This window comes from Clostridium amylolyticum (genome assembly GCF_900142075.1).
Classification (GTDB): domain Bacteria; phylum Bacillota; class Clostridia; order Clostridiales; family Clostridiaceae; genus Clostridium_AA; species Clostridium_AA amylolyticum.
The window spans coordinates 1-57671 of sequence record NZ_FQZO01000002.1 but is presented as its reverse complement, the minus strand read 5'-3'; the positions used below and the strand labels follow the sequence as shown (position 1 = coordinate 57671).

Genomic DNA, 57671 nt, shown 5'->3' with positions numbered 1-57671 from the left:
ATCCTAAAGGGTAACAAATATATATTATTTTCTTTAAGGGTTTCCATATCTATATCACAGGCACTATCAGTTATCAATGCAATTTTTTCCAAAATTCTATTCCTCCTAAAATATAAATCTATAATTTAATTATAGCAGAATTGAGAACTATATCAATAGTGATAATCATCAGTTATGCTATAGATTTTTTTTGTATCATTAATGATAATATTCATTTAAGCACTAATATGATTTATAATATATATTGAGAGGTGATATATTTGAATGATTGGTTAATTCTTTTTATAACTGCACTGGTGCTTTTAGCTTTTTATTTGGGGTTTAAAATTATTGCATTACAAAATGAACTGGAAGAAATGGAAAGATTAAAAAAGGAGATCTATAATCTCGGAGAAAATATGAGTGCAGTAGAAAGCAAAGAGGAAGCCTTTGAACTTATCTTAGATTCTACATTAAGGATAATAAGAAAAGTAAACAAAGGGAGCATCCTTATGCTAGATGAGGATGGTTTATTCAGATTTAAAGCTTCTCGAGGGTACCCAGAGGATTTAAAACATGTTTTTTTTAGGATGGAAGAAATATATCTTTATAAATGTAATGGTTTTAGTGATACTGCTATAATTAATAATCCAGCTAAATTTAATAAAGATTTTCTTCATAAAGAAAAATATGAGGAGCTTAAAAGTTCAGGTGATTTAGATGATATATATTATGTTCTAAGCTCTCCTATAAGAATTAACGATAAAATTATAGGAATATTAAATATAGACTCTATGGATTCCTTGGTGACCTTTAATCAAGATGATATAAACATGATGAATCACATTAAAAATGAATTAGAATTATCCCTTAAAAACTTCTTATCCCAAGAAAACCATAGATATAGTGCTACTCATGATGATTTAACGGACCTTTATAATAGAAGAAGCCTTCGTGAACTTTTAAATAAAGAAATAAAAAAGGTTAAAAAATATAATACAACCTCTCAATTAGTACTAATTGATTTAGATGATTTTAAAATTATAAATGATACCTTTGGACATGAATCAGGAGATAAAGCACTTTTAAAATTTTCAAGTGTAATGAAAAAGGTTACATTACCTAAGGATATTTGTGCTAGAATGTCAGGGGATGAATTCGTAATAATATTTAATGACTCTACCATAGAGGATGTAGAAAGAAGGCTAAGCTATATAGAAAAAGAAATAGCTGTTTCTAGTGATAGCGTTTCCCCTATGTACTTTAGTTATGGCATAACTTCTATAAATCCAGAGGACAATTTAACTGGAGAAGAGCTTTTAATGAGGGCTGATAAAAAAATGTATGCATTAAAGAAAAATAAAAAGGTTAAGATTTCAACTTAGGGTTGAAATCTTAACCTCTTATATTATCTTTCTTATTTTTAAAGACTTTATGATAAATAGTGCCACGGAACCACCTATGATAGCTGTGACTAATTGTATAGAACCCATGGCTACAGTAAGCTTTTGTGCCACTTTTTGTGGAATGGGTAAAGCAAATATAAACACAAGTTTTGTAGCTGAGAAAAATAAAAATGCGAATTTTAATAGTGAACCACTTAGAACACCTAAATAAAGTCCCCATTCTCCTCTATTCTTTAGGAAGTAGAAAAGAGTTACTAGTACCATGTTTCCTATAGCTATGAAAGGAACAAAAGGTCCAAGGACAGGGTTTAGTTGGCCTGTTAAAAAAGCTAATAAGGGAGTTAGTGCTGAGGTTAAAAGTGAAAAAGGAAGTCCACAAATATAGGCTGTAAGTATTAGAACCGCATTAACTATAGAACCTACAAATACTTGACTTATGTTTGGAAATATTCTTCCTAAGGATTGTGCTATTACAGCAATAGCCAAAAGTAGTGCACTAAGAACAATTTTCTTAGTATAGTTTTCTTTCATTGTTTCATCTCCTATGTTATGTCTTATGATAAGCGATAGATATCTAGAAATATATGATGCTTATCCTATGTATAATCTTATGCTAAATAAGATTATACAACAAAAATGCTTTAATCATCAATCTCCATTAATAACTATCATGTCGCTTTTATTCACTATATGCCACCAGGTCTTTCCAGGAGATAGATTTACAGCCTTACCAGACTCATCTGTTAAAAGGGTAGGGGAAGCATCACCCTTCTTACTCCATTTTATCTTTTGATATTTACCTTGAGATATTAAAAATCCTTCACCTTGTCCTGTAAGTCTAATATCTATATGAATACCATCCTTTTGTAAGGCTATATCTGTTTTTTGAATGATTATATTATCTGCATGAATATTCTTTTTATTTTCCCTATCTATGGATGGTTCATTATCCATAGACTTCATATACTTCCCGTCCTTATAAATATAACTAGTATTGTAGTTCTTATTGGGTTTAATTATAACTTCCTTGGCAGAGGTAAAAGTTCCATTATTCCAAGAAGCTTTATCAAATTTTAGAGATGAAGAGGGTGAAACTAAAAAGTTCTTTTTAGAAATTAAAGCTCTTAACTTTTCTGTAGAGGTATAGAGGTTATGAGGCGATTTTCTAGTTTTATCCCTCCAATAAGAGCTTCCATTGGCGGCCTCATCCATGCTTTTACCCTTGCCTTTCTGAATACTTATGGTGGCTTCTTCGCTACCTCCACAGTGAGCAAAAGGAAGGGTAAATTCTTCAGCCAGATTTAAAAAGTAAGGCCTTACACTTCTTATAGGACCTATTATTTTAGGGCTGTTACCATAAAATAAGGCTATAAACCTAGGGATTCCCCCCTCAGCCATGGTTTCAAAAACTATATCTGCATCTATAAGACCGGATTGAGGTCTTGCTGCCTTAGAATTTTCTATAATAGCCATAAAGGGGATTAAGTCTTTAGCATCATCTGAAAGCTCTTCTCCAGTATAAGGTGAATATACAGCTTTTTTTACTGAAGTTTCGGTGTTCTTATCTTCCACTACAGAAGTTTTTTCTTCTTTATCAATTATGCTTTTGTCTTTTTTAAAGGAAATTAAACTGCAACCACACAAAATAAAACTTATACATAAAATCAGGGTAAATACTAATTTTTTCATTACATCCTCCTAAGATTTAAGTTGCTCATCGTTGCAACTAAAAATAATCTTTAATACTATTTTATCCCATGACTAACATTGCTAATACCCTCTTGATACATAAATTATATGCTTATATATCATTTCACTATGACATAAGAAAATTTTATTTGCCATATCCAAAATAAATATATATATCTATTTATTCTACTATGAGGGAAGAAGGCCTTATATGCCGTGATTTAATATAAAAATATGAAGCTTTTATTCATTTTACTATAAAATGAGAAAGCTTTATTTAAAGTCAAATATAATAAATATCTAAAAAACACTAAAATTTGAAGCTAAAAAGACGTAAAATAAACTAGTGATACTTTTATGGAAAATGAAAAATTGCCAATAAAATATTGCTGATGTATAATTAACCAGGTACAATATATAGTACAATGGAGGTTTTTGGTATGCTACATGTTGTGAAACGAGATGGACGTCAGGTTAACTTCAAATCTACTAAAATCACCGATGCCATTAAAAAGGCAGGGGAAGAGGTAGGAAGTAACCTTAGAGAAAGCGAAGTAATGGAGTTAACTCAAAGTGTAATTAGGTACATAGAAAATAGTGAAAAAGAAAAAGTTACTGTAGAAGAAATCCAAAATATTGTAGAAGATGTGCTAAGAGAAAAAGATTATAAAGAAATAGCATCAGCTTACTACAATTACAGAAAAGAAAGAACAAAGGTTAGAGAAATAAAATCCGATCTTATGAAGGCTATAGAGCTTATTGGAGTGGAAACTGACAGGGACAATGCCAATGTTGGAAATAACTTCAGTTCAAAGCTCTTGAGAATTGCCAGTGAATCCAATAAGTGGCATAACCTAGCAGCTATGCCAAAGCACCTAGCTAAGGCTCACGAAAATGGTGATATTTACTACCATGATTTAGATAGTTATAATTTAACCACCAACTGCTTGCACATTCCTACTTTAGAACTGTTAGAAAGCGGTTTTAATACTGGATATGGAACAATAAACAAGCCCAGGAGAATAGAGTCCGCAGCGGAATTATCCTGTATTTTATTACAATCTACCCAAAATGATATGTTTGGTGGACAATCTCATCCAGATTTTGACAATGATATGGGCGCCTTTGTGGACCCTACAAGACAAGAAATAAGAAAAGAATTTTTAGACCTTGGTATAGAAGAAAGCAAATTGGAAGAACTAGTAGAAAAGAAACTGAGAAGAAGCGTGCAGCAAGCCATGCAAGGCATAGTTTATAACTTAAACACCATGCACTCCCGTGCAGGATCTCAGGTGCCTTTTAGTTCAATTAATTTAGGTATACCAAATTCTAAGGATGCAGCTTTAGTATGTGAAGTATTCCTTGAAGAGTATGAAAAAGGATTAGGAAAAGGAGAACAACCTATATTTCCTAATATAATATTCAGGGTTAAAGAAGGAGTAAATAGGGAAGAGAGAGATCCATACCACTATTTATTTAAGCTTGCTTGCAGAGTGGCTGCCAAGAGAATGAATCCAACCTTTATGAATATAGATTCAGATTTTAATAAGGTTTATTATGATAAAGGATATATGCCAGCTACCATGGGCTGCAGAACCTATATTATGTCAAATGTAAATGGAGAGCCAGGCACTAAAGGAAGGGGGAATATCGCCCCTACCACCATAAATCTACCAAGGCTAGGTATACTAGCAAAAGGTAGTGAAGAAAAGTTCTTTATTTTACTTAAGCATAGATTAGAATTAGCTAAAGAATCATTAATGCATAGATATGAAATACTAAAGAAGCTTAAGATTAAGGATTTACCTTTTGTAGCAGGGCAGGGACTTATGAAGGGATCGGAAAATTTAAGTCCAGACCACTCCATTGAGCCTATATTAAAACAAGGAACCTGGAGTATAGGATTTATAGGACTTGCTGAAACCCTTAAAGCACTTACTGGAAAACACCACGGTGAAGATGAAAATACAAGAGAGCTAGGTGTTAAAATAGTTTCCTTTATGAGAGAGTATACAGATAAGTTAACCCAAGAAACTAAGCTTAACTGGAGCACCTATGCTACCCCAGCAGAAGGCTTAAGCGGAAGATTTATTGTACAGGACAAGAGAGTCTTTGGAGAAATACCTGGAGTTACAGATAAAGATTATTACACTAACTCCTATCATGTTCCCGTGGGCTTCCCCATTTCCATTAAGGATAAAATCGATATTGAAGCGCCTTATCATAAGCTTTGCAATGCAGGACACATAAGCTATGTAGAAGTGGATGATGTACCTTCACCAGAAGCTATAATGGATATATTAAACTATGCTTATAATAATACAAATATAAGCTACATAGGAATAAACTTTCACATAAGATACTGCAAACATTGCGGCACCTATCTTCATGGCAGTGAGAGTAAGTGTTCAAAATGTGGAAGCTATGATATACAGGGCATCTCTAGAGTTACTGGCTACCTAAGCCTTGACGAAAGATTTGGACCAGGAAAATCTGCAGAAAGATCCGACAGAATGTCCCATGTGAACAATAAGAAGAATTATACAAGCTAATGTCAAGTGCCAGGCACGTGACAAGTGATAAAAGTTTAATAAAAAAGCTGCGATTATTTCGCAGCTTTTACTATTAAGGCATAGCTTTCATCACTATTAAAAGGTTTTTTATCAAAGCTGCCAAAAAGCTCTATATTTTTAAAGCCTGCTTTTTGTAAAAGTATAGTCAGTTCATTGCTTTGAAGGGGAAAGAGAGGAACGCTGTTTTTATAAGTTTTTATTTCATTATCTTCTTTAATATTTAATTCAGTATTAAAATAAACTAAGGAATTCTCCTCATTTACTTCATAGTTCCTTACAAAGGAAACCTCAGCTTCTTTATTCTTAATTGTGGGAAGTGACCTTACATTATGCTTTAATATTCTGTCATAATTAATTATTTGAATTATTAGGTTGCCATGCTCATAAAGCATATTATATAAGTCATTTATAAGGTTCTTAATTTCTACTTTATCTGTAAGATGCACCAAGGAGTTGCCGATACAGAATATAGTATGAAAATCTTCATTAAGTTCTTTTTTTACCTCTCTCATATCTGTAGTTTTCATCTTTATATTAAGAGCTTCGCTTTCTGCTTTCTCTTTAAGCTTTTCCATCATAGCTTTATCAAGATCTACAGCATACACGTCATAGCCTTTTTTAGCTAACTTAAAAGTATAATTACCACTACCGCAAGCTAAATCAAGTATTTTTCCCTCCTTAGGGGAAAAGCTCTCAATAAAATCTTCAGTCATCTTACTCCAAGGAAAAACCACATCATAAACCTTGCTTAACTCTTCATAAAATCCCATTTCATACCTCCTCAATGGCAACTAGATTACGTATTAATTATATACTCAGTATACCCCTAATAGTATAAATATACAGTAACTTAAGATACGGAGATAATTTAAAATTTAGAACTGAGAATGAAAGAAGAAACTTACAGAGTTTCAATGAATTTATTGTGAATCAAGTGATTCTTGGCTTCAGAGGTCGTTTGCTTAAAAGGAATACTTACTCCAGCTGAAGCTTAGAAGAACACATCTAGGAGCTTTCCTATTAATATTATTAAGTTTAAGGGTTAGTATTAAATTTTGGAAGGGGGATTGCCATAATATTTCTTGAATATCTTACTGAAATGATAGGCATCATCATATCCTACTTCTTTGGCTACAGCTTTTACGGAAAGTTCACCTTCTTCAAGGAGTTCTTTTGCTTTGGCTAGCCTTATTTTTATAAGATGATTTATAGGGGAAGCCCCTGTTTCCTCTTTGAATATTTTGGATATATACACAGGGCTTAAATACATATTCTTCGATATTTTTTCTAGAGAAATATCTTTGTTATAGTTTTGCTCCATATAAGTGCTTATGGTATCTACAATATTTTGTTTTTCTGAAGACTCAAAGGATAATTTTATGTCTTCTTTTTCTTTATCATCTAAAACAGTGCTTGTCTCTCTAAGCGTAAGCACTAAAAGCTGCATGGCCATAGATTTTAACATTAAATCATAGCCGCATTGATTTTTTTTCTGTTCTTCATACATTTCTTCACATACTTTATAAAAAGCTTCATAGTTCTTTTCCATTTTAACTATAGAGCCCATTCCTTTTATGGGAATAAAATCTTTTGGAAAGTCTTCTATCTTTATGCCAGTTATGCCCAAGTGAAACTCTTCTACATAGGCATTATCCTCTGTTTCTTCACAATGATATACCCCAGGATTAAAAACAAGAATTTGTCCTTTTTTTATATTACAAAAATTATCATTGATTTTATATAGTATATTACCTTTTATCACTATACTAAGCTCTATAAAATCATGACAATGGTATCTAGTTTTAAGCTTGCCTTTATGTTCTGCCTTAAAGAAATAAAGTACTTGTGGATTATAACTCTCCGAACCAATTCCAAGACGATACACTTTAATTCACCCCTATTTTAATTAAAGTTTATATATAAGAATATACATCATCAGTTTAAAAAAGTACATTTATAAATTATGAATAATGGTCCATAATGTAAAAAGGTTTTAATAAATAGATTCCTTTAAATCTGCTATAAAACTATTTAGAGGATCTAAAATATCGGGGAGGATTTTATGGATAATTTTAAATGGGCTTGGTCGTATGTTAGAAAATACAAGTACAAGTTCATACCAGCACTTATACTAGTTTTAGTTACTTCATTATTAAGTATAATTGTTCCCTATTTATCTGGAAAGTTAATAGATGAGGTAATATACAAAGGAAATAGGGACATGCTTTTCATTCTTTTAATAGCTATGATAGCGGCTACTTTTATAAGGTCAGCCATAAGGTATGTATTTCAAATGCTTTTTGAAAGGGTTTCTCAAGATTCGATTTTTGAACTCCGTGAAGATCTTTACAAAAAGCTTCAAGAGTTAGACGTGGATTTTTATAAGAATACCCGCACTGGAGACATTATGGCTAGGCTTACAGGGGATGTAGATGCTGTAAGACATACTATAGCTTGGGTATTTTATAGTATATTTGAAAATACAGCTATATTTATTGTAGCTATGGCCTTTATGATGACTATTAATTTTAAACTTACTCTATTTCTTATTGCCATTACACCAGTTATAGGTTACTTAGCCTATAACATGACTAAAGAAGTAGGACCTACTTTTTCTAATATCAGGGAGAGCTTTTCAAAGCTTAACTCTATGGTACAGGAGAATATCAGCGGTAATAGGGTGGTAAAAGCCTTTGCCAAGGAAGACTATGAAATAGAAAAGTTTGATAAATGCAACCAAGGATTTAAGGAAAACAACCTTATTTCCTCAAAGGTTTGGGAAAAGTATCTTCCTGTATTGGATACCTTAGCAGGTTTTTTAAACGTAGTTCTTATATTGGTAGGAGGGTTAATGGTTATAAATAAAACCATGACCTTTGGTGAAATTATAACCTTTAATAGTTTTATCTGGGCATTAAACAACCCTATGAGAATGGCAGGATGGCTAATTAATGATGTTCAACGGTTTAATGCTTCAGCAGCCAAGATTAGAGAGCTCCAAAAGGTAGAGCCAAAGATTAAGTCTCTTAATGAAAGTACTGAGGAGAAAAGGGTTCAAGGCACAGTGGAATTTAATGATGTCAGTTTCAGCTTTGAGGATGGAGAGGTTTTAAAAAATATATTTTTCAAAGCAAAGCCAGGGCAAACTGTTGCTATATTGGGACCTACAGGTTCAGGGAAATCCACCTTGGTAAATCTTATATGTAGATTTTATGATGTAACCTCAGGAAATGTGATGATAGATGGTAAAGATATAAGACAGTGGGATGTGAAGAAACTAAGGGAAAATATTGCAGTAGCTATGCAGGATATATTCCTTTTTTCAGATACCATTGAAGGAAATATAATGTATGGAGCTCCTAATGCTCCTATAGATCAAGTATACTCTGCAGCAGCCATTGCAGGAGCAGATGAATTTATCAAGTCTTTCCCAGAGGGTTACGAAACCATAGTAGGAGAAAGAGGGGTAGGGCTTTCAGGAGGACAAAAGCAGAGAATTGCCCTAGCTAGAGCATTGTTAAAAAATCCGTCTATTCTAATACTAGATGATACTACCTCAGCTGTGGACATGGAAACAGAATACAAAATCCATAAGGAATTAAACAGCCTATACAATAATAAAACAACCTTTATAATAGCCCACAGGCTTTCTTCTGTAAAAGATGCAGATGAAATTTTAGTTTTAGATAAGGGAGAAATAATAGAAAGAGGTACTCATAAAGAACTTATAAATAAAAAAGGATATTATTACAGCGTATATCTAACTCAATTTGGTGACTTTGATCACCAGGGTGAAAAGGAAGTGATGTAAATGGCACGTAATAAATTTGACGTGGATGAAAATCTTGAGGTTCAATTTAATTTCGGACACTTAAAGCGAATGATGGGTTACGTAAAGCCTTATAAAAAGGAAATGATAATTACCTTAGTATTAATGATTATAGCTAATGCTGCAGGGCTTTTATCACCTTATCTAATGAAAGAAGCTATAGACAGTAAAATCCCTCAAAGTGACAAGATGGGACTTGTGGTATTATCTTTAATCATTTTAGCTACTTTAGTTATTTCTGGAGTATGCATGAAATTTAGGATAAGGACTATGGCAAGGGTTGGCCAATGCGTACTAGAAAATATAAGAAGAGATTTGTTTGTTCATTTGCAAAAGCTACCTTTTACCTACTATGATTCAAGACCTCATGGAAAAATATTAGTAAGGGTAGTGAACTATGTAAACTCTCTTAGTGATTTGTTGTCCAATGGACTTATAAATTTAATAACAGATTTTATAAGCTTATTTATAGCCTTAGGCTTTATGCTGGCAATTAATGTGAAGCTTACTCTTATAAGTATGATAGGAATTCCAGTGCTTTTTGCAGTTATATTGGCATTAAAAAATGTTCAAAGAAAAGCCTTTCAAGCCTTAAGTAATAAACAATCCAATATGAATGCATATATTCATGAAAGTATTACTGGAATAAAGGTAACACAATCCTTCGCTAGAGAAGATAAGAATTTGGATATATTTAGAGAAGTTAGCGGAGAATATAGAAGTTCATGGATGAAGGCGGTGGCAATACAATTTTTGATCTGGCCTTCCGTAGAAAATATATCCACACTCACTATAGCCCTAGTGTATATCGCAGGGGTGTATTCCTTGGATAAAACCATTACTGTGGGAGTTTTAGTAGCCTTTATAGGATATATAGGCAGGTTCTGGATGCCTATTATAAACATAGGAAACTTCTATAATGCTATAATTACTGCCATGTCCTATCTAGAGAGAATATTTGAAACCTTAGATGAGGTGCCTGAAGTGGCAGATATGCCTGGTGCAGTGGAAATGCCTGAAATTAAAGGGGATGTGGAGTTTAAAGATGTCCACTTTAAATATGATGATGACAAGGAAATATTAAAAGGAATAAATCAAAGGATCAAAGCTGGAAGCACTATAGCTTTGGTAGGCCCTACAGGAGCAGGTAAAACTACAGTGATAAATCTATTAAGCAGGTTTTATGATGTATCTTCAGGGGAAGTCTATATCGATGGAATAGACGTAAGAGAGGTAACTTTATCTTCCCTAAGAAAACAGATGGGAGTTATGCTGCAAGATACCTTCCTTTTCTCAGGAACGGTTTTAGATAATATAAGATATGGAAAGCTTGATGCCACAGATGAAGAGGTAATAGCTGCAGCGAAAGCAGTAAGAGCTCATGAATTTATTATGGAACTTCCTCAGGGCTATAACACAGAAGTTAATGAAAGAGGTACAAGGCTCTCCGTTGGCCAAAGACAGCTTATATCCTTTGCCAGGGCGCTTCTGGCAGATCCTAAGATTTTAATCCTAGATGAAGCCACCTCCAGCATAGATACAAAAACAGAAATAACTCTACAAAAAGGACTGGAAACCTTGCTTAAAGGCAGAACTTCCTTTATCATAGCCCACAGGTTATCCACCATAAAAAATGCAGATAAAATACTATATATAAAAGACGGAATTATCACCGAAGAAGGCAGCCATGAAGAACTTATGGCTAAAGGAGGAGACTATAACCACCTGTACAACTCTCAATTCATCATGCTCAAAGCGGTGTAGGGAGAATGGCAGTCATATTAGTTATTAGTTAAGGGATCGTACCAAATATACCATTTGGTACGGTCCCTTATTTTTTCATAGAGTATAGATTTCTTAAATCGTTTAGATATTGTACAATTATTAATACTTAAAGTCATTCCAGTTTACTGGAGTGATTTTTTCATTTTGCCAGTCTTCTTTCGTAATGCCATAGCCAATGGCATCATATATTTTTCCGTCTTTGCATGTCCATGCTTTCCTATAGTGTGATTCTTTAACAAAACCGCACTTATGGAATACACATCTCATAGCATAATTATCCTGTCTTGTGGTACCTTCTATCCTTTCCTTATCAGGATAATTATTAAATATATAATCAACAAACCAGTTCACAGTGCTTGTCCCGAATCCCATGCCTTTGTATTTGCTTAAAATTCTTATATCAAACAACGGGCTATCATCTTGTAAATCATAAACTCGTATCATTCCCACTTTTGTATCCTCATCTAAAATAATCCAAAATGTTTTGTAGTCATCCCCAGTATACAAATGATTTTCATAATTAGTTCTAATTATTTCTGGATTGGGATTGGGAGTTCCGTGAAATTCCCAAATATCTGATGTTAAAAATTCTATGAGAGTATCAATTTCATCTTTAAATTCTTTAAAGCTTATTTTCATGATTCTATTTCCTCCTCACAGTTAATTGAAGCATTTTATAATTATGTAGTAAATTATACATTGCTCGCATTCCAATTATAACATTAATTTAAATATAATGTATATTCGAATGTAAATATTGGGATTTAAGTAGTTTATGCAAAAAGAGTTATTTAAAAGTAATTTTTAAGTAAAATCTAAGATGTTCTTAAGTTTAAATACAGATTATTAAGATACAATGCTTATAAAGCATAGAAGTTAAAGCAGCTATATTGAATTAAAATCCCCTTAAAGGATAAGTATATTTAATATGTGGTTAAATAGAATTTTTGAAATTAGTGAATATTAAAAGTACTAATTTTAGATTATTATAATAAGGAGTTAAAGCGATAGATGGATGGAAATTTAGAAATTCAGGATAAGGTAGTAGATAATGAAAAAGTAGAGTTAAAAGTTACAGGGCTAACCGAAAGAGAAGTACAGGAAAGAATTAAAAAAGGACAAGTAAATATACTTCCCAAGTCACCGTCAAGGACAATAGGACAAATAATAAGGGCAAACTTATTTACTCTTTTTAATGCTATAAACGCAGTGCTGGCAGTGATTGTAATAGCTGCAGGTTCTCCTAAAAATGCACTTTTTGCAGGAGTTATAATAAGTAATACCTTAGTTGGAATAATACAAGAACTTAGGGCTAAGGCCACACTAGAGAAACTTTCTGTACTTAATATGTCAAAGGTTAAGGTTATTAGGGATGGAGAGGCTAAGGAAATATATGTAGAAAATCTGGTTTTAGATGATGTAATGATTTTAACTCCAGGAGACCAAATGGCAGCAGATGGAGTGGTGCTTAAAGATAGTGAATTTGAAGTAGATGAATCATTATTAACCGGAGAAGCAGATCCTGTAGGGAAAAAAGAGAATAGTAAGCTTTTATCAGGAAGCTTTATAGTGGCAGGAGAGGGTTATGCTAAAGTAAGCAATGTAGGAGCTAATACATATGCTGCAAAACTTGCAGATGAGGCAAGAAAGTTTAAGTTGATTAATTCAGAGCTTCAAGGAGCCACAAATAAAATATTAAAAACAATAATGTGGTTAATAGTTCCAATAGGTGGGTTATTGGTAACAACTCAAATTCTTTTTAGCCAGAGAAGCTGGCAGGAAGCGGTAATAGGTACTACAGCTGGAATAATTGGAATGGTTCCAGAAGGAATGGTATTATTAACAAGCTTAACTTTTGTTATAGGTGTAGTTAGATTATCCAAATGGAAAACTCTTGTTCAAGAGCTGCCAGCTACAGAGGTTTTAGCTAGAGTTGATGTACTTTGCTTGGACAAAACAGGTACTATAACAGAGGGAAACCTAAATTTAGTTGATGTCATGGCTTTAGGTAAAAAAGATAAAGAGGAGATAGATGAGGTATTATCAACTATAGTTCACGCATTTCCTCATTCAAATCCAACTCAACGTGCAATTTTAGAAAGATATAGTATTCCATCAAACTTAAATATATTAAAAAAGGTACCTTTTTCATCGGCTAGAAAATGGAGCGGAATAACCATTGAAGGTAAAGGAAATTGGGTTTTAGGGGCTCCAGAAATGATTTTAAGAGATTCATATGAAGATATAAGAGATCAGGTTGAGGAAGAAGCAGTAAAAGGGAGAAGAGTATTATTATTAGCTAACTTTCACGGGGAAGAGTTAAGTGAAAAGTTACCTGATAATATTGAGAAAGGGGCTCTTATATTAATAGAAGATATAATTAGAAAAGAAGCTCCAAAAACATTAGAATATTTTAGGAAAGAAGGAGTTACTTTAAAGATAATTTCTGGAGATAATCCAGTTACAGTTGCTGCAGTAGCAGAGAGAGCTGGGGTCCTAGGAGCTAAAAATTATGTTGACGCTAGAACTTTGCCAGAGAGAAAAGAAGAATTGGAGAAGGTGGTTGAGGAGAATACTGTATTTGGAAGGGTTACTCCTCATCAGAAGAGAGAGTTAGTTAAAGCTCTTCAATCAAAGGGACACACAGTTGCAATGACTGGAGATGGAGTTAATGATGTATTAGCATTAAAAGAATCAGATTGTGGTATAGCCATGGCATCAGGCAGCGATGCCACAAAGGCAGTAGCTCAATTAGTTTTACTTGATTCTAACTTTAGTGCTTTGCCTGAAGTAGTATCAGAGGGAAGAAAGATGATAAATAACCTTGAAAGAGTATCAGAATTGTATTTAACTAAGGCAGTATACTTTACAATTCTATCCATTATATTTGCAATAATACTTCTTCCTTACCCTATAATGCCAATACAACTAACTCTTATAGGTTCTATTTCCATAGGGATTCCTTCCTTCTTTTTAGCCTTAGGACCTAATAAAGATAGAGTAGAAAAAGGGTTTTTAAAGAGAATATTACAAGCTTCCATTCCTAATGGAGTGATAATAGCATTGAGCACAGTAACCATATTCATTCTTTCGCATAATGGAGGCCTTTCATTAGAAGCATGCAGAACATTATCTGTAATAGTAGCAGGGGGAATAGGTCTCGTAGTACTATTTAGAGTGGCTCATCCTTTAAATATTTGGAAACTAGCTCTAGTGTTAGGTATGATGGGTATTTTCACCATAAGTTTTATAGTTCCTTTAGCAAGAAAGATATTCATATTTACTCCTGTAAGTGATGTATTTATATTTATAGCATTATTTTTAGTAGTATTATCGTGGCCGCTGATAACTTTAATTACAGCAATAGTAAAGAAGGTAGGAGAGAAAAGAGATTATTCATTTAAAAAAAAGGTACATATTTATTGATATGGAAATGTTGATTTCCTTAGTTTTATAGTATAATTGGATTAACAATTATTAGGAGGTCCTTATGAAAGGAATAATGCATCACCTTGAAATTTATGTAAGTGATTTAAAAGAAAGCAAAGATTTTTGGGAATGGCTTTTATTTAAATTAGGATATAAAGAATATCAAAAGTGGGATAAGGGTATAAGCTATATTTTGAATGATTCTTATATTGTATTTGTGCAAGCTGAAGAAAGATTTCTAGATATTCCATACCATAGATGCAGAGTGGGACTAAATCATTTAGCTTTTTATGGCGAGAGTAAGGGATTTGTAGATGAGATTACAAATGAACTTAGGAAAAAGGAAATAAGAATATTATATGAGGATAAACATCCATATGCTGGAGGAAGGGATCATTATGCAGTATACTTTGAATCTCCTGATAGGATGAAAGTGGAAGTAGTTGCTGAATAATAATTTTGAAGGTGGAGACTGATGTGGAGAAAGGTTATACCATGAAATTAAAAAAACTTGCATTGATTATTGGCATAATAATAACACTTTTAGAACTGTACTTTATATTTACTATTAAACAACAATATAAAGGGGTTTATAATATTACATTTTTCTTGATTTTAGTCCTTTCACAACCAATTTGGTATAGCAGCCTATTTAAAAACAAACCATCGCTATTTAAACTAATTTATATAGTAGCCATAACTATAGCCATACCCATAGGCATGTATTATTCATTACCTAAATATTCCTATGAAGCTGGAAAGAAAATTATAGAGGATAAGATAGGTGATAATAAGGAAGTTAATTTTGTAAGCTATGGATATGATAAGTCCACCATTCCTACCACAGATAAAGGGAAAAGCATGTTCTTAAACCACAGGGTATATTATTATGAGGTTAAATTAAATGACAATAGTACTTTTTTTGCTATAGAACCAAGTAATGGACAGGTTAAAGAAGTAGAAAAAGATTACTGGAGTGAAAAATAGGATAAATATAACGGCAGCCATATGAGTTATAACTTATTAAATTGAGAGATGAAAATTATAAAAGTATAAAGTAAAAAGGAGGAAATAAAATTCCTCCTTTTTAATAAGATAATTATTTGTCTTTCTAAATATTATCCCTTTCCTGTTTAAAAGATAAATCTTTTTTAAAATGTGATTTTTTCTTCTTTTTTACCAGATTCGTATATGGCGCATATCATTTTTTGTGTTTTTATAGCTTCTTCTCCTGTGATTTCTGGTTCAGTACCTGCGGAAAGACAGCTATAGAAGTTTTTTATTTGTTTTACATGGCTTACTCCCCAGTAGCCTTTAGCTCCATTTCCATAGAAAAATACTTCGCTTGGGTTGTTATCTGCAATATATTCTCTTCCATCATTAAATTTTACAGAAGCCCTGTCAGCTACCATCTTTGCGGTGCCGTTTTCGCAGTATAGCTCTATCTCTACAGGAGCATCATAGCCATAGTAGTTTACTGCATGGAAGCTGGTCAATACTCCATTTTTATATTTTATTATACCTTCTGCAGAGTCTTCTACTTGAATAATTTCATGAGCTCTGTTTTTTATGGTAGCATCTATAAAATCTATTTCACTGTCTATAAACCATCTCATTAAATCCATGGTATGAATAGCTTGATCAATTATTACTCCGCCGCCTTCTTTATCCCAGGTACCCTTCCAATCACTTTTACTGTAGTATTCATCGGAACGATTCCAGGTTACAGCTAGTTTACCTGATATAATACTTCCTAAAGCTCCTGACTCTAAGGTTTTCTTTATTAACTGAGAACCTGGATTATATCTGTTTTGAAATATTACACCTAAGGTTACATGGTTTTCTTTTGCAGTTTTGATCATTTCCTCAGCATCTTCAAGCTTTATAGACATAGGCTTTTCGGTGAGTACATGTACACCAGCCTTAGCAGTAGCTATAGCCACTGGAGCATGAAGATAGTGAGGCAGACAAATATGGATAACATCAAGATCCTCTTTTAAGAGCATATCCTTATAATCTAAATAATAATTACAATTAAACTCTTCTGACTTTGCCTTAGCCCTTTCTTCTTTAATATCACACACTGCTATGATTTCTGCATTTTCTAAACCTTTTACAGATAAAGCATGCATGGGAAATATGTTTCCACAGCCAATAATACCAACTCTGAATTTGTTCATACTTTTTACCTCCAATTTAAATGAACTTTTCTAAATGCCTTATACCTATGCATAATCCTTCTTTGATTTTTTCTTCACTACCTTCATATAGGGGATCTTCGTGCTCAGTACTGATTACTCCGTCATAGCCGCTGTTTTTAAGTATTTTTATGAGTTTTTCCCAATCTACTTGTCCAAGGCTAGGCATTCTATATCTCCAATAGCCATAGTTATCTTTACCATCTTTATTTAACTGCCTATCATTAATGCCATACTTATTTAATCTATCAGTATAAATTTCAGCATCCTTAGCATGCACATGGAAGATTCTATCTTTAAAATCTTCGCAAGCTTTGAGGTAATCTATAAACTGAGGTATTAAGTGAGAAGGGTCAAAGTTTAATCCAAAGTTTTTACTAGGTACTCTTTTAAACATTTCTTCCCAAAGCTCAGGGGTGTAGGATATGGTGCCAGGAATTCCTGGATATTGCCATCCTCTCATATCACAATTTTCTATCATTAGCTTAATACCTTTATTTTCAGCATAGGATACTAATTCAGTAAATACTTTTTCAAACTCATGAAAGTTCTCTTCCATGTTCTTATCTATGTTTCTTCCCACAAAGGTTCCTACCAGTGGAGTTTCCAGCATAACCGCTGCATCTATGCACTTCTTCACATGGTTATTTATAAAGGCTCTTCTTGCAGGATCTCTATCTAAGTTATTATCATAATAAGCTAAGGATGAAATCTTAAGGCCATACTCTTTAAAATAAGCCTTTATTTCATCAGCTTCTTCTTGAGTTAAGTTTGCTACATCTATATCGCTGCTAGAATAATCTCTATCATTTTCCCTGGGCCAGCAGGCTACTTCTAAAGCTTTAAAACCATTTTCTGAAGCCCATTTTGCTTTTTCTTTAAGAGGCATATTTCCTAAACATACAGTTAAAAATCCTAAATACATATATTACACCCTTTCGTATATAACATTCATCTTTTTTAAATTATCAAAGCTTATTTTCACACTCTCTATGGGATTTCTTTTGCATATATCCTGTTCCACAATAAGCCACTGGGCACCATTGTTTTTTGCTTGCTCTGATATAGCTTTTATATCTATAGTTCCATTGCCTATTTCAGTGAATTCTCTTTCTTTAGTAGCAGCCATATCCTTTATGTGAATAAGAGGAGTCCTTCCAGAATATTTTTTCATATACTCTATAGCATCTAATCCAGCATAGGTTACCCAGTAGGTGTCGATTTCAGCTTTTAAATATTCAGAATCCACCTGGTTAAACAAAATGTCTAATGCATATTCTCCATCATAAAGCTCCAACTCATGAGCATGATTGTGGTAGCAAAGTTGAAGACCAGCTTCTTTAAGTTCTTTGCCTATAATCTCTAGAGACTTAGCTAAATTTATATAATCCTCTTTATTATTGAAAGAAGCCCAAGGACATACTATGTGCTTATTTCCTAACTGAAGATTATATTTAATTATTTCCTGGAGATTACTTTTAAGTTCATCCAGGCTAATGTGAGCTCCAGCAGATTTTAGATTAAGAGTTTTTAATTTTGCCTTAAGCTCTAGGGCATCAAAGCCACCAAAACCTGCAAATTCCACTCCTTGATATCCTATTTTGGCTACCTTTTCTAAAGTTCCCATAAAGTCTTCTTTAAGAGCATCACGCAGTGTGTAAAGTTGTACAGCTACAGGTATACTCATAATAATCACCCCTAAATATTATTGAAAATACACAGCCTTACCGGTTTTTGATGATTCATATATTGCTTCTAATATTTGTGTTACCACTAAAGCTTCTTCTGGTTTTACCAATGGCTCTGTATCATTTAATACAGCTTCAATCCAAAGTCTAGCTTCTAAATCTGCTTCGCTTTCTGTATGACCATCATAAAAAGCTACTCCACCAGCGCTTAAATCTATTTTGGTCTCATAAAGCTTGCCTAAATTTTCTCCGTTTATGGTAAGCCCATCTTTCATGTCAGCTCCTCCATCTGTACCGCAAAGAGTTGTTTGAGCTTCTCTTACATCTAAGCTGTTAAGTGCCCAGCTGGATTCTAAAACTATGGTAGCTCCATTTTCCATGGTAATAAATCCAAAAGCGGAGTCTTCTACAGTGAATTTTTTAGGATCCCAAGGTCCCCAGGCATTAGCAGCATTTTCCCTTTTAGATAATTTGTGATAAGCACTTCCCATGACGGACTTTGGCTTATAGTTATTCATCATCCAAAGGGTTAAGTCTAAAGCGTGGGTTCCAATATCTATTAATGGTCCTCCCCCTTGTTCATCTTCATTTAAAAATACTCCCCAGGTTGGCACAGCACGTCTTCTTATGGCATGAGCTTTTGCATAGTATATTTCACCTAAATCTCCATTACTGCAAACTTCGTGTAAATATTTTGAGTCTTGTCTAAAGCGATTTTGATATCCTATGGTGAGCTTTTTCCCAGTTCTTTTAGCTGCTTCTACCATAACTTTAGCTTCCTCTGTGGTTTTAGCCATAGGCTTTTCACACATTACGTGTTTACCAGCTTCTAAAGCGTCTACAGTTATAAAGGAGTGAGATTTGTTTGGGGTACAAACATGTATTACATCTATGGATTTATCTGCTAGTAACTCTTTATAGTCTGTATAATATTTAGCATTAAGAGTTCCGAATTTTTTTGCAGCCTCTTTTGCTTTTTCTTCAATAATGTCGCAAAAAGCAACCATTTCAACGTTGCCCAACTTTGCTAAGCTTGGCATATGCTTTCCATTTGCTATTCCTCCACAGCCTATGATACCCACTTTAAGTTTCTTGTTATTACTCATGATAAACCTCCATAATGATTATTTTAATTTATCCCATAGCAACCGCCCCTAATACCCCCACTTCTTTAAGTGGTGGGATAAGGGGCGCTAAGCTCCTGGATAAGTTTTCTTAAATTTATGATTTCGTTTTCAGCTTAATTATATAAAAAAATATCGGAAATTACTTCCCGATATTTGCTAAATTATCCTCAGATATTGCTTTTTTGAATTGCGAAGGGGTTTGCCCTTTTTTTAACTTAAAAACCCTATTAAAGGTCTTTATGCTATTAAATCCGGCTTTATAGGCAGTATCTGTAATGCTCATATTTTCACTTAATAAAAACCATTCCGCTTTTGTTATCCTAAAATTACTCAAATATTGTCCAAAGGTTATACCGGTATTCTGTTTGAAAAATCTTGAAAAGTGATATGGGCTAAAACCGGCTGCCTGAGCAGCTTGCTCTAAGGTTATTTCTGAGGCATAACTATTTTCTACATATTGAAATACATTTTCCAGTCTGTCTAAAGTATCCTTTTGTCTGCTTTCCTCCTCATGGCTTATGGTTTCCATGGGAACCTTTCTCAAAAGCAGAACCAGTAAGTCATAAAGGCGAGCTTTTAAGGCTAATTTGTAACCTTCCTGTTTATGGTTATACTCTTTAATAAGAGCTTTTATTTGCTCCTCCATCTCCATCTTTACATGAATATCCCAATATTTGCTGAATCTTTTTGACCTATCAAAGAGAGGCCTGATTTCTTTTCTTTCTCCCATCATAGAGTTAAGATTATCAAAAATTGAGAGATTGAACTGGATAACTACTCTGTTACTATGGCTGGATTCAGGCATAAAACAATGAATATCTCTGCTGCTGATAAGCAGGATGTCTCCTTCTGAAACATCATAGATTTTGTCATTTACTCCCACCTTCACGTTTCCTTCTACCATATATATAATTTCAATTTCATCATGCCAGTGATGAGCAACTCCAAAACTCCCTTCGTTAAGAAATAACCTAAAGGGAAAGTCCACTTCTAACAAACATTTTTCAAACCAAGCCTCCATGTTACAACCCCCTTGCAGCCTTATGAGTTATTTGTTTTAAATTTTGCCTTCAATATCATTATATATCTTTTTACTGCCATGCCTACTTAAATCTTTACACCAGATATTGAACATTTACAAATTTAGATAAGGTGTTTCCATAGAGATATGGTTGTTATTGGAACTATATGGTAGAATATTTATAAGTAATCAGTAGTATAAATAAGGTTGCAAGGGGGAGAATCAATTGGAGTTACTTCAATTATTTACTTATATTATTTTTAATTGCATTGATTATATTAATAGAGCTTTATTATAAAAGATGGAAGCCAAGAAAGCATGAAAAAATGATTAATGAATATATAAATAAAAGTGGAGGAGTAGTTTACGCCATACAAAGGTTTGGAGACTCAGAGAATTTATATATTGTGGACTACAGTTTAGATGATAAGAGGGTGGGCAGTGTTGTAAAATTTACTTCTAGAGGATCAATGGAGTGGAATTAGGAAAGACCATGGATATACAAAATAGTTAAATAGATATCTTGTAAATCAAGGAGGTGCAATGATGAAATCAAAAATAGAGCAGATGAATTATAATAAAGCAAAGGAAGTTGCAAAATGGATTTATGAAGGAGAATTATCATTTTATAATATGGATGGAAGCTATGAAGATATAGAAGAATTCCTTAACGGTGAATATTTTTGTGCCACAGATAGTGAAGATAATCTTATAGGATATTATTGTTTTGGTGATTCTGCTATAGTTCCAAAAGGTAAACCCTTAGGTGCTTATAGGGAACTAGATATTGTGGATATTGGGTTGGGGATGAATCCTAAGCTATGTAGACAAGGTTTAGGGAAAAGTTTTTTAATCAATGGCTTAGAATTTGCCAGGAATCAGTTAGCTGCTAAAAAGTTTCGTTTGACAGTAGCATCTTTTAATAAACCTGCAATAAAAGTATATGAGAGAGCAGGCTTTATAAAAGTTAAGTCCTTTGTAGTAGAATCAAAAGGTAAAGAAGTAGAATTTTGGGTTATGATTTTACAGTGAAAAAAATTTCAATAGGGTTTTTATATGGAGGGGTAAATATGTATGAGTATAAATATGTAGAGTGTTCTATGGGCGGGATTTTTACAGGGGATAACCATAGGGAGATAATCGATAAATATGCTGAGCAAGGATGGAGGCTTGTTCAAATTATACCTTTATATTATACATTAGAAGGAAGAGCAAAGAACTTTGAAATTATATTTGAAAGAAAATTAGAAGAAATAAGCTAAATGAGGAGAATAAAATGGAATCTATTTTAGTTGTGGGGGGAACCACTTTTGTAAGCAGCTCTTTGGCGAAATACCTTATTAGTAAAGGATATGATGTAGATATTCTTACGAAAGGTTTAAAACCAATAGATTATGATGGAGTTAAAAATCATTTAATTTGCAATAGAAAATTAAAAAATGAAATGCAAGAGGTGTTAAAAGGGAAAATATATGATTTTATTTTTGATATATCTGCATATACCAAAAGTGATGTAGAAATTCTCTTAACTTCAATTGACACTAGCAAATTGAAAAAATATGTGTTTTGTTCTTCAGGAGCAGTGTATAAACCAAGTGAGGAACTAATTGGAGAAGAATTTGCAAAAGGTGAAAATCCTAATTGGGGAAAGTACGGCATGGACAAAAAAGAGGCAGAAGATTTCATTACAGGTAATGGAGTACCTTATGTTATTTTTAGACCAACATATATTTATGGTGAAAACAACAATTTATATAGAGAAGCATATTTTTTTCATAGCATAAGCAACAATAAAGTTATTCCTTTACCCTTTGGAAATAATACCAGAACCCAGTTTATTCATATTGATGATTTGGTTAGAGTATTTGAAAGTGTTATAGAAAACAAAACCATCTGTAAAGTATACAATGTCACAAATCCTGAGATTATTACCTGGGAAACTTTATTGTCAAAATGTGGTGAAGCAGTAGGTAAAAAACCTATTATAAAGAAAATAGATATAAGGGACATAAAATTAGAGCCAAGGACATATTTTCCTTTTAGAGATGTAACCTACATGCTGGATATAACACAATTAATAGAAGATGGACTTTATGTACCTAAGATTTCCTTGGGAGAAGGCTTGAGGAAAACCTATAAATGGTATATAGATAACAAGCCAATAGTTATGGACACTAGAATGATGGAGATAGTGAATAGATTAATGATGAAATAGTTGCATTATAGGTGATTGGATTATTTCCTTTACAATAGTTAGTGAATAAATTATAAGTGAAATAACTCTGGATTGAGTATATAATTTGACAATTAAAGGAATAAGATATAAGATTTAGGTATAATATTTATAGGAGGAACAATATATGAGAAAACTTATTCTAAACATTGCTAGATAATTAATTTAATAAGATATCTAAAAGGATGTTTTTTGCTGTAAATAATCCAGCTTTATTTGTAGTGTAATCTTTTAGATAGGCGCAATGTTACGGAATAGTTTTGCATTTTTAACTTTTATAGATGTTATTCTTAAAAATAATAGGATAATCTTATTTTTAAGATATGTTTTTATATATTTGTTATGCTGAAAATGCCGTACTTAACCTACGGCTTTTTTTATGTTCATAATTAATTATTTAACTATAATTATAGTTAAATATGAGCATAACATTATATCTTAAAGGCTATAAGTGAACTATATTTCACTTATAGCCTTTTATTGTTATGTTAGTGAGGTGAGCTTATGCCAAAGTAATTAATTGAAGGTTAAATAACTTATTAATGTTTTTTAGGAGGTATAAAAATGGAGAGAAATATTGAAAAAATGGCAGAATTTTTTAACCATAGGGCAGAGGGATATGAGAAACATATGTTAAAGCTCCAAGATATTGATAGCTATTATAAAAGTTTATCTAAGGAAATAATTTCTACTAATGATAAAATAGAAGTACTAGATTTAGGATGTGGCACAGGGTTAGAATTGAAGGAAATATTTAAAAAGTGTCCCAATGCAAATATCACAGGCATTGATATGTCAGAAAGTATGTTAGAGCTGTTAAAAGAGAAATATAGCAGCTTTTCCAACCAGATTAAGTTAATAAATGGTTCTTATCTTAATATTAGTTTTTCTGAAAATAAATATGACTATGTGATTTCAAGCATGACCATGCACCATTTTACTCATGAAGTAAAGAGACAATTATATAGTAAGATCAAAGCTTGCTTGAAAAAAGAAATAGGTATTTATATAGAGGGAGATTATGTGGTAGATGATGAAAAAGAAGCTGAGTATTTATCACATTATCATGAAAAACTTAAATTTCTTAAGGAGGAACTTTACCACATTGATATTCCATTTACAGTAGATACTCAAAAAGCACTATTATTGAAGGCTGGCTTTAATAATGTAAATGTTATTTTCCATAAAGAAAAGTCGGCAATTTTTATAGCCAGTTAATTAAATAAAAGGTTAGGGAGGTGAGCTTATGCGTAATACTGAATTATTTATACAAGCTTTAGAAAACAGCGATAAAGAACTTCTAAAAAAAATACCAAAAACTGATTTGCATAATCATAGTACTAGTGGTTGTTCAAGAGAATATATTAAAAAGTATAGTAGTATAAATATTCCAAAGCTTGGAGAAAAATTAAAATCTATGGATGAAATGCATCAGTGGATGAGTAAAAATATAGATAGTTATTTTGAAACTGCTGAAGGCAGAAATTTATTATTGGAAGGATGCTTTCAAGTAGCAAAGGATGATGGAGTGGTAGTTTTAGAGGTAGGAGAAGATGTTTGGGGAAATGGTAATTATTATAATGGGGATATAAGCAAACTCATAGCTCATTACAAAGGTGCCCATAAAAAAATATGTCCACAGGTGGATTTTAGATTTCAAGTAGGATTATCAAGACACTGTCCTATAAAGCTTTTAGAGGAGTGGATGGAACCATTTCTAATGCAAGACTGCTTCTATTCCATAGATTTATATTGTGACGAGTTTGCTCAGCCTATTAAGAATTTTAAACCCCTTTATAAAAAAGCTAAGGAAAAAGGCTGGCTTTTGAAGGCACATGTTGGTGAATGGGGTACTGCAGATGATGTTAAAGAAGCAGTGGAAGAATTAGAACTTAATGAAGTTCAGCACGGAATAGCAGCTGCCAATTCACCTCATGTAATGAATTGGCTAAGAGATAATAAAATACAGTTAAATATAACTCCTACCAGCAATGTACTATTAAGCAGGGTGGAAAGTATAGAAAAGCATCCTATTAGGAAGTTGTATGATTATGGAGTAAGGGTTACCATCAATTCAGATGATATTATCATATTTGACTCCGAAGTATCTAAAGAATATATGAGGTTATATGAAGTTAAAGTGTTTACAGCTTCAGAGTTAAACCAAATTAGATTATATGGATTAGAAAGTAGAGGACATCATGAATAATATAATTGTTTAGGTTTATACAGGACGTATCAGCTATAAATGTTATGAGCATTAAAATATTTTGTCACTTGCTACGTGCCTGGCAACTTTTTGTATCATCCGATAAAATCCGGCATAGAAAGTCGAGGAATTAGAATCCTTTAATTGTATTATAAACCTAAGGAGTGAGATGATGGATTGGATTAAACGTATTAACAGTACAGTGGATTATATAGAAGAAAATCTTGATAAAGAAATTTCCTATGAAAAGATTTCAAAGATTGCAGGGTGCTCGGTGTATAATTTTCAACGCATGTTTTCCTATATTGCAGATAAGTCTTTGTCTGAATATATTAGGAGCAGGCGTCTTACCATGGCAGCCTTTGATGTTATAAATAGTAAGGAAAAGATCATTGATATAGCCATGAAATATGGATATGAATCTCAGGATTCCTTTACAAGAGCCTTTAAAAATTTTCATGGTGTTCTTCCTTCAAAAGCACGAAAGGATATTGTTAAATTGAAGTCCTGTCCAAAAATCTCTTTTCAAATAACAATTAAAGGAGAAGCATATATGAATTATCAAATTGAACAATGGCCTTCATTTACAGTGTCAGGTTTTAAGCATAGGATTAAAACAAATGAAGCTTTTAGTTTTATACCACAGATTTGGGATACTGCATGGAAAGATGGTGCTATGGAACAGCTGATGGGTTTATTTACACAAGCTGATTATCGTCCAGCAGGTTTTTTGGGTATTAGTGCAGGAGGGAAATGGGGAGAGTCAGAGAAAATGGACTATTATATAGCTGTTACTAGATATGTTGATGATCCTCAATGCAAAAGGGTTAAACCACTTGAGGGTATGAGTACCTTTGAGTTCCCCAAGGCTACATGGGCTATATTCGAAGCAAATGGAGAACTGCCAGATGCTGTTCAACAGGTGTATAAAAAGTTTTATACGGAGTGGCTTCCCAATTCTGGCTATGAACTGGACGACCTTCCCGTTATAGAAAGTTATATGCAGGATAACAGGCAGGAAGTGTGGATTGCTGTAGTTAAAGCTAATGACAAATAAAATGTTGAAACAAAAAACGAGGGAGTTTCCTTAACCCCCTCGTTTTTTAATGTATATTTAATGCAATAAGTAATAGCTTACATGGCTGCGGTTGTTAGTTTATTAAGGTTACTGTATATACCTTTTGCTCTAAGGAGTTCTTCGTGGGTGCCTCTCTCCTGTATTCCTTCATCTGTAAGCACCATTATTTCGTCGGCTTTCTTTATGGTGGATAGCCTATGAGCAACCACTATGGTGGTTCTTCCTTTAGATAGCTTTTCTAAGGATTTTTGTATTAGATATTCTGTGGTATTATCTAGGGCTGAAGTAGCCTCATCTAATATAAGTATAGGAGGATTTTTTAAGAAAACTCTCGCTATGGACAATCTTTGCTTTTGACCGCCAGATAGTTTAACCCCGCGTTCTCCTATATAGGTATCATAACCCTTAGGCAAGCCTTCAATAAAGTCATGGATATTAGCAAGCTTGGCTGCTGTTATAATTTCTTTCTCGGAAGCCTTAGGATTACCATATAATATGTTATCTCTTATGGTTCCTGTAAATAGGAATACTTCCTGCTGAACTACCCCTATGTTTTTTCTTAAAGATTCTATTTTTAAATCATAGACGCTTTTGCCATCTATTAGAATATCTCCTTCATCTATCTCATAAAACCTAGGTATTAAGTTGCAAATAGTGGTCTTACCGCCGCCAGAAGGTCCTACTAAAGCAAGGGTTTGTCCAGCTTTCACTTTAAAGCTTATGTCTTGTAGTATATGATTATTTTTATCATATTTAAATCCTACGTTTTTAAACTCTATGTTTCCTTCCACATTGTTTAGAACCACTGCGTTTTCTTTATCTTTTTCAGGTTCTACTTCCATAAGTTCTAAATATCTTTTAAAGCCTGTAACCCCTGATTGATACTGTTCTACGAAAGAAATCAGCTTTCTAATAGGGGACATAAACATTTTAATATATAAAAGATAAGCAACTAAGTCACCAAAGTCAATATACTTTTTATATACAAAATATCCACCAGCTAATAACACTATTAAATCTAATACATCTATAAAAAAGTACATTCCAGAAAAAAAGTCAGCCATACATTTGTAAGCATTTTGTCTTGCACCTACAAATTTCTTGTTGTCCTCTTTAAATTTTGCAGATTCAAATTTACTATTGGTAAAGGCTTTGGATACTCTTACTCCAGCAATACTATTTTCTAGACCTGCATTGAGCTCTCCTATGGTAACTCTGCTTTCCATAAAGGCTTTTTCCATTTTAATTCTATTTTTAAGAGAAAACCAAACTAAAATTGGTATAAAGGCAAAGGTAATTAAGGTTAGAGGAATATTTATAGTACATAAAATTGCAAAGGAGCCTAAAATCATTATTGAGGAAATAAATAAATCCTCAGGGCCGTGGTGAGCAAGTTCTGATATTTCCATAAGGTCATTTACTATTCGTGACATTATTACTCCATTTTTGTTTTCATCAAAAAAAGAGTTGGGAAGAGTTTGAAGGTGGTTAAATACCTTTTCTCTCATATCCGCCTGCATTCTTACTCCTACCATGTGTCCCCAATATTGCACAAAGTGGTTTAGGAAATACTTCATAACATATATTAAAAATAATACTCCTGCCCATATAAAAAGCAGTCTGATGTTATTATTGGGAATAATATCATTTATGAGTCCTCTAGTTATCATAGGATAAAATAAATCGCATAAAGCTACTATAAAGGCTGCTGTTATATCCAAAATAAACAGCTTTTTATGGGGTTTATAAAATGAAATAAATTTTTTAAACATAAAAATCTCCTTTCTATTAATGGCAGCCATATGAGTTATTACTTATTAAATATGCCTGAAAATATTTTGCAGCATCTACGTGCATAAAAGGCATAAACAACTCATAACTCGTATGGCTGCCATTTACCATTCGTTGGGGTAAGCAAGAAGGCTTACTGAAACTTTTCTTCGTCCAAAAGTGTAGCATTCTGCTAATGAATTCATATATAAATCTATTTTTAAATTTTTTATTGCTGATCCTGTATCGGCAGCTATGGCATAACCATAACCATCAATATAAAGCTTAGAACCTAAAGGTATAACTGAAGGATCTACAGCAACGGTGCTAAGCCCAGAGGGATTTCTTACAGGTTTTAAACCAGAAGCAGTGATTAAGCCATCAAAGTAGGCAGTGGCTTCCATTACATAGGTTTTCTTAGCCAGTATAGTACCACGATCAAAGTTAATAGAACTATTATTATTCATAGTGCTTAGAAGTTCTGTGCCTTTACTAATGGCATTTTCCACAGAATCTCTTACAGATGGGGTGCTTATCTGCGGTAATAATAATCTTAAGTTAGATATAGCATTTCTAATAGAACTTTCCGAGGGGGTTGAAGAGTTAATTATTGAAATTGAGTGAGATACCAATGATTCTTCATTATCTTTTATAATTGAAGATGCCTTTTGTCTTTCCTCATTTATTTTATCTATGGTGGATTGTTGAGTTTCTCTCTTTGATTTCAGAGCTTCAAGAGAACTTTGCATAGAGTTTTCCAGAGACTTATACTCATCCTTTTTACTATTCAATTCATTAACATTGGTTAATAGCTCTTCATTTTTTCTCTTAATGTCACTTATTAATTTGTTATCTAAAGATATTATCATATTAGCAGCTTTAGCATTAGAGATTGCCTCTGAGAAACTCTTAGAGGTTAGGATAATTAATAGAGAATTTCTATAAAAATTGCTCTTGTATATGGTTCTTACCCTATTGTCTAAAACAACTTGTTTTGTCTTTAGAGACTTTTTAATATCAGAGATTTCAAGTTCTATCTCTTTGATTTTATCTTCAGTTTTATTAATTTCTTCTCTATTTTGCTTAAGTTTATTATCTAGCTCTCCTATTTCTGCATTTAAAGCAGATAATGTTTCTTTTAAGTCCATAAGCTGTTTGTCCAACATTTTAATTTGGGTAGTGCTTTGCTTTATATTTTCTTCTGGTGTGGCATTGGTAATACACATAAGGCTATTACTCAAAAAGAATATTAATGTAAACCACAGGAAAATTCTCTTTTTCAAAACTGTATCCTCCTACATATTAGAATGGCAGCCATATGAGTTATGCGTTATCATGTCAAAAGTAACCATAAAAATATTCTAGCATATTCATTACTTAAATGAAAGTTAACACCAGCTTATTATAGTATCATATAATTATAGGAGGGGCTCAATAACACCAGAAGATTAAAAGTTAGATTATGAAAAATAAATATTAGTTATAGTATACACAGAAAGAAGGGAGAATTTGAAATCATTTATAGTTACCAATCATGAAGCTAGTTTGGGAAATGCAGTGTTACTTACAGCTGCATATTTTTTAGTTCTCACCCTTGCCACAGCTATTGATATTGTGGTTTGGAGAAAATTAAATAATAAGATATCTGTTTGGCTGAATTTAATTACTTTAATAGTTTTAAACATAATATTTATCATGGTACTATTTCAAAAGACCTCATTTAATATTAGTATATTTCAAAATATTTCTGTAAGAGGAGTTATTCTAGCCATAGGATGTTCTATATTATTTTTCTTTTTTGTGGATAAGGGATTAGATCCAGTTTTAGAAAATATATTTCCTTCTAGTGAAAAAAATTATAAAGAAGCCATAAATACTTTAAGGCAAGCACCCGCGGCCAGCTTCATTCACGTTTGCATTATAGCTCCAATAATTGAAGAAATACTTATGAGAGGATATGTTTTAGGAGGATTACAAAATAGATATGGCGTAATTTTTTCCGTTTTAATATCATCTATTTTATTTGCGTTAATGCATTTTAACATGGTACAAACTATATCTGCTTTAATATGCGGACTTATATTAGGAATACTTTATGTAAACACTGGATCAATATTTTGTTGTATTTTAGCTCATTCTTTGTATAATGGTATTTCTTATTTTACAAATATATTAGGAAATGTATAAATGGGGAATTACAGGATAAAGAGGTTTAAATATAAGCAAATTATATATAGTAAGATTCATAGTAGATAATAGAAGTAAGGGAAACAAATATTATTTAATTTTGAAAATAATAAAAATCACCCTAGGTAAGCTATTGCTAGTTACCCTACGTAATGTCCTATTATAATATTGAGGTGATGAAAATGAAACAAACATTTACTACAGGTGAGCTTGCAAAATTGTGTAATGTAAGCGTGAGAACAGTACAATATTATGATAAGGTAGAGATTCTAAAGCCATCTGAGTTAAGTGAAGGTGGCAGGAGAATTTATACAGAAGAGGATTTGGAAAAATTACGATGTATTTGCTTATATAAGGCTTTAGGATTTTCATTAGATGAAATCAAGAAAGTAACTGAAACAGAAAATACCTATACCTTATTATATGAAACAATTTTAAATCAACAAAATAAAATTGATGAAGCAATTAAGTCTTTGACACAGCAAAAAGAGCAATTAACTGCAATATTGCAACAAATAAAAGAAACAGGAAAAGTAAGTATAAAAAGCATTGAAGATATGAATGATTTGCTAATGAAGAAAAAGAACCATAGAAAAACAGATATAATGACCTATATATTCTTAGCTTGCTATGTTCTTATATTATTTTGTGGATTTCCAATGGCAGTTTCCTTTGGTGGATTTGCTCCCATTTTAATGTATGTCATAGCAATAATATTACTAGTAGGATTAATATATTATCATTCTCAAGTTAATTCTTACTTGTGTCCTAACTGTCATAAAAAGTTCTCTATAAGCTTTTGGAGAGATATGCTTTCGTTGAACGGTGGGAAAAAAGGGAAATATCTTAAATGTCCACATTGTGCATATAAGGGATGGATTAAAGAAACTTTTCCAGATTAAGAAATGAGCATTATACCAAGTAACTTATAATAAATTTAAAACAAACAAATTTCTATAGAATATAAATTATCATAGGTAAAGCAATCCAATAAGGAAAGGATACAAAAGTTAACATGAGAATAAACAAGCTTCTTAGCAATAGTGGTTTCTGCTCTAGAAGAGAGGCCAATAGAATTATTGAGGAACATAGAGTAATGGTAAATGGAAGGCTTTGTAAGCCGGGGCAGTGGGTAGAAGAGGAGGATATAATCCTTATTGATAATAAGCCTATTCCAGTGAAGGATAAAGTTTATATTGCATTGAACAAACCAGTAGGGATTATTTGTACTGCAGCAAAGGAAGTACAAGGTAATATAATTGATTATATGAATTATCCTGAATATATTTTTCCAGTGGGTAGATTAGACAAAGCATCTCAAGGTTTGATACTAATGACCAATGATGGCGAATTGGCAAATAAAATTTTGGCATCAGAAGGTAAAAATGAGAAGGAATATATAGTAACTGTCCATAAACCTTTTGATGATTTTTTCATCAAAGGAATGTCTCAAGGGGTAGAAATTTGTGGGGTTAAGACAAGACCATGTAAGATGAGTAGAGTTAGTGAAGGCACTTTTCGCATTATTCTAACCCAGGGACTTAATAAACAAATTCGTAGAATGGCCAAAGTTCTTGGATATAAAGTTATACGTTTAGAACGTATCAGAATTATTAATATAAAAAATAATGATATAGATATTGGTAAATGGCGCAATCTTACAGAGGAAGAGCTAATAGAATTAAAACACAACTTAAAATAAAAGGAGATATTTTATCCGATAGCTTAACGCCCCTAATACTCCCGCTTCTTTAAGTGGTGGGATAATGGGCGTTAAGCTCCTGGATAAGTTCTTCTAAGCTTCAGCTGAAGTAAGTATTCCTTACAAGCAAACTCCATCTGAAGCTAAGAATAACTTGATTTGAATGTACCATAAGAAATTAATTTTACGCAGAAAATAAGCATAATATATTACAACTATTAGTTCTTAGCCTTCTTTTATGGTGAATTAATAACTTGAAAATTCGTATATATATTAAATATGTATAATATTCCCAAGATTTAAGTGTTAATTGTCACTTGTCAAGTGACTGGCACCATATAAAATGTATAGGAGGAGATTCCGTGGGAAAAAAGATTTCTATTATTGTTTTTATGCTGTTACTATTTACTAGCGTAAATGCTTATGCAGGGGATATTCCGGAGAGCATATTATTAGGTAATCAGAATGCATTGTTTATAGGAAAAATTACCAGTGCTAAAAATGATACCTACAGCATAGAGCCTTCTACTATTATGATGGGAAGGATTGAAACTAAGCAGATTCAAATTAAAAAGTTTGATAAGTATTATGGTACCGAGGATAAACCTAAAGTTGGAGATTCTATAGTAGTGAGATTGTTAGAGGATAATAAAATTGATGATTTATGGATATTTAAAAGTACTTCTCTGGATTATAAAACCCTAAGGCTTTTAAGTGAGCGCCATGATATGGTGGTTAGGTACGAGAAATATCTTAATGAAGGAAAATATTCTGAAGCACAAAAGAAAATAGATGAAAAAAATTTAACTGCTTCTTCCACAACTACTACTGTACAAATTGCAGAAAGAGAGGTAGATCATAAAGAAAAATCATATTTAAATAGCACTGAAATTTTTTCTATAGTTATACTACTTTTTGCAGTTATAGTGATTTTATTTAGATTTATATTGAAAAAGAGAAATAATAGAATTGAAAATTAACTATTAAAAAGTGATCACTTTGCTCACTAAACTGTTAGCAAAGTGATCATTTAATTACAATAAGTAATAACTCATATGCTGCCGTTATGGAAAAAAGATAGGAGCAAAATGTTTAATTGTGCCTATCTTATATTATGTCTTAAATTTATAAAGTCATTTGCTTGTCAGTCTATTTTTTTATTCTTTTTCATATTTATAGAATTAGAAGCCACTGTTGCAATGCCAGCAACTAAACTCCCCATTCCCTTCATACTACGTCCTGATAACAACCAGGTTGTGCCTATAAGAATAAGTCCAGCACCAACGGTTCCACCAACAATAGAACCCATCCTTGATATTCTCTTTGATGGATGAGTTAATTTATCTACAGTGTCCATTGATTTACTTAAAGTTTCTTTGGATAATTTTTTTGTTCCTTTCATTAGTTTTTCATTGTAAATTTGCATACTATTACCTCCAAATCATTTTAATAAAATCCCGGAATTTATCGCCCCACTTATTAAAGCACAAATTCCAAATACAATCAGTATCCAAGCCCACCTCTTTTTCTCCATTTTGTTTCTGCTATAAATCAGGATAATGATGCCTATAATTAACAATATTATTGATACAGAAGTACCAACAATAAATCCAGTGCTTATATTTTCCATTATTTCACCTCCATGTGATTTACTTTGGCTATTGCAATCGGTGATTCATACTATACTATATATACCAACCGTTGGTATGTATAACCGTAAAAATAAGCTGCCTCTTATGGCAGAATATTTTAATGCTATAAAACCTTTATGAAAATGTTGCATCACGAAAGCCATTAAGTGCCAACATGATCTCTGTATCGATAACTGGTAATCCTATATTATCAAGTAATTTTTTTAAAAAGCTGATTTTACTGGTAAATTGTTCTTTTGTAACAGCAAATACTGCAGGATTTAACCATACATTTATTAAAAGCATTACCACTTCAGATAATTCCTTTGAATTGTCAACGGTGATAGAACCATCTTTAATTCCTTCTTCTATGACTTTCCGTAATAAAGGAGCATAAAAGGTAATACATTGATTGAGCTGTCCTGATAGAAATTTAGGATTTTTCATCAAGGTTGGTGATGAACGATATAGCTGTTGCTGTTCTTTATTAGATATAGACTTTACAAAAACTTTTTTCAGTTTTTGTAATCCATTTAATGATTTATCATCCTTTATACTATCAAAGGGGTTATGTTCTTCATACATTCTTGAAGTAACAGCATCAAAAATATCTTCTTTTGAACTAAAATGATGATAAATAGCACCTTTGCTAAGGTCTCCTAAGTTATCAACTATATCTTGAATAGTAGTTTGCTCATATCCTTTCACTATAAAAAGTTTAAGGGAAGTATCCAAAATACGATTTATAGTTACTTCTGGATATTTATTTCTAGCCATTTAACTCCTCCTTTTTAATACATACGGTTGGTATGTTTATGATAACAATTTTCTTTCTATTTGTCAATATGACTTGATTTATAGTGTATGTATTATATATTGAAGTAGCTTGAAAGTTAGTATAAGATTAGATATAATTGATTCATAATTTTATATATTAAAAATAGCCATGATAAAAGCTGCGATTTATAACTTTCTTCAGAGAGCCCATGGGTGGTGTGAATGGGTGAAAAGTTGAATCTTTCCACTTTTGGAGCTGAGGGCGATGAGCCAAAGGTTTGTATCCTTTACCATACTAATTCGAGAGGTTGATAATTTTTATACATCAGCAATTTGGGTGGCAACGCGGATTACTTCCGTCCCATGGATATATGGGATGGAGGTTTTTTTATTTTTTGGTTATAAATAATAATAATATATATATTTATTGTAGGAGGGAAAAAACATGTTAGACATAAAATTTGTAAGACAGAATCCAGAGGTAGTTAAGCAAAACATAAGGAATAAGTTTCAAGATAGTAAGCTTGCCTTGGTAGATGAAGTACTTGAGCTAGATGTTGAACTTAGAAACGCAAAGCAGGAAGCAGAAACTTTAAGAGCTGAAAGAAATAAGATTTCCAAGGAAATTGGAGCTTTAATGGCTCAAAAAAAGAGAGAAGAAGCTGAAGAACTTAAGAAAAGAGTTACTGCAGATTCACAAAGATTGGCTGAGTTAGAAAATAAGGAAGTGGAACTGGAAAAAAGGGTTAAAGATATTATGTTGGTTATTCCAAATATAATTGACCCTAGTGTTCCAATAGGTAAAGATGATAGTGAAAACTTAGAAGTTCAGCGTTATGGTGAGCCTCTTGTACCTGACTTTGAAGTTCCTTACCATACAGAAATTATGGAAAAATTAAAAGGTATTGATTTAGACAGTGCTAGAAGGGTTGCAGGAAACGGATTCTATTATTTAATGGGAGATATTGCTAGGCTTCATTCTGCAGTGCTTTCCTATGCAAGGGACTTTATGATAGATAGAGGCTTTACATACTGCATTCCACCTTACATGATCCGCAGCGAGGTAGTAACTGGTGTTATGAGCTTTGCTGAAATGGAAGCCATGATGTACAAAATAGAAGGGGAAGATTTATATTTAATTGGAACTAGTGAGCATTCCATGATTGGTAAATTTATTGATACAATATTGCCAGAAGGGGACTTACCTCAAACCCTAACCAGCTATTCACCATGCTTTAGGAAGGAAAAAGGGGCTCATGGCATTGAAGAAAGAGGAGTATATAGAATTCACCAATTTGAAAAGCAGGAAATGATAGTGGTATGTAATCCAGAGGACAGCATGATGTGGTATGATAAGCTATGGCAAAATTCAGTAGACCTATTCCGTTCTTTAGATATACCAGTTAGAACTTTAGAGTGCTGTTCAGGAGATTTAGCAGATTTAAAGGTAAAATCAGTGGATATAGAAGCTTGGTCTCCTAGACAGAAAAAATACTTTGAGGTGGGAAGCTGCTCCAACTTAGGGGATGCACAAGCACGCCGCTTGAAAATCAGAGTAGATGGCAAAGATGGAAAATACTTTGCCCACACTTTAAACAACACCGTAGTAGCTCCTCCAAGAATGCTTATTGCATTTTTAGAGAACAACTTAAATGCAGATGGTTCAGTAAATATCCCAAAAGCACTACAACCATATATGGGAGGTAAGACAGTAATTAAATAAAATACTGTTTATATATTTCCATAAAATGTAATCGCCCCAGGGGTGATTCCAAATTAAGTAAATATACTATTTGTATACAAAAGTCATAAAAATACTTTAATAGAAATAGCAGCTTCCAATTTTTAAAGGAAGCTGCTATTTTTTCTTTAACTTATGTTAAAATTAGCATATAAATTGTGGAAGGAAGTTTTATATGCTAAAAATAAGAGGCTTGTACAAAGAGAAGAAAAATAATGTGATAAAAGATATAGATATTGATGTAGATAAAGGTAGTTCTATAAGTATAGAATGTAGCAATTATATAAGCGATTTGCTGGTGAACTTGATTTTAGGAAGAGAAGTACCAGCAAAAGGTGAAATATATATAGAAGGTATAAAAAATTCTCAGTATATTAAAAATAACATTAATAACATTGGGGTTGTACTTAGGGAAGAGACTTTTTATGAGAGAATGACCATAGATGGGTACATGAAATTTTTTAGTAGTCTCTTAGATTCAAAAATAGATTATAAAGAGATAATGTTAAAATTAGCGTTGCTAGACATTGGTAACATGGTAATAAAGGACTTAAGTTATTCTCAGAAAAGAAGATTAAGCCTTGCCAGAGAAAGATTAAAAGAGCCTAAGCTATTAATATTTCAAGAGCCAATTCTCAATATGGATAGGGATGGGGCTAAAATAATAATAGAAAATATTGAAGATCTGTGTTCTAAGGGAACTGCAGTAATGATTACTTCTGTGCTTTTTAAGGACACTATTATGGTTGGTGAAAAAGCTTATAGATTAAATGATGAGGGATTGTCTGAGCTGAATAATAACATAGAAGAAATTGACAACCATAAAGAAGAAATAGGATATACAAACAAAACATATAAAATTGAAAAAATCCCGGCTAAGGTAGAGGAAAGAATTCTATTGTTTGATCCTACAGAGATTGACTATGTGGAAAGCGAACAAGGGATCAGTAGTTTATACGTTAGAGGGGACAAGTTTCCCTGTAATATTTCGCTTACGGATTTAGAAGAAAGATTAAAACATTTTGGGTTTTTCAGATGTCATAGGTCTTATATTGTAAATTTACAAAGAGTTAGAGAGGTAATTACTTGGACAAGAAATAGTTATAGTTTAAGTTTGGATGATAAAGTAAAGAGTTCTGTTCCTTTGTCTAAAGGAAGATTAGAAGATTTAAAAAGCATATTAAAATTATAAATGCTTAAATTATGCCATTAAAAATGTACCTAAGCATTAAAAAAAGCACCATCTAGCTTAATAGGTAAGCCTTTTAACATAAAATGGTGCACCATTTAGTACAATATATGCTCCAATTGACCTTGAAAATAAGCCTTTCAGAAAACATGATGCTCCTTTCACAGCGGTTTTATGGCCTTGATACTGAAGTTGTATGATAATTGAGTCATAAAAGATCAGGAGGAGGCTTGAAATTGGAAAATATTATTTCAATGAAGAATATAAGAAAAGATTTCAAAGGAAACACTGCATTAAAAAGTTTAACCTTTAATGTTAAAGAAGGTGAAATTTTTGGTTTCTTAGGACCAAGTGGAGCTGGAAAAACTACTACTATTAAACTATTAACCTCTCAATTACTTCCAACTAGTGGCGAGGTGAAGGTTTTTGGAAAAGATGTGCATACCAATAAAAATCACATATTTAATAATATTGGAGTACTGTCTGATAATAGTGGAATATATGACAGGTTGTCTGTTTGGGACAACCTAAAGCTATATGCAGATATAAATGGTGTTCCTAAGAAAAATATTGAAGAAATACTAGAAAAGGTAGGCATGATTGAAACTGCAAAAAAAGAAGCAAAAAAGCTTTCAAAGGGTATGAAACAAAGGCTTATGGTAGCTAGAGCAGTGCTTCATAAACCTAAGCTGCTATTTTTAGATGAACCTACTTCCTCTTTAGATCCAGGCACAACTTTAGAAATTCATAGGCTGCTTAGGAAACTTAATAAAGAAGGAACTACCATATTTTTAACTACTCATAACATGGAGGAAGCGGATAAACTTTGTGATAGAGTAGCATTTTTAAATGCTGGTGAGATAGTAGAAATAGGAAATCCAGAAGCCTTAAAACTAAAATATACCACTAATGAGATAAAGGTAATTTTGAAAGATAAAGATAAAGAAATTATGCTTAAGAATGATGAAGAAGGTGCTTCAAAAATTAAAGCTTGGATGGAAAATGCACAGTTGATGGCGATACATTCTATGGAGCCAAGTTTAGAAAAGATATTCTTAAACCTTACAGGGAGGGAATTATAATGGAATTTTCAATGAGAAGAGTAAATGCATTGTTTAAGAAGGAAGTAAAATATTTCGGCAAGAATATGAATGTTTTGTTCATGTGCATGTTACCAATAGTTTTTAGTATTATTTATTCAAAAATATTTGGAGAAAATACAATAGACGGACATTTGGCAAAGATAGATATTTTAATTATGTGCATGGGCATGAATCTTGTTATGGTATCTAGCTTTGTTGTAGCTATGCTTATTGCTGAAGAAAAAGAAAAAAATACTCTTAGGACGCTTATGCTTTCAGGAGTGTCGCCCTTAGAATTTTTAGCCGGTAAGATTATTATAACTTTTTTAATCTCGCAAATTACCAATGTAGCAATATTTTTTATCATTGGAATTAGTGCTCAGTATTTGGGAATATATATATTATTAACTACTTTAGTGGTTTTTACCATGATAGAAATTGGTGCTTTAATTGGAATCATTTCTCCTAATCAAATGTCTACGGGAGTAATCGGGATGCCTGTACTTATGATTTTATTGATGATACCAATATTTGCAAGGCTCAATAAAACATTAACAAAAATAGCAGAATTCTTACCTAATTACAACATGAACATTATGTTAGAAAACATATTTAAGGGTGAATCCATTAGCTTAGGATATGCATATAATATAGCTGTGATCTTGGTTTGGATAATAATTGCAGGAGTGGGCTTTGCATATACTTATAATAAAGTTGGGTTAGATAAATAAATTTCATAAACTGATATATAATCTTTGTTAAACTCTAGAATATGTGTTTTACTCTATTATTGAGGTTAGTGGTGCTTTTTTATAATAAGGTAACATAATTTTCTAGAGTTTTTTACTTGTAAGTAAGGCCATCAATTCAACTAATAGAACTAGTTAAGGTAATTTATTGTTTGTCACTTGTCACGTGACTAGCACCAATAATGTAAGTAAAAAATAACTTTAATAATTAATAACTCATATGGATGCCATTTGTATTATAATGTAATTATCATAATAAATTACTAATGAATAAGGTAAGGAGAAATGCTTATGCTAGATAAAATTAAACATATGTCTAAAAAAGAAAAGATGGAGTACATATGGGATTACTATAAAATCCACATATTAGTAGGAGTTTTTATAATCATAGCAGTATCATGGACCATTTACACTAATGTGAATAAAACGGAATATGTATTTAACTGTACTTTACTAGGAGAGGGTGTAAATTTAAGCAAGAAAGCAGAGTTTGAGGACAAGCTTACAAAGATAGTATTGGAAGAGCCTGAAGATAAGAAACAGGCTTATATGGATTTTATCGAAGTAAAAGGTTCAAGCAGCGTTGAAAATTCTATAGACCCTTATGCTATGCAGAAGCTATCTGCTAGAGTGGCCGCTGGTGATATAGATATTTTTATTGTAGATGAAAAGAATTTTCAAAGATTTGCTATGCAAGGTATGTTTGAAATATTAGATTCTTTTAGTGAGCTGGATTTAAGTGATAAAAATGCTGTAAAAATTGAGAAGGGGTCCGAAGATGTGAAGTCAGGAATTTATGGAGTGCGTGTGAAGGATAATGCCTCTTTAAAGGATATGGGATATAGCACAGAGGATAAGATAGCCGGAATTGTTACGCTTTCTAAAAATAAAGATAAAGGTGCAGCTGTGCTTAAGTGGCTACAGGAGGACAAATAAGGCTAATAAGGGAAGAATGAATTTAGAAAAAATTATATAATAAAATAAATTAATATGTATATTTAATTTACAATTGAAGAAATTAGCACTTATCTTTACAAGATGGAGTGCTTTTTCTGTGCTTTTAATTTGTATGTAAAGTTATAGTACTTTAATAGGAGTTTATTTTATGTCAATTATTCCAATAAAAATTTGATATCCTATAAATAAGAAAAGCTTAGTGTTGGTAACACTAAGCTGAGTCTTAGAACATTTATTATGTTTTAAAACTAATCTAATAATATAAATAGTAGCAAAACGATTTATCATTAATTAAGTTAGGAAAAGATGCATGTGCTTTTTAATCTTTATCACTAATTTATTATTGTGACATGACAGTATCTATAATTTTTAGGCTTAATCAGGGGAGTGAGTTTGTTATGTTAAAAAGTAATACTGTTAATTACATAAATAGAAATCCAATAAGACATAAGATTGTTGTTATTATAGAAAATACTGAAACTATTTTGGTTTCATGCCAGCCATATAACTCAAAGGAGTGATGAATAGGAGCCATTTTAAAAATACGTTTACCAAATAGTTTGAAAAATACTATTTGAATTAATGATGATAATGCTTCAATAACGTAAATTCCTCCGACAATAATAACAATAAATGGGTTTTTGAGTATCATAGCTATTGTTGCAACAGCACCACCAAGGGCTAAAGAACCAGTATCTCCCATAATTATTTTAGCTGGATAACAATTATATCGTAAGAATCCTAATAAAGCACCTGCTATACAACCGCAGATAATTGATAATGTATAATAACCCATTCCAAAAGATAGTAAAGTAAAGAATGTTACTACAAGTAGTGTTACAGAGGTAGCAAGTCCGTCTAGACCGTCTGTTAGGTTTAATGCATTAGTTGTTGATACGTAATAAAAAATAATAAAGGGTATGTATAAAATTCTTAAGTCAAATAATTTTTTAGTAAATGGAAACATAATTATTGAACCAATTGAAGGATTATAGTATGAATAAATAGCAAAAATACTTGATACAAAAAGTAATAAAATCATTTTTCCTTTTGAAGTTAATCCTTCATTTTTTTTTATGTATTTTCTTTAAAGCATCATCAATGAAACCTATAAATCCAAAAGCAATAAGTGAAGATATCACAAGCAGGACTTCTTTATTATAATTTTTTATCATAAATAACATTGTTATTATTGATGAAAAAATAAAAATAATACCACCAAAGGTAGGAGTTCCAGCCTTTTTTTTATGACTTATTGGAATTCCCTTTTTAATGTTTTGACCTAAATTTAATTTTTTAAATAATGGTATGAGCAATAAACCAGTAACTGTAGATAATAAAAAACTAAATAATACAGCATATATAATAGTACTCATAATAAATCCTTTCTAACTTAATATTTTCTTAACGTCTATTAAGTTCTTAATAATGTTGTAATTTCTAAAATAAATAATGTTTTGATTTTTTATGAACAGAGGAGAAAAGTTTATTTTAACTTCATAATTATGGTAATATATTGATGGAGTTGTAACAATAACTATATATTAATATCAAAATAAATTGAAAAGTATAAAATATTAAATTGAATATTATTCAAGTAACTTGATTGTAAATATAATTTGGAGGGGTAATTTTGAAGAATGAGTTAGGTAAAATTAAAGAAATAGATGAAAAAGTAAAAGATAGATTAGAGTATATAAAATATAATAATGATAGTGTGATGTGTGATATCAATATAATAAAAGCTTTAAAAAATAACATATATGAAAAAACATCTAAAATATTTATATACAATTTAAAAAAGCTTATTCAGTTAGAAATAACACAAAAAAATCTTGCTAGGAAGATAGGGGTTTCAGAAGATTTACTTTCTAAATACAAATCAGCAGAAGCTTTTCCATCTATAGAAACCTTAATATATATTTGTGAAGTATATAACATAAGTATAGATAAACTTATTTATACTCCATTAACAGCAGCTGATATGGAAAACTTAGAAAATAATATGGATGTTAATACAGATATATTTCAAGACAAATATTATGTTTATTTTTTAGTTACCAATATAGCTAAGGAAGGAGCTATACATGAAGGTATCGTCGAATTTTGCGATGATAATGTAGTATTTAAAATTCTTTCTAATGGCGAAGTTGTTAAGTTATTTAAAGGAGGTTACAATACTTTTGACAAGCTTGTATTCTTCAATTTACAAAGTGCTAATGACGGTATTACATATATAAATATGGTTAAGCCTAATTTAAATAAAAATAAATATGTGGGAGGTATAGCTCTGCTTATGTTACCTTCAGATGCAAATAGCAAACCTTGTGCTCAAAAAATTCTCTTTAGCAAAGTAAGGGTAGATAGGGAATTGCATTATGAAAAATTAAAAGAACTTTTAAGCTTTTCTTGTCAAGAAACAACTTTTGGACATGTAAAATTATCTTCAGTTGAAGATGAGTATGCTTATAATTTTATTAGAAAGCTGATTTAATCCAGCGATGGGATAAAGAATTAGGATTATTTATAATACTGTCCTAGAGGTATGAAAACAAGACTTACTTTATTAAAGTAAGTCCTTAATACATCCTTTATGAAAAATATCATGCAAATATATAAGTGTTAGTCGACATTGGGAATATTTTCATTTAAGAAATTAATCCAAGCTTTTTTAGTAAAGTTAGAACACATATCATAGCTTTGAAGATTAATAATCCAGTTTTTAAATGTTAAATAATCTAATTCAATATTTTTTTGCTTAATATTTGTCATAATATTAATAGTTTTTTCAACATCATTAGATTTTATATAAGCATAAATACATTCCAGTAGCAAACACTCCTCGGTTTTAGAAGCCTCTTCTAAATATTCACCCCATTGGTACCATTCAGATTCAGATAAATCTTTTAAGTTCTCAATTGGAGGGTATGAAGTGAAGGAATAATAGAGATTAATAAGTTTAAATCCTAGCTTTTCAGCAATTGCGATTGAACCTTTATTAGAATCTACGCAAAGCCAATCAATTTTTTTATATCCCTTAGCAAAGCAATCTTTAACGGTTGCAGAAGCAGCTATTTTCCCGAAACCATTCCTTCTATACCTTTTATCTGTGTGTATACCAATTGCAATTGTTTTTTCAAAACTACAATCACTTAATACCCAACTCACAATTATCTTGTCATTGCGTACTAAATACCCTGTACCATGTTTTTTAAAAATTTCCTCGCTACCCCAATTTTCACTCAATACTTCTAGTATTATTTCTGAATTTTCAAGGGAACTTTCTTTTAAGAAAGATATATTAACTTTTTCTAATATATATCCAATTTTCAAAGGATCAGTATAATCCACAAAGTTATCATTAGATAACACATAATGCCTTCTTTTATATTTTCTAATGAAATTATTTTTGTGAATAGTCGGTATTTTATCCATCCATTCTAAAGAATCAGGAACTAGCTGATCCCAAAAATCTAATTCTTCAGATACTTGAGAATTAAATACTTCATCATTTGGATTACCAGCAATTAAATTACATTCACTGGTTTTTATCAATGCAGCAGTTGGATTAATAATGTTGTTTGCATAGATTGTACCAGGATTTTCACCATTGATAACAGAGAATACTGATAATTCATCTTGAGATTTAACTAAATTGATTACTTTTTTATAATCTTTTCTTTCTAATTTAAACACAAAATCACTCCTATATCTCTCATTTTTATAAGTCATAAAATCAAAGCTTAACCTGAATTAGAGATAAAGTTATATGAAGATATGAAGGAATTATCATTAGCAAATTTAACTATTAACGCTTTAGATAAAAAAGAACATAAAAATACCACAGCAAGATTAACCTACTGCGGTATTCTTAATATTAGTATTTAAAAGTACATATTAACTGCACTATGAATTCTAATACAAACTATTAAGGCTGAAAGGTTAAATCAAAGTTGTTCAAAGGGCATAACAAATAAAAGTACCTAAATACTGATAAAAAAGCCTTTTGAACTAATATGCAATTATTTTATAATCACCTCATATAACTTTTGCATAAAAAAATCACTCCTTTCGCCTAAGAATAATTAAGCTTTACCAAAATATACCGCAAAATTACTAAGAATGCAATACTTTACTAGTTAGTAAATTTAGATTTCAATAGTGAAACTAAACTAAGAATGAAATAGAACTCTCCACTATATCACCAGACTTTCTATAAGTGTTATGATAATGGCATGGAGGTGCAGATAGTATGGATAAGATATATAAAACAGCAGAAGTAGCTAAAAGAGTTGGGGTACATTCCAACACTGTACGCCTGTACGAAAAGCTTGAATTAATACCAAAGGTGAATAGACTATCAAATGGTTATAGAGTATTTACTGACTATCATGTAGAGCAGTTTAACCTAGCTAGAACTGCCTTTAAGGTAGAGGTTCTACAAAATGGGCTTAGAAAGAAGATAATCAATGTTGTTAAGTTATCTGCCAAGGGTGAGTTTCAAGAGGCAATTAACTGTACAAATGATTATATAAATCAGATAAAACAAGAGCGAAAAAATGCAGAGGAAGCCATAGAGCTTTCAAAGAAGCTTTTATTAGGGGGAGATGCTAAAGGTAATTATAGGCTTTTTACAAGAAAGCAGGCGGCAGACTATCTTCAAGTTACAATGGACACATTAAGAAATTGGGAGATGAATGGTCTACTTACTGTTAAGAGAAAGCAGAATGGGTATCGAGTTTATACTGAAAGTGATATTAATAGATTGAAGATAATACGTACCTTACGTTGTGCTAACTACTCCCTTTCAGCAATTTTAAGAATGATCAATTCCCTATCAGAAAGTAAGGAAACTGATATTAGAGAGGCAATTAATAAACCAAAAAACAATGAGGAGATTGTTACAGCATGTGATAAGCTTCTTACCTCCTTAAGTGATGCAGAAAAAAATGCAAAGAGTATATTGAAGCAATTAGAATTTATGAAAAATGAATTTAATACAAACTCTACATTTTAACACCAGACTTTGTGATGGTGTTATTCTTTTATCAAAAGGAGGGAATAACATATGGAAGTAATAAAAGTTCATAATCTTTATAAATCCTATGAGGATGTTCAAGTGCTGAAGGATGTTAGTTTAACGGTAAAGAAAGGTGAGGTATTTGGATTGCTTGGAGCCAATGGGGCAGGGAAGAGCACTATCATAGAGTGTATTTTAGGTACAAAGAATTTTGATCATGGGCAGGTATCCATCCTAGGTATGAATCCTCAAAAAGAAAGAAAAAAGCTATTTCAGAGAGTTGGGGTTCAGTTTCAAGAATCTAATTATCAAGATAAGATTACGGTGAAAGAGTTGTGTGAAATAACTGAAGTTCTTTATAAAAATCCATTAGATTGCAATAAATTATTAGAGCAGTTTGACCTTCAAGATAAGGTTGAGAATCTAGTAAGCGAACTATCTGGAGGTGAAAAGCAACGATTATTTATTATCCTAGCGTTAATTCCCAGTCCAGAAGTAGTATTCCTAGACGAACTTACAACAGGGCTAGATGTAAAGTCTAGAAGAGATGTGTGGAAGTGCTTATTAAACTTAAAGAAGCAAGGACTCACAATCCTTTTAACATCTCATTTCATGGATGAGGTTGAAGTTCTGTGCGATAAAATATGTATTTTGAAAAATGGAGTAATAGATTTCTATGGAACAGTTGAAGAAGCAGTGGCATTGAGTCCATATGAAAACTTTGAGGATGCTTATTTATGGTTTGTAGATGAGGAGGAATTAGAGGATGAAAGTATTTAGAACAATGTTAAAGACTGAATTAAAGTTATCACTAAGAGGCATGGATATGTTCATCTTTGCAATCTGTATGCCGATGGTGGTAACTGTTATCTTAGGTGTTATTTATGGCAATAAACCTGCATTTCCTGAAGCTGATTTTACATTCATGGAACAATCCTTTGCAGCTGTATCAACCATTGCAATATGTGCAGGTGGTATTATGGGGTTACCATTAGTATTATCTGAGTATCGTCACAGAAAGATATTAAAAAGATTTAGAGTAACACCAGTTAGCCCATCTATGATTTTAGTAGTTCAAGGAGTAATCTATGCTTTATATGCCATTGTTTCATTAATACTTGTTTATTTAACAGCAAAGGTATTTTTTAAGTTTCAGTTTAGAGGTTCATGGATAAACTTTTTAGGAGCGTATGCATTAGTAATGACATCGATGTTCAGTATTGGATTTATGGTGGGAGGAATAGCGAAAAATATTAAAATGGCAGGTGTTATTGCCAGTATTCTATACTTTCCTATGCTTATATTCTCAGGAGCAACATTACCATATGAGGTCATGCCAACAGCGCTTCAAAAAGTGGCAGATATCTTACCCTTAGCTCAGGGAATAAAGCTTTTAAAAAGCGCATCACTTAATTTAAGCATAGATAATGCAATACTACCAATTTTAATTGTAAGTATAATTGCTGTGATATGTATTTTGGTATCTATTAAGTTTTTTAGATGGGAGTAATTTGAAACTAATAAAGAAACATTAAGAGTTTAAAGAGCTCTATAGTATTATTTTCAACATAAGAAATTAAGTGAATAGATGTAAAAACCTCATTTAGGCAAGGTGCGGAGAACCGAACCACGAGTAAATGAGGTTTTATTATTCAATATATTTAAATTTAAGTATTTTTCTAAATGCTTGTTTGCTTTCCCTAATTACAATAAGTAATAACTCATATGGCTGCCATTATGTATTACTTTGTGTAGTTATCAAAATAACCTTGGATGTATATGATTGGAGTACCTTTGTCACCGCTGCCTGAAGTTAGGTCGGATAGTGAGCCTATAAGGTCAGTAAGCTGTCTTGGAGTAGTACCTTGTGATTCCATAGAGCCTACAAGGTCTGCTTCTTTATGAGTAATATAGTCGGAGATAGCTTTTTTAAGATCTTCTCCTTTTAAATCAGCAAAGTTATTGTCTGCAAGATATTTTAATTTAACTTCATTAGGAGTGCCTTCAAGTCCTGAGGTGTAAGCAGGTGATACTACTGGGTCAGCAAGCTCCCAAATCTTACCTACTGGATCTTTAAAGGCTCCGTCTCCATAGATCATAACCTCTACAGTTTTACCTGTCTTTTCTTTAAGCATAGCTTGTATTTTATCTACTACAGGCTGGCAGTTACGTGGGAAAAGCTTAACTGTTTCTTCTGTGGCTTTGTTTGATCCTAAAAGACCATAATTTTCATTATATCCGCTGCCATCAATGGATGTGGATAAAATATCATCAAGGCTGTATATTTTTTCTCCACCATTGGCTTTTAATATTCTCTTAGTTCTAAATCTTGTATGAATATCGCAAGTAAGAACGCTCTTTGTATAATCTAAAATGGTTTTTGCATTGTTGGAGAAGATAACTTCACACTCTGTGCCATATTCTTCGATTAAAGACTTGTAGTATTCAATATAATCTACTCCAGTGAAAACATGTTTCTTATATCCAAAATGTTTACGGAATTCTTCTTCAGTTAACACATCTGTCCAAGGATTAATTCCTTTTTCATCTAGCATATCCATATCTACTAAATGGTTGCCTACCTCATCAGAAGGATAGCTAAGCATTAAAACAACTTTCTTAGTTCCTTTTGCTATACCACGAAGGCAAATAGCAAAGCGGTTACGGCTTAAAATAGGAAATATTACACCTACAGTATCTTCGCCGAACATGGATTTAACATCTTTTGCAATGTTATCAATAGTGGCATAATTTCCTTGAGCACGTGCTACTACAGATTCTGTTACAGTAACTATATCCTTATCATTAATAGAATATCCTTCTATTTCAGAAGCTTTTAATACAGTGTTAACAACTATTTCTGTAATGTCGTCTCCTTTATTGATAATTGGGGCACGTAAACCTCTAACTACAGTTCCAACCATTCTTTCCATATTTATATCTCCTTAATTATCTTCAATTTATATAAGGCGTAAAATTAATACCTTATACTTGTACTATATAATATTTATATGGTATAAGTAAAATAAATATATGTAATGAGAGGTATAAGGAGTGCTTATATGATAAGTAAGTTAGATTTATATAAGGTCTTTTGTGAAGTAGCTAAATGTGAAAGCTTTTCTAAAGGGGCAAAGGCGCTTTACATGACTCAGCCCGCTGTAAGTCAAGCGATTATGCAGCTGGAAGAGGAACTGGAGGTAAGACTTTTTACAAGAACCTCTAGAGGGGTAACCCTCACTAATGAAGGGAAACTCCTATTTGAGTATGCAAATTCTGCTATAAATTTAATTAATGTAGGGGAAGAAAAAATTTTAGAATCTAAAAATGTAATGCTGGGAGATTTGAAAATAGGGGTGGGTGATGCTATTTCAAGATACTTTTTGCTGCCATATTTAGATAGCTTTCATAATCAGTATCCTAATATTAAGCTGAAGATTGTAAATAAGACCACTCTAGAGCTGTGCACCATGTTAAAGTCAGGTGCCATAGATATTGCCATTTGCAATTTTCCTATTGAAGACACAACTTTAGAAATAAAAAAATGCATGGAGGTACAAGATGTTTTTGTTTGCGGAGACAAGTATAAAAGCAGCCTTTCCATGCCTTTAAGCTTTGAAGAACTTGCAAAAATGCCGCTGATATTGTTGGACAACAAATCAAATTCAAGAAAGTATGTGGAAAAGTACATTTTATCAAAAGGGGTTAAAATCACCTCAGAAATTGAACTTGGATCTCATGACTTATTATTAGAATTTGCAAGAATAAACTTAGGGATAGCTTGCGTTATTAAAGAATTTTCCCAAGAGTATTTTGATAATGGAACCTTATTTGAAGTTACCACAGTAGAAGAGATACCTAAAAGAAACATTGGCTTTTGTTATTCAAAGAGCGTGTCCCTATCTCCGGCTTCAAAAAAGTTTGTGGAGATATTGGAAAGTTAAATATGCTTTATTAATAAAATCATTTTTAAATAAGAAATTAATTGTTTTTTATGAGATTAATGATAGTTTTTGAGTAGCATAAACTTAAGTCTTAAAATATTTTATATTAAAGTATAATTATGTAATATTTGTAATTTTGTTGGAATATATTTATTCATTTAGGTATAATTAATATATAAAATATTACCTATAAGTATCTGAAGGAAAGATGCATAAGATTTGTCATAGATAAGGTGGCTAATAGTATATGAATGGAGATTTTTAAAGTGGTGAAAAAATATTCTAAATTTCTATGTGAATTAATATTTATAATGATCTTTTGTATTTTAGGATATATTTATTATTCCGAAATTTATCCGAATTATATTTATAAAAGAATGATATTGTCTATATTTTTAGTAATTCTTCTTATGAATTTTATATATAAATTTAAAGAGGAAAAAGATGATATTTTTATAAATAAAAAAGCTCTACTCGTTTTTGCTATCATTTACAGTATAAATATACTGATGAATTTAAATATTAATATTTTAAAAAAAGTAATGATGCATTGGAGTTTAGGAAAAGTATTAATAATTCAGTTAATTATGGGTATGATTCCAATTTTCATAGGATATTCATTTAAAATAAAGCTTAGTAATTTCAAGTGGAAAACTTCCGTGAAGTGGTTATTAATTTCTACATCCATATTCATAATTTATTTTATACCTAAAATTATATTACTTGGAAGTGAAGCTTTTCAGTATAGAAATTATTATAGTAAACCCGATTATATAATTAATATAATAAATGCTTTGATATTTAATGTATTTATAGAGGAATTAGTGTATAGGGGATATCTAATATCTGGATTAAAGGCATTAAAACTAAATGAGTTTATAATAAATGCGATACAAGCCATTATTTTTGGACTTATTCATATATATCAAGTTCCCAATACGCATATATTCATGGGAGTAAGTTGGCATATATTAATGGGATATATTTTAGGTAAATTATACTTTAAGTCTAAATCCCTTACTCCGGGTATTCTCCTTCACTTATTAATTAATATGGTTTAATCTTAATCAAAATTATATTTTAAAATGACCATTGGATATATTTGAAATTTATTTTAAATTATATATAAAGAAGTTATAGTACTCTGAACATTTTATTTTAAATGTTCAGAGTACTATAACTTTGTTTTTGAAATGATAAAGTCAGCTATTGGAACGATATTAGGAAGCATATTATTAACCTAATTACTTCAGTATTGATTATTTAGAAGAAGTGACTTTTCACTGTTTTTCAGAGTTTATATAAGAATATAAATTAAACTTCTATCAATTCAAGTATTCTCTTAGGGTTTTCAAGAATGTAATTTGCATCAATTCCTTCTGAAGATTTAGCTCCCCATAATGCTAAGGCAAAATCTATCCCTGCGCTAGAGGCACAGTGCATGTCATATTTAGTGTCACCAATATATATGGTCTTGGATTTATCTGCACCGGACAATTCAATAAATTTTAAAATTGGCTCAGGATTAGGTTTGTGCTTTTCAGTATCATCTGCGCAAACAACAAATTTAAAGTATTTAGTTAAATCAAAGGGTACGAAGTCATTTGTGAACTCTTCTTTGGTCTTTGATGTAACTATACCTGTTGAAATATTCATTTCATTCAATTTTACTAAAGTATCCTTAATGCCCTCAAAAACCTTCACATGATGAAAATATTCTTTTAAATAGCTATTCCATTTTTCATTTGACTCAAAAATATTATTTATTCCAAGTTTTTTTAATGCCGTTTCTCCTGGAATACCTAAAACAAAATTTAAATCTTCAAAACTATAATTTTTATTAAGCTCTTCCAATAGAAATTTTTGAAGCGATGAAAGAACTGCGGTTTCAGTGTCTAAAATTGTACCATCAATATCAAATATAATATAGTTATACATTTGTACCATCCCTTACTAAAATGATTTTAATATTTACTTATAATATAATTACTCATTCTTCATTATTATCCAATACCTTTGAACTATATTCCCATTATCCTCAACTAACTCGTTTTCAAGGACACCATCATTTGCAATAATAGTTTTTGCTGAACCGATATTATCCTTATCACAGGTTATTAAAATTTGTTTTATTCCCATATCATTGCACTTTTCAAGAGCCAATTTCAGCATTGCGGTTGCGTAACCTTTTCTTCTTTTAGTAGGTCTTATTCCATAGCCTATATGTCCACCTAATCGGAGAAGTTGTTCATTTAAGTAATGCCTTATACTAATTGCACCAAGTAACCTATTATCCTCATTTACTAAAAAGAAAGTATCGGAAGGCGAAAAGTGAGATGGACATGTTTCTCTTTTCCTATATGATTCTAAAGTTTGTAACCAGTCATTATAATCAGCTTCTCTTCTTCTTATTGCTCCTGGATATATATGCTCATTTGTTTCTTCCCATTCTATCATCATCTCTATGTATGCGTCTTTATGCTCCATTGAAGGAGACACTAAATAAACCTTCTCCAACTTTAAATCACAACCTCTCCAAATTTCTTAATATCATATCTTTATTCAATTATAAGAAATTTTAAGGTTGATTACAAACATTTGCCATCCACCCGCTTCTTCACTTTGCTATAATTATAATATAGTAGTAAAAGTTATAATAATTAATAAAAATGTGAGGAGGAAAATATGAATAGACAAGGTGAAGCAAATAAAGAAGCATGGTCATATAGGGCTTATGAGTATTGGATAAATGATTTAGGAGTACCTAGTGAAGTTTCTAGAGATATGCTTAAACAACCCAAAAGGTATTTACGAAGACATATAGAACTCCTAGGTGATATAAAAGGAAAGAAAATTGCTAATTTGTTAGGGTTTTGTGGGAAAAAAGCTATACCTTTGGCTATCCTTGGAGCGGATGTGACTATAGTAGATATTTCTATGGAAAATAAGAAATATGCTATGGAAGTAGCGGAGCAGGCAGGAGTAAATTTGAACTACATAGTATCGGATTTTCAAGGATTTGATATTAGTGATTATACTAGTTACTTTGATATTGTTTATTTAGAAGGAGGCATACTTCACTATTTTTCAGACCTAAATATGTTCTCAAGAAAAATATATGAGATGCTTAAAGTTGGTGGTAAAGTAGTACTAAATGATTTTCATCCTATAAGAAAGATATTCAAAAAACGTGATATATTTGATATGAGTATAGATAGAGTAGAGCTTGAAGGAGATTATTTTGAAACTGAATTATGGTTAGGTGAAGTTGCCTATAAAAAGTTTTTCTCTGATTCTGAAAAAGATGAGTTTTCAGACTGTTTGCTAAGATATTGGACGATGGGTGAAATAATAACTGCTTTTGCTTCAGCAGGATTTATTATTGAAAAACTTATTGAGGGTCCAAGGTTTGATGAATATAAAAATATTCCTGGAGATTTTACATTAGTTGCATCTAAATTAAAAATTATAAAATAGAAATTAATTAAATATACGAAATTCTTAAGGTAAGTAATGATTATAAAATATTATGAATTTAGAGGTGGATTATCTATGAATAATTTTGAGATTGTAAGTGGAAGTGTGGAATTACTTGATTTGGTACAACCTTTATGGGAAAAATTGAAAAAACACCATGAAATGAACTCCAGCTATTTTTCAGATAGAATAAATGGACTAACATTTCAGGTTAGAAAAAATAAGTTTATTAAGGATAAAACCTTAAAGGTAAAAATAGACTTAATTAAGGAAAGTAAAAATGAATTATATATTGGTTATTGTATTAGCACCATAAATGAGGATTTAGCAGGAGAAATTGATTCTCTTTATTTGGATAAAGAATATCGAAAGTATGGTTTAGGGGATAAATTGATGAACAGTGCATTGGAGTGGCTGGACAGTAACCAAGTAAAAACAAAGATAATAGGAGTAGCAGAAGGAAACGAAAATGTATTAGAATTCTATAAAAAATATGGATTTTATAAAAGAAGTGTAATTTTACAGCAGGTAAAGAAATAGAGGTTATTATATTGTGAATTAAAATACATAAGATATACACAAAAATAATATTAGTATTAATATGAAAGGGATAATGGGAATGAAGAGACTATACAGTGTATTATTTGCCCTACATTTATTTGTAGGCATAGGGGCAATGGCTGGAGGGTTGGCTGCCATACTTAATCCTCAAGAACCACTGGGAGCACCAATTGAGTTATTACAAAACTCACCTTTTAATAATTTTCTTATACCAGGTATTATCCTATTTACTGTAATAGGACTTGGAAATGTTATTAGTGCTATAATCCTTGGGTTAAGGTTTAAGTTTCAGGGATATGTAAGTGTTGTTTTTAGCGGAGCTTTAGTTATTTGGATTATAGTTCAATGCATAATGATTAATTCAATTGTTTTTTTGCATGTTTTATTTTTTATTATCGGATTAACCCAAAGTGTTTTATCAGCACTTATTATATTTGAGCAGCGATTGTTTCCATCAAAACTAATTTTGAATTTCTATAATAGGCTTCGTTAGGGCTATTTCTTCATAGATTACACTAAATAAGTTAGTACACCCATAGACTACCTTATTTTGCACAATTTATTAAGGTTCTGACGTAACAACTTCATCTTTCTTATTTAATTCTTTGGTATATTTTGCAGTGATTCTACTCATAAGATTATATAGATGATATTCCCATTTCTTTGTATGCCTTAGTTTTGCTATCTTCAAATTGCAGGCTATTGGGAGGTGTTTAAAATTATAAAGCTTCAATATTTAGAAAAAGAGGATTTGAAAAAAATTGTACAGTGGAATGCAAACAAATCTGCTGACTATTTATTACAATGGGCTGGACCTGCCTATACTTATCCTTTAACTCTTAAACAAGTGGAGGAGCACTATTTTGATGATATTAAAAGAAAGAATTCCAATATACTTGCTTACAAAATACAATTAATTGACACAAATGAAATTGTTGGAACTATTGAATTACGTGAAATAGATAAAAAGAATAAAGTTGGAAGGATATGCAGGTTTTTGATTGGCGAAGAGAATGTTAGAGGAAATGGTATTGGGACGCTGGCATTAAAAGAAATATTAAGAATTGGATTTACAGAGTTAAACTTTGAAAAGATAACACTGGGAGTATTTGATTTTAACCTTGGTGCCATTAAATGTTATGAAAACGCCGGGTTTGTTAAAGAAAAGTTTTTAGAAAGCACAAGAAAAGCGGCAGTGGGTTATTGGAATATATATGAAATGTCTATTTTAAAAGCTCAATGGCAAACAGAGTAATGATAATTTATGCTAATGAAGGAGATGCATAAGCAATGAAGACTAAGTATAGTAAATTCCAGCTTTTTTTAGAGATAATAGGTGCTGCGATCTTAATTTCTTTCTTTATATTTTTAGTTAAAAGTTGGAGTAGTATTCCAGAAAGGATACCAGGCCATTATAATGCTGCAGGAGTGGTGGACAGATGGGGAAATAAAAATGAAATACTAATGCTGCCCATTATTGGAGCAATATTGTATCTAGGACTTACAATAATAACTTTTTTTCCTCAAATATGGAATGTTCCTATGCCTCAAAACCAAGAAAACAAAGAAGCTGTGTATAAGTGCATGAAGACTATGCTTATATCCCTTAAGGTAGAGATCACAGCTATGTTCTTTTATATAACTTTTCATTCAGTTAATTCAATGGACTTACCTATAGCTTTTTTACCCATAGTTTTACTTATTATATTTGGCTCTTTAACTTATTTTATCGTTAGGAGCTATCGATTGAGCAAGTAATAATTATTGAAAATTAAGCAAGAGAGGAATTATTAATGCTTTGCTCATAAAACAAGCAGCTAACTTTTTTACAATAGGAAGCTGCTATTTTTAGATTTTTATATAAATAACTCTGCTAGTTTAATTAATGTATCCTATGGATGTCATTTTTTTATTTTGATATAATTACCATATAAACTTATAATTGGAGGGTGTTTCTGTGATTATTTTAAGAATCATATTAATAGCTCTTATAATACTAGGAGCAGTTTCAATAAAATATCCAGAGGAAACATACATGTTTGGCAGGAGATGGATGTATAAAGATGATGTTGAGTTAAGTGAATTTGCAATAGATATTATAAAATTTCAAGGCATTATCGCAATTATATTTTTCTCCATATTATTTATTAGTACTTTTATGGGATAATTGCTTTAGTTAATAAATAGGGTTTAATGTACTTATTTTAAATAGCATTACAGTTTGCTTTTTTATAAGGAATTGAATATTTTTACATGTAATAATAGTTTCATATGAAACTAAGATTTTTATATTAAATGAGGTACAAAATGGAGATTAAAAGAATTTTAAGTGACAAGAAGCAATTTCTTGATCTGCTACTGTTAGCGGATGAACAAGAAGATATGATTGATAGATATTTAGAACGTGGAGATGTTTTTGCTTTATATGATGGAAATTTAAAAAGCATTTGTGTAGTGACAAAGGAAGAGGAAGGAATATATGAACTTAAGAATATCGCAACTTACGAAAGGTATCAAGGAAAAGGCTATGGAAAAGCCCTGGTGAATTATATCCTTGATCAGTATAGCGACAAATGCAAAACAATGTTGGTAGGTACGGGGGACAGCCCTCTTACTATTCCATTTTATGAGCACTGTGGGTTTACAATTTCACATAGAGTTAAAAATTTTTTTACTGATAACTATAATCATCCTATTTTCGAAAATGGGATTCAACTTGTTGATATGGTGTACTTGAGGAAAGACTTTTAAAGACTTATAAAAATATTTTGCAGTTTGAGGAGAAGGAAATGAATAAAATTATTATTAAAGAAAATAAAAAGAAAGTGATGAATCTTTTAACACTAGGTATTATCATGTCACTTTTAAGTATTTATGTTTTAGTAAATGGATTAATAGAAACAAAAATATTTTATACCATTATTGGAGTAGTAGGTACAATATTTTTTTGTGGAAGTTTTATATTTATGGTGAAGAGTAGCTTAACTCATAAACCACCCCTAATAATAGGTGAAGATGGTATAACCGATATGTCCACCGCTTTTAGCGTTGGCTTTATCCATTGGGAAGAAATCCAATCCGTATATGCTAAAAAGATTTGTTATGAAAGATTTATAGGAATAACTGTTAACGATATTAACATACTTACGAAAAGAGTTTCTTTTCTAAAGAAAGTGGGTATTAAAATAAACTTATTTCTAAATTATCCACCTGTGACAATAAATTTAAGTACAGCAGATGTAGAGTTTAATGAAGTATTAGAACTAGTGCGGAATAGGTTAGAAGAATATAGAGGATATTCAATATAGCATTTGGTTTAAAATTATAAATATATATTATTAATAATAGAATTATTTAGAAAACCATATTAATTTTTTTATGTATTAAAGGGGGTAGGGTTAATGAAATATGAGATTAAAAGGTTAAGTAACTTGAAGGGAGAGTATACAACTCAAGTATCAAAAATATTTATAGATAGTTTTGGGCATATGTTTAAAGATTTTACAGAAGATACTAAAGCTTTGCAAGAATGTTTTGAAAAGTCCCTTATTACATCAATGATATATGTGGCACTAGATAATGATAAAGTTGTTGGATTCATAGCAGTATCAACAAATAAAAGCCGAGTGCTTAACTTTAATACAAAGGCATTTGCTAAGCACTTTGGAAGGATACGGGGAAATATTTTTTGTGCCCAGTTAAATATGATTATGGGAAAACCAGCAGTTAAAAATGATAATGAGTGCTATATTGATTTTGTAGCAGTGGATAAGGAATATAGAAACAAAGGAGTAGCAATAATTCTTTTTAATTATGTTCATGAGAATGAGACTTATGATGAATATAACTTAGATGTTTTAAGCAAAAATGAAAATGCAATAAAGCTTTATGAAAAATTAGGATATGAAGTTGTAAAAGTTAAAAAGAACCTTATCACTAATTTAAATGGGTTAGGAGATATGGTAATTATGAAGTATTCCACTAATAATAAGTAATTGGTTTCTGTTGAAGTTATATCTACTAAAAAATAAGGGGGATGTACAGTTAAGCGAAATCTATAAAAAAATATTGAATAACATTATATTATTATTACAATTATATTGAGGTTATAATTAATGATGTATTATTCAATAGGTGAATTTACAGATTTAATAGGTAAAACTCCGCAAACATTAAGAGATTGGCATATGAAAGGCTCATTTACTCCACACCACATAACAGAAGGTGGTACAAGATATTATTCACAAGAGCAGCTTAATCATTTTTTGGGAATTAAAGGCATTGAAACTAAAAAAATAATAGGATATTGTAGAGTTAGTTCACATAAGCAAAAGGATGACCTTGAAAGGCAAATAGAGAATGTTAAAACATACATGATTGCTAAAGGGTATTCTTTTGATGTTATTACTGATATAGGAAGTGGAATTAACGTTTTTAGTTGTAGACTTCAAGGTAAGAGAGCCAATAAAGCTAAAAAAATGATTAAGGAGCTGTTAGAGAGTGATATTGGGGAAGAAAGTTAGATTATACCCAACTAAAGAGCAGGAACAAAAACTATGGCAATCAGTAGGTACTGCAAGATTTATATATAATTGGACTTTAGCAAGACAAGAAGAAAACTATAAAAATGGTGGTAAATT

60 protein-coding genes and 1 pseudogene (1 of these 61 running past the window's edge) are annotated in these 57671 nt (G+C 31.5%); 40 read left to right on the top strand and 21 right to left on the bottom strand.

What is annotated here, in order from left to right:
- Positions 1–92, bottom strand: partial view of a DegV family protein gene (locus BUA82_RS04850; RefSeq protein ID WP_073005266.1) — the 5' end (the start) only. The gene continues 754 nt to the left of window position 1, outside the view; only the first 92 of its 846 coding nucleotides appear in the window; it begins with the start codon at positions 90–92; its stop codon lies beyond the left edge, outside the window.
- Between the two features lie 168 nt (positions 93–260).
- On the opposite strand from BUA82_RS04850, the gene BUA82_RS04845 reads away from it, so the two are divergent.
- Positions 261–1364 (top strand): sensor domain-containing diguanylate cyclase, encoded by a 1104-nt coding sequence (locus tag BUA82_RS04845; protein ID WP_073005265.1) that lies wholly within the window; start codon positions 261–263, stop codon positions 1362–1364.
- An 18-nt stretch (positions 1365–1382) separates the two neighbouring features.
- Here the strand turns inward: BUA82_RS04845 and BUA82_RS04840 are convergent, their stop codons facing one another.
- Both BUA82_RS04840 and BUA82_RS04835 read right to left on the bottom strand, forming a co-directional pair.
- Positions 1383–1916, bottom strand: coding sequence for an ECF transporter S component (locus tag BUA82_RS04840; RefSeq protein ID WP_073005263.1), 534 nt, complete (start codon positions 1914–1916; stop codon positions 1383–1385).
- A gap of 117 nt (positions 1917–2033) precedes the next feature.
- Positions 2034–3074: a DUF3048 domain-containing protein gene (locus BUA82_RS04835; RefSeq protein ID WP_073005261.1), complete on the bottom strand. Its 1041-nt coding sequence runs from the start codon at positions 3072–3074 to the stop codon at positions 2034–2036.
- Positions 3075–3514: 440 nt separating this feature from the next.
- Here BUA82_RS04835 and nrdD point away from each other — a divergent pair, with 440 nt between their 5' ends.
- Positions 3515–5626 carry an anaerobic ribonucleoside-triphosphate reductase gene (gene nrdD / locus BUA82_RS04830; protein ID WP_073005258.1) on the top strand — a complete coding sequence of 704 codons (2112 nt, stop codon included), beginning with the start codon at positions 3515–3517 and terminating at the stop codon, positions 5624–5626.
- 53 nt (positions 5627–5679) lie between these two features.
- Here nrdD and BUA82_RS04825 read toward each other — a convergent pair whose 3' ends face one another.
- Both BUA82_RS04825 and BUA82_RS04820 read right to left on the bottom strand, forming a co-directional pair.
- A complete protein-coding gene (locus BUA82_RS04825) occupies positions 5680–6417 on the bottom strand; it encodes a class I SAM-dependent methyltransferase (RefSeq protein WP_073005255.1) in 738 nt (245 codons plus the stop codon).
- 278 nt (positions 6418–6695) lie between these two features.
- The gene (locus tag BUA82_RS04820; protein WP_073005253.1) at positions 6696–7532 is read right to left on the bottom strand and encodes an AraC family transcriptional regulator; all 837 of its coding nucleotides are present in this window, start codon (positions 7530–7532) and stop codon (positions 6696–6698) included.
- A gap of 177 nt (positions 7533–7709) precedes the next feature.
- Between BUA82_RS04820 and BUA82_RS04815 the strand changes: the two genes are divergently transcribed.
- Positions 7710–9458, top strand: a complete 1749-nt coding sequence (locus tag BUA82_RS04815; RefSeq protein WP_073005251.1) for an ABC transporter ATP-binding protein — start codon at positions 7710–7712, stop codon at positions 9456–9458.
- Positions 9459–11240: an ABC transporter ATP-binding protein gene (locus tag BUA82_RS04810; RefSeq protein WP_073005249.1), complete on the top strand. Its 1782-nt coding sequence runs from the start codon at positions 9459–9461 to the stop codon at positions 11238–11240. It abuts the gene before it with no gap.
- A gap of 120 nt (positions 11241–11360) precedes the next feature.
- Here BUA82_RS04810 and BUA82_RS04805 read toward each other — a convergent pair whose 3' ends face one another.
- On the bottom strand, positions 11361–11900 hold the full coding sequence (locus tag BUA82_RS04805; RefSeq protein WP_073005247.1) for a GNAT family N-acetyltransferase: 540 nt from the start codon (positions 11898–11900) through the stop codon (positions 11361–11363).
- Positions 11901–12272: 372 nt separating this feature from the next.
- Between BUA82_RS04805 and BUA82_RS04800 the strand changes: the two genes are divergently transcribed.
- The 3 genes from BUA82_RS04800 to BUA82_RS04790 all read left to right on the top strand — a co-directional run bounded on the left by BUA82_RS04800 (position 12273) and on the right by BUA82_RS04790 (position 15677).
- Entirely contained in the window at positions 12273–14687 is a 2415-nt protein-coding gene (locus BUA82_RS04800; protein ID WP_073005245.1) for a cation-translocating P-type ATPase, read from the top strand.
- A gap of 64 nt (positions 14688–14751) precedes the next feature.
- Complete coding sequence (locus tag BUA82_RS04795) at positions 14752–15144, top strand: VOC family protein (RefSeq protein WP_073005243.1); 393 nt, start codon at positions 14752–14754, stop codon at positions 15142–15144.
- A 23-nt stretch (positions 15145–15167) separates the two neighbouring features.
- Positions 15168–15677, top strand: coding sequence for a hypothetical protein (locus tag BUA82_RS04790; protein WP_073005241.1), 510 nt, complete (start codon positions 15168–15170; stop codon positions 15675–15677).
- 164 nt (positions 15678–15841) lie between these two features.
- On the opposite strand, the gene BUA82_RS04785 is transcribed toward BUA82_RS04790, so the two are convergent.
- The 5 genes from BUA82_RS04785 to BUA82_RS04765 all read right to left on the bottom strand — a co-directional run bounded on the left by BUA82_RS04785 (position 15842) and on the right by BUA82_RS04765 (position 20724).
- Complete coding sequence (locus BUA82_RS04785) at positions 15842–16870, bottom strand: Gfo/Idh/MocA family protein (RefSeq protein ID WP_073005239.1); 1029 nt, start codon at positions 16868–16870, stop codon at positions 15842–15844.
- A gap of 16 nt (positions 16871–16886) precedes the next feature.
- Positions 16887–17813 carry a sugar phosphate isomerase/epimerase family protein gene (locus tag BUA82_RS04780; protein WP_073005237.1) on the bottom strand — a complete coding sequence of 309 codons (927 nt, stop codon included), beginning with the start codon at positions 17811–17813 and terminating at the stop codon, positions 16887–16889.
- Between the two features lie 3 nt (positions 17814–17816).
- A complete protein-coding gene (locus BUA82_RS04775; RefSeq protein ID WP_073005236.1) occupies positions 17817–18575 on the bottom strand; it encodes a sugar phosphate isomerase/epimerase family protein in 759 nt (252 codons plus the stop codon).
- An 18-nt stretch (positions 18576–18593) separates the two neighbouring features.
- On the bottom strand, positions 18594–19682 hold the full coding sequence (locus BUA82_RS04770; RefSeq protein WP_073005235.1) for a Gfo/Idh/MocA family protein: 1089 nt from the start codon (positions 19680–19682) through the stop codon (positions 18594–18596).
- Between the two features lie 160 nt (positions 19683–19842).
- Positions 19843–20724: a helix-turn-helix transcriptional regulator gene (locus BUA82_RS04765; protein ID WP_073005234.1), complete on the bottom strand. Its 882-nt coding sequence runs from the start codon at positions 20722–20724 to the stop codon at positions 19843–19845.
- 326 nt (positions 20725–21050) lie between these two features.
- On the opposite strand from BUA82_RS04765, the gene BUA82_RS20620 reads away from it, so the two are divergent.
- From BUA82_RS20620 to BUA82_RS04735, 7 genes are all read left to right on the top strand, one after another.
- Positions 21051–21209, top strand: a complete 159-nt coding sequence (locus BUA82_RS20620) for a hypothetical protein (protein WP_178140693.1) — start codon at positions 21051–21053, stop codon at positions 21207–21209.
- A 61-nt stretch (positions 21210–21270) separates the two neighbouring features.
- Positions 21271–21756, top strand: a complete 486-nt coding sequence (locus BUA82_RS04760) for a GNAT family N-acetyltransferase (protein WP_073005233.1) — start codon at positions 21271–21273, stop codon at positions 21754–21756.
- Positions 21757–21794: 38 nt separating this feature from the next.
- Positions 21795–21986, top strand: a complete 192-nt coding sequence (locus BUA82_RS04755) for a DUF4177 domain-containing protein (protein ID WP_073005232.1) — start codon at positions 21795–21797, stop codon at positions 21984–21986.
- Positions 21987–22000: 14 nt separating this feature from the next.
- Positions 22001–22939: an NAD-dependent epimerase/dehydratase family protein gene (locus tag BUA82_RS04750; RefSeq protein WP_073005231.1), complete on the top strand. Its 939-nt coding sequence runs from the start codon at positions 22001–22003 to the stop codon at positions 22937–22939.
- 582 nt (positions 22940–23521) lie between these two features.
- The gene (locus BUA82_RS04745; RefSeq protein WP_073005230.1) at positions 23522–24175 is read left to right on the top strand and encodes a class I SAM-dependent methyltransferase; all 654 of its coding nucleotides are present in this window, start codon (positions 23522–23524) and stop codon (positions 24173–24175) included.
- Between the two features lie 28 nt (positions 24176–24203).
- On the top strand, positions 24204–25166 hold the full coding sequence (locus BUA82_RS04740; protein ID WP_073005229.1) for an amidohydrolase family protein: 963 nt from the start codon (positions 24204–24206) through the stop codon (positions 25164–25166).
- A 172-nt stretch (positions 25167–25338) separates the two neighbouring features.
- Complete coding sequence (locus BUA82_RS04735) at positions 25339–26223, top strand: AraC family transcriptional regulator (RefSeq protein ID WP_073005228.1); 885 nt, start codon at positions 25339–25341, stop codon at positions 26221–26223.
- A 77-nt stretch (positions 26224–26300) separates the two neighbouring features.
- On the opposite strand, the gene BUA82_RS04730 is transcribed toward BUA82_RS04735, so the two are convergent.
- Positions 26301–28016 (bottom strand): ABC transporter ATP-binding protein, encoded by a 1716-nt coding sequence (locus BUA82_RS04730; RefSeq protein WP_073005226.1) that lies wholly within the window; start codon positions 28014–28016, stop codon positions 26301–26303.
- Positions 28017–28139: 123 nt separating this feature from the next.
- On the bottom strand, positions 28140–29297 hold the full coding sequence (locus BUA82_RS04725) for a 3D domain-containing protein (protein ID WP_143148572.1): 1158 nt from the start codon (positions 29295–29297) through the stop codon (positions 28140–28142).
- 226 nt (positions 29298–29523) lie between these two features.
- Here BUA82_RS04725 and BUA82_RS04720 point away from each other — a divergent pair, with 226 nt between their 5' ends.
- The 4 genes from BUA82_RS04720 (at position 29524) to BUA82_RS04705 (ending at position 32883) form a co-directional block, all read left to right on the top strand.
- A complete protein-coding gene (locus BUA82_RS04720; RefSeq protein WP_083599787.1) occupies positions 29524–30201 on the top strand; it encodes a CPBP family intramembrane glutamic endopeptidase in 678 nt (225 codons plus the stop codon).
- Positions 30202–30383: 182 nt separating this feature from the next.
- Entirely contained in the window at positions 30384–31103 is a 720-nt protein-coding gene (locus tag BUA82_RS04715; RefSeq protein WP_073005223.1) for a MerR family transcriptional regulator, read from the top strand.
- Positions 31104–31216: 113 nt separating this feature from the next.
- The gene (locus BUA82_RS04710) at positions 31217–31903 is read left to right on the top strand and encodes a pseudouridine synthase (protein ID WP_073005221.1); all 687 of its coding nucleotides are present in this window, start codon (positions 31217–31219) and stop codon (positions 31901–31903) included.
- 362 nt (positions 31904–32265) lie between these two features.
- Positions 32266–32883, top strand: coding sequence for a hypothetical protein (locus BUA82_RS04705; protein ID WP_073005219.1), 618 nt, complete (start codon positions 32266–32268; stop codon positions 32881–32883).
- Between the two features lie 164 nt (positions 32884–33047).
- On the opposite strand, the gene BUA82_RS04700 is transcribed toward BUA82_RS04705, so the two are convergent.
- The 3 genes from BUA82_RS04700 to BUA82_RS04690 form a co-directional block, all read right to left on the bottom strand.
- Positions 33048–33329: a hypothetical protein gene (locus BUA82_RS04700; RefSeq protein ID WP_073005217.1), complete on the bottom strand. Its 282-nt coding sequence runs from the start codon at positions 33327–33329 to the stop codon at positions 33048–33050.
- Positions 33330–33344: 15 nt separating this feature from the next.
- Complete coding sequence (locus BUA82_RS04695; RefSeq protein WP_073005215.1) at positions 33345–33533, bottom strand: hypothetical protein; 189 nt, start codon at positions 33531–33533, stop codon at positions 33345–33347.
- Positions 33534–33669: 136 nt separating this feature from the next.
- Positions 33670–34311: a TetR/AcrR family transcriptional regulator gene (locus BUA82_RS04690; protein WP_073005213.1), complete on the bottom strand. Its 642-nt coding sequence runs from the start codon at positions 34309–34311 to the stop codon at positions 33670–33672.
- A 445-nt stretch (positions 34312–34756) separates the two neighbouring features.
- Between BUA82_RS04690 and serS the strand changes: the two genes are divergently transcribed.
- The 5 genes from serS to BUA82_RS04665 all read left to right on the top strand — a co-directional run bounded on the left by serS (position 34757) and on the right by BUA82_RS04665 (position 40008).
- A complete protein-coding gene (gene serS, locus BUA82_RS04685; protein WP_073005211.1) occupies positions 34757–36034 on the top strand; it encodes a serine--tRNA ligase in 1278 nt (425 codons plus the stop codon).
- Between the two features lie 193 nt (positions 36035–36227).
- Positions 36228–37244: a LytTR family transcriptional regulator DNA-binding domain-containing protein gene (locus BUA82_RS04680; protein ID WP_073005209.1), complete on the top strand. Its 1017-nt coding sequence runs from the start codon at positions 36228–36230 to the stop codon at positions 37242–37244.
- Positions 37245–37477: 233 nt separating this feature from the next.
- Positions 37478–38323 carry an ABC transporter ATP-binding protein gene (locus tag BUA82_RS04675; protein ID WP_073005207.1) on the top strand — a complete coding sequence of 282 codons (846 nt, stop codon included), beginning with the start codon at positions 37478–37480 and terminating at the stop codon, positions 38321–38323.
- On the top strand, positions 38323–39054 hold the full coding sequence (locus BUA82_RS04670; protein ID WP_073005205.1) for an ABC transporter permease: 732 nt from the start codon (positions 38323–38325) through the stop codon (positions 39052–39054). Before BUA82_RS04675 ends, BUA82_RS04670 begins: the two co-directional genes overlap by 1 nt.
- 309 nt (positions 39055–39363) lie before the next feature.
- Positions 39364–40008 (top strand): extracellular solute-binding protein, encoded by a 645-nt coding sequence (locus BUA82_RS04665; protein ID WP_073005203.1) that lies wholly within the window; start codon positions 39364–39366, stop codon positions 40006–40008.
- A gap of 442 nt (positions 40009–40450) precedes the next feature.
- Here the strand turns inward: BUA82_RS04665 and mraY are convergent.
- Positions 40451–41405, bottom strand: a pseudogene (gene mraY, locus BUA82_RS04660) (phospho-N-acetylmuramoyl-pentapeptide-transferase).
- Between the two features lie 257 nt (positions 41406–41662).
- On the opposite strand from mraY, the gene BUA82_RS04655 reads away from it, so the two are divergent.
- Positions 41663–42523 (top strand): helix-turn-helix domain-containing protein, encoded by an 861-nt coding sequence (locus BUA82_RS04655; protein ID WP_073005201.1) that lies wholly within the window; start codon positions 41663–41665, stop codon positions 42521–42523.
- A gap of 128 nt (positions 42524–42651) precedes the next feature.
- On the opposite strand, the gene BUA82_RS04650 is transcribed toward BUA82_RS04655, so the two are convergent.
- Positions 42652–43725, bottom strand: a complete 1074-nt coding sequence (locus BUA82_RS04650; RefSeq protein ID WP_073005199.1) for a GNAT family N-acetyltransferase — start codon at positions 43723–43725, stop codon at positions 42652–42654.
- A gap of 556 nt (positions 43726–44281) precedes the next feature.
- On the opposite strand from BUA82_RS04650, the gene BUA82_RS04645 reads away from it, so the two are divergent.
- The 3 genes from BUA82_RS04645 to BUA82_RS04635 are packed head-to-tail and all read left to right on the top strand — an operon-like array spanning position 44282 to position 46559.
- Positions 44282–45046, top strand: coding sequence for a MerR family transcriptional regulator (locus BUA82_RS04645; protein WP_073005197.1), 765 nt, complete (start codon positions 44282–44284; stop codon positions 45044–45046).
- Positions 45047–45097: 51 nt separating this feature from the next.
- On the top strand, positions 45098–45829 hold the full coding sequence (locus tag BUA82_RS04640) for an ABC transporter ATP-binding protein (protein ID WP_073005194.1): 732 nt from the start codon (positions 45098–45100) through the stop codon (positions 45827–45829).
- Positions 45816–46559 carry an ABC transporter permease gene (locus tag BUA82_RS04635; RefSeq protein ID WP_073005192.1) on the top strand — a complete coding sequence of 248 codons (744 nt, stop codon included), beginning with the start codon at positions 45816–45818 and terminating at the stop codon, positions 46557–46559. The genes BUA82_RS04640 and BUA82_RS04635 overlap by 14 nt, the downstream gene beginning before the upstream one ends.
- 232 nt (positions 46560–46791) lie before the next feature.
- Here BUA82_RS04635 and BUA82_RS04630 read toward each other — a convergent pair whose 3' ends face one another.
- Positions 46792–47982, bottom strand: a complete 1191-nt coding sequence (locus BUA82_RS04630) for a coenzyme F420-0:L-glutamate ligase (RefSeq protein ID WP_073005190.1) — start codon at positions 47980–47982, stop codon at positions 46792–46794.
- Positions 47983–48111: 129 nt separating this feature from the next.
- Here BUA82_RS04630 and BUA82_RS04625 point away from each other — a divergent pair, with 129 nt between their 5' ends.
- Positions 48112–48993, top strand: a complete 882-nt coding sequence (locus BUA82_RS04625; RefSeq protein WP_073005188.1) for a LysR family transcriptional regulator — start codon at positions 48112–48114, stop codon at positions 48991–48993.
- A gap of 659 nt (positions 48994–49652) precedes the next feature.
- Positions 49653–50054 carry a CPBP family intramembrane glutamic endopeptidase gene (locus BUA82_RS20615; RefSeq protein WP_178140692.1) on the top strand — a complete coding sequence of 134 codons (402 nt, stop codon included), beginning with the start codon at positions 49653–49655 and terminating at the stop codon, positions 50052–50054.
- 253 nt (positions 50055–50307) lie between these two features.
- Here the strand turns inward: BUA82_RS20615 and BUA82_RS04615 are convergent, their stop codons facing one another.
- Positions 50308–50931, bottom strand: coding sequence for an HAD family hydrolase (locus tag BUA82_RS04615; protein WP_073005184.1), 624 nt, complete (start codon positions 50929–50931; stop codon positions 50308–50310).
- Positions 50932–50979: 48 nt separating this feature from the next.
- On the bottom strand, positions 50980–51510 hold the full coding sequence (locus BUA82_RS04610; protein WP_073005182.1) for a GNAT family N-acetyltransferase: 531 nt from the start codon (positions 51508–51510) through the stop codon (positions 50980–50982).
- Positions 51511–51678: 168 nt separating this feature from the next.
- On the opposite strand from BUA82_RS04610, the gene BUA82_RS04605 reads away from it, so the two are divergent.
- The 11 genes from BUA82_RS04605 to BUA82_RS04555 form a co-directional block, all read left to right on the top strand.
- Positions 51679–52470 carry a class I SAM-dependent methyltransferase gene (locus BUA82_RS04605; RefSeq protein WP_073005180.1) on the top strand — a complete coding sequence of 264 codons (792 nt, stop codon included), beginning with the start codon at positions 51679–51681 and terminating at the stop codon, positions 52468–52470.
- Positions 52471–52545: 75 nt separating this feature from the next.
- Positions 52546–53010 carry a GNAT family N-acetyltransferase gene (locus tag BUA82_RS04600; RefSeq protein WP_073005178.1) on the top strand — a complete coding sequence of 155 codons (465 nt, stop codon included), beginning with the start codon at positions 52546–52548 and terminating at the stop codon, positions 53008–53010.
- Positions 53011–53089: 79 nt separating this feature from the next.
- Positions 53090–53524, top strand: a complete 435-nt coding sequence (locus tag BUA82_RS04595; protein WP_083599784.1) for a hypothetical protein — start codon at positions 53090–53092, stop codon at positions 53522–53524.
- Positions 53525–53740: 216 nt separating this feature from the next.
- Complete coding sequence (locus BUA82_RS04590; protein WP_242948923.1) at positions 53741–54286, top strand: GNAT family N-acetyltransferase; 546 nt, start codon at positions 53741–53743, stop codon at positions 54284–54286.
- 35 nt (positions 54287–54321) lie between these two features.
- Positions 54322–54789 (top strand): DUF1648 domain-containing protein, encoded by a 468-nt coding sequence (locus BUA82_RS04585; protein WP_073005174.1) that lies wholly within the window; start codon positions 54322–54324, stop codon positions 54787–54789.
- Positions 54790–54988: 199 nt separating this feature from the next.
- Entirely contained in the window at positions 54989–55198 is a 210-nt protein-coding gene (locus BUA82_RS04580) for a DUF6199 family natural product biosynthesis protein (protein ID WP_083599783.1), read from the top strand.
- 140 nt (positions 55199–55338) lie between these two features.
- The gene (locus BUA82_RS04575) at positions 55339–55782 is read left to right on the top strand and encodes a GNAT family N-acetyltransferase (protein ID WP_073005168.1); all 444 of its coding nucleotides are present in this window, start codon (positions 55339–55341) and stop codon (positions 55780–55782) included.
- Positions 55783–55820: 38 nt separating this feature from the next.
- Positions 55821–56339, top strand: a complete 519-nt coding sequence (locus BUA82_RS04570; protein ID WP_073005166.1) for an STM3941 family protein — start codon at positions 55821–55823, stop codon at positions 56337–56339.
- Between the two features lie 93 nt (positions 56340–56432).
- Complete coding sequence (locus BUA82_RS04565) at positions 56433–57026, top strand: GNAT family N-acetyltransferase (RefSeq protein ID WP_073005163.1); 594 nt, start codon at positions 56433–56435, stop codon at positions 57024–57026.
- Between the two features lie 120 nt (positions 57027–57146).
- Positions 57147–57554, top strand: a complete 408-nt coding sequence (locus tag BUA82_RS04560; protein ID WP_073005161.1) for a MerR family transcriptional regulator — start codon at positions 57147–57149, stop codon at positions 57552–57554.
- Positions 57532–57671 (top strand): helix-turn-helix domain-containing protein (locus tag BUA82_RS04555; RefSeq protein ID WP_178140691.1); only part of this gene is annotated, 140 nt, incomplete at its 3' end. The genes BUA82_RS04560 and BUA82_RS04555, both read left to right, overlap by 23 nt.

Bases quoted from the DNA above. Each gene is read 5' to 3' on its own strand.
- BUA82_RS04840 (WP_073005263.1), bottom strand. From the start codon at position 1,916: ATGAAAGAAAACTATACTAAGAAAATTGTTCTTAGTGCACTACTTTTG.
- BUA82_RS04835 (WP_073005261.1), bottom strand. From the start codon at position 3,074: ATGAAAAAATTAGTATTTACCCTGATTTTATGTATAAGTTTTATTTTG.
- nrdD (WP_073005258.1), top strand. From the start codon at position 3,515: ATGCTACATGTTGTGAAACGAGATGGACGTCAGGTTAACTTCAAATCT.
- BUA82_RS04825 (WP_073005255.1), bottom strand. From the start codon at position 6,417: ATGGGATTTTATGAAGAGTTAAGCAAGGTTTATGATGTGGTTTTTCCT.
- BUA82_RS04815 (WP_073005251.1), top strand. From the start codon at position 7,710: ATGGATAATTTTAAATGGGCTTGGTCGTATGTTAGAAAATACAAGTAC.
- BUA82_RS04810 (WP_073005249.1), top strand. From the start codon at position 9,459: ATGGCACGTAATAAATTTGACGTGGATGAAAATCTTGAGGTTCAATTT.
- BUA82_RS04805 (WP_073005247.1), bottom strand. From the start codon at position 11,900: ATGAAAATAAGCTTTAAAGAATTTAAAGATGAAATTGATACTCTCATA.
- BUA82_RS04800 (WP_073005245.1), top strand. From the start codon at position 12,273: ATGGATGGAAATTTAGAAATTCAGGATAAGGTAGTAGATAATGAAAAA.
- BUA82_RS04795 (WP_073005243.1), top strand. From the start codon at position 14,752: ATGAAAGGAATAATGCATCACCTTGAAATTTATGTAAGTGATTTAAAA.
- BUA82_RS04785 (WP_073005239.1), bottom strand. From the start codon at position 16,870: ATGAACAAATTCAGAGTTGGTATTATTGGCTGTGGAAACATATTTCCC.
- BUA82_RS04780 (WP_073005237.1), bottom strand. From the start codon at position 17,813: ATGTATTTAGGATTTTTAACTGTATGTTTAGGAAATATGCCTCTTAAA.
- BUA82_RS04775 (WP_073005236.1), bottom strand. From the start codon at position 18,575: ATGAGTATACCTGTAGCTGTACAACTTTACACACTGCGTGATGCTCTT.
- BUA82_RS04770 (WP_073005235.1), bottom strand. From the start codon at position 19,682: ATGAGTAATAACAAGAAACTTAAAGTGGGTATCATAGGCTGTGGAGGA.
- BUA82_RS04765 (WP_073005234.1), bottom strand. From the start codon at position 20,724: ATGGAGGCTTGGTTTGAAAAATGTTTGTTAGAAGTGGACTTTCCCTTT.
- BUA82_RS20620 (WP_178140693.1), top strand. From the start codon at position 21,051: ATGATTAATGAATATATAAATAAAAGTGGAGGAGTAGTTTACGCCATA.
- BUA82_RS04760 (WP_073005233.1), top strand. From the start codon at position 21,271: ATGAAATCAAAAATAGAGCAGATGAATTATAATAAAGCAAAGGAAGTT.
- BUA82_RS04755 (WP_073005232.1), top strand. From the start codon at position 21,795: ATGTATGAGTATAAATATGTAGAGTGTTCTATGGGCGGGATTTTTACA.
- BUA82_RS04750 (WP_073005231.1), top strand. From the start codon at position 22,001: ATGGAATCTATTTTAGTTGTGGGGGGAACCACTTTTGTAAGCAGCTCT.
- BUA82_RS04745 (WP_073005230.1), top strand. From the start codon at position 23,522: ATGGAGAGAAATATTGAAAAAATGGCAGAATTTTTTAACCATAGGGCA.
- BUA82_RS04740 (WP_073005229.1), top strand. From the start codon at position 24,204: ATGCGTAATACTGAATTATTTATACAAGCTTTAGAAAACAGCGATAAA.
- BUA82_RS04735 (WP_073005228.1), top strand. From the start codon at position 25,339: ATGGATTGGATTAAACGTATTAACAGTACAGTGGATTATATAGAAGAA.
- BUA82_RS04730 (WP_073005226.1), bottom strand. From the start codon at position 28,016: ATGTTTAAAAAATTTATTTCATTTTATAAACCCCATAAAAAGCTGTTT.
- BUA82_RS04715 (WP_073005223.1), top strand. From the start codon at position 30,384: ATGAAACAAACATTTACTACAGGTGAGCTTGCAAAATTGTGTAATGTA.
- BUA82_RS04710 (WP_073005221.1), top strand. From the start codon at position 31,217: ATGAGAATAAACAAGCTTCTTAGCAATAGTGGTTTCTGCTCTAGAAGA.
- BUA82_RS04700 (WP_073005217.1), bottom strand. From the start codon at position 33,329: ATGCAAATTTACAATGAAAAACTAATGAAAGGAACAAAAAAATTATCC.
- BUA82_RS04695 (WP_073005215.1), bottom strand. From the start codon at position 33,533: ATGGAAAATATAAGCACTGGATTTATTGTTGGTACTTCTGTATCAATA.
- BUA82_RS04690 (WP_073005213.1), bottom strand. From the start codon at position 34,311: ATGGCTAGAAATAAATATCCAGAAGTAACTATAAATCGTATTTTGGAT.
- serS (WP_073005211.1), top strand. From the start codon at position 34,757: ATGTTAGACATAAAATTTGTAAGACAGAATCCAGAGGTAGTTAAGCAA.
- BUA82_RS04680 (WP_073005209.1), top strand. From the start codon at position 36,228: ATGCTAAAAATAAGAGGCTTGTACAAAGAGAAGAAAAATAATGTGATA.
- BUA82_RS04670 (WP_073005205.1), top strand. From the start codon at position 38,323: ATGGAATTTTCAATGAGAAGAGTAAATGCATTGTTTAAGAAGGAAGTA.
- BUA82_RS04665 (WP_073005203.1), top strand. From the start codon at position 39,364: ATGCTAGATAAAATTAAACATATGTCTAAAAAAGAAAAGATGGAGTAC.
- BUA82_RS04645 (WP_073005197.1), top strand. From the start codon at position 44,282: ATGGATAAGATATATAAAACAGCAGAAGTAGCTAAAAGAGTTGGGGTA.
- BUA82_RS04640 (WP_073005194.1), top strand. From the start codon at position 45,098: ATGGAAGTAATAAAAGTTCATAATCTTTATAAATCCTATGAGGATGTT.
- BUA82_RS04635 (WP_073005192.1), top strand. From the start codon at position 45,816: ATGAAAGTATTTAGAACAATGTTAAAGACTGAATTAAAGTTATCACTA.
- BUA82_RS04630 (WP_073005190.1), bottom strand. From the start codon at position 47,982: ATGGAAAGAATGGTTGGAACTGTAGTTAGAGGTTTACGTGCCCCAATT.
- BUA82_RS04625 (WP_073005188.1), top strand. From the start codon at position 48,112: ATGATAAGTAAGTTAGATTTATATAAGGTCTTTTGTGAAGTAGCTAAA.
- BUA82_RS04615 (WP_073005184.1), bottom strand. From the start codon at position 50,931: ATGTATAACTATATTATATTTGATATTGATGGTACAATTTTAGACACT.
- BUA82_RS04605 (WP_073005180.1), top strand. From the start codon at position 51,679: ATGAATAGACAAGGTGAAGCAAATAAAGAAGCATGGTCATATAGGGCT.
- BUA82_RS04600 (WP_073005178.1), top strand. From the start codon at position 52,546: ATGAATAATTTTGAGATTGTAAGTGGAAGTGTGGAATTACTTGATTTG.
- BUA82_RS04595 (WP_083599784.1), top strand. From the start codon at position 53,090: ATGAAGAGACTATACAGTGTATTATTTGCCCTACATTTATTTGTAGGC.
- BUA82_RS04585 (WP_073005174.1), top strand. From the start codon at position 54,322: ATGAAGACTAAGTATAGTAAATTCCAGCTTTTTTTAGAGATAATAGGT.
- BUA82_RS04575 (WP_073005168.1), top strand. From the start codon at position 55,339: ATGGAGATTAAAAGAATTTTAAGTGACAAGAAGCAATTTCTTGATCTG.
- BUA82_RS04570 (WP_073005166.1), top strand. From the start codon at position 55,821: ATGAATAAAATTATTATTAAAGAAAATAAAAAGAAAGTGATGAATCTT.
- BUA82_RS04565 (WP_073005163.1), top strand. From the start codon at position 56,433: ATGAAATATGAGATTAAAAGGTTAAGTAACTTGAAGGGAGAGTATACA.
- BUA82_RS04560 (WP_073005161.1), top strand. From the start codon at position 57,147: ATGATGTATTATTCAATAGGTGAATTTACAGATTTAATAGGTAAAACT.